This window comes from Mesorhizobium sp. M1396 (genome assembly GCF_040317725.1).
Classification (GTDB): domain Bacteria; phylum Pseudomonadota; class Alphaproteobacteria; order Rhizobiales; family Rhizobiaceae; genus Mesorhizobium.
In genome coordinates this window covers 1-53,608 of the sequence record NZ_JAMYLA010000032.1, presented here as the reverse complement: position 1 = coordinate 53,608, position 53,608 = coordinate 1, and the positions used below count along the sequence as shown (strand labels likewise).

61 protein-coding genes and 1 pseudogene (1 of these 62 cut by a window edge) are annotated in these 53,608 nt (G+C 63.1%); 21 read left to right on the top strand and 41 right to left on the bottom strand.

From position 1 onward, the window contains the following. The 6 genes from NKH02_RS20965 to NKH02_RS20940 all read right to left on the bottom strand — a co-directional run. Positions 1-1,125, bottom strand: partial view of a M24 family metallopeptidase gene (locus tag NKH02_RS20965; protein WP_352863918.1) — the 5' portion only. 27 nt of this gene lie to the left of the window's left edge; the window shows 1,125 of its 1,152 coding nt (coding positions 1-1,125); the start codon lies at positions 1,123-1,125; its stop codon lies beyond the left edge, outside the window. Continuing rightward, a complete protein-coding gene (gene pgeF, locus NKH02_RS20960; protein WP_352881135.1) occupies positions 1,125-1,919 on the bottom strand; it encodes a peptidoglycan editing factor PgeF in 795 nt (264 codons plus the stop codon). Before pgeF ends, NKH02_RS20965 begins: the two co-directional genes overlap by 1 nt. Before the next feature lie 126 nt (positions 1,920-2,045). After that, positions 2,046-3,146, bottom strand: a complete 1,101-nt coding sequence (locus NKH02_RS20955; protein ID WP_352881134.1) for a class I SAM-dependent methyltransferase — start codon at positions 3,144-3,146, stop codon at positions 2,046-2,048. Continuing rightward, positions 3,143-3,997 carry a prolipoprotein diacylglyceryl transferase gene (lgt, locus tag NKH02_RS20950; protein WP_352881132.1) on the bottom strand — a complete coding sequence of 285 codons (855 nt, stop codon included), beginning with the start codon at positions 3,995-3,997 and terminating at the stop codon, positions 3,143-3,145. The genes NKH02_RS20955 and lgt overlap by 4 nt, the downstream gene beginning before the upstream one ends. Positions 3,998-4,058: 61 nt before the next feature. Further along, the gene (locus NKH02_RS20945; protein ID WP_352863910.1) at positions 4,059-4,382 is read right to left on the bottom strand and encodes a type II toxin-antitoxin system RelE/ParE family toxin; all 324 of its coding nucleotides are present in this window, start codon (positions 4,380-4,382) and stop codon (positions 4,059-4,061) included. Next, the gene (locus tag NKH02_RS20940) at positions 4,379-4,639 is read right to left on the bottom strand and encodes a type II toxin-antitoxin system ParD family antitoxin (protein WP_352863974.1); all 261 of its coding nucleotides are present in this window, start codon (positions 4,637-4,639) and stop codon (positions 4,379-4,381) included. The genes NKH02_RS20945 and NKH02_RS20940 overlap by 4 nt, the downstream gene beginning before the upstream one ends. 162 nt (positions 4,640-4,801) lie before the next feature. On the opposite strand from NKH02_RS20940, the gene NKH02_RS20935 reads away from it, so the two are divergent. From NKH02_RS20935 to NKH02_RS20925, 3 genes are all read left to right on the top strand, one after another. Then, complete coding sequence (locus NKH02_RS20935; RefSeq protein ID WP_109659791.1) at positions 4,802-5,104, top strand: accessory factor UbiK family protein; 303 nt, start codon at positions 4,802-4,804, stop codon at positions 5,102-5,104. 344 nt (positions 5,105-5,448) lie between these two features. Beyond that, positions 5,449-5,949, top strand: a complete 501-nt coding sequence (locus NKH02_RS20930) for a type III secretion system chaperone family protein (RefSeq protein ID WP_013893499.1) — start codon at positions 5,449-5,451, stop codon at positions 5,947-5,949. Positions 5,950-5,967: 18 nt separating this feature from the next. Next, positions 5,968-6,327 (top strand): tRNA-binding protein, encoded by a 360-nt coding sequence (locus NKH02_RS20925; protein WP_352863908.1) that lies wholly within the window; start codon positions 5,968-5,970, stop codon positions 6,325-6,327. On the opposite strand, the gene NKH02_RS20920 is transcribed toward NKH02_RS20925, so the two are convergent. From NKH02_RS20920 to NKH02_RS20905, 4 genes are all read right to left on the bottom strand, one after another. Next, positions 6,324-7,346 (bottom strand): glycosyltransferase family 4 protein, encoded by a 1,023-nt coding sequence (locus NKH02_RS20920; RefSeq protein WP_352881130.1) that lies wholly within the window; start codon positions 7,344-7,346, stop codon positions 6,324-6,326. The two genes, NKH02_RS20925 and NKH02_RS20920, sit on opposite strands and share 4 nt — an antisense overlap. Before the next feature lie 207 nt (positions 7,347-7,553). Continuing rightward, positions 7,554-8,969, bottom strand: coding sequence for an ATP-binding protein (locus NKH02_RS20915; RefSeq protein ID WP_352881128.1), 1,416 nt, complete (start codon positions 8,967-8,969; stop codon positions 7,554-7,556). Between the two features lie 49 nt (positions 8,970-9,018). Then, positions 9,019-9,738 carry a response regulator gene (locus NKH02_RS20910; RefSeq protein ID WP_352863903.1) on the bottom strand — a complete coding sequence of 240 codons (720 nt, stop codon included), beginning with the start codon at positions 9,736-9,738 and terminating at the stop codon, positions 9,019-9,021. Further along, positions 9,725-10,258 carry a MarR family winged helix-turn-helix transcriptional regulator gene (locus NKH02_RS20905; protein WP_352881126.1) on the bottom strand — a complete coding sequence of 178 codons (534 nt, stop codon included), beginning with the start codon at positions 10,256-10,258 and terminating at the stop codon, positions 9,725-9,727. Before NKH02_RS20905 ends, NKH02_RS20910 begins: the two co-directional genes overlap by 14 nt. A gap of 245 nt (positions 10,259-10,503) precedes the next feature. Between NKH02_RS20905 and NKH02_RS20900 the strand changes: the two genes are divergently transcribed. The 3 genes from NKH02_RS20900 (at position 10,504) to NKH02_RS20890 (ending at position 12,637) form a co-directional block, all read left to right on the top strand. Beyond that, positions 10,504-11,397, top strand: coding sequence for a branched-chain amino acid aminotransferase (locus NKH02_RS20900; RefSeq protein WP_352863899.1), 894 nt, complete (start codon positions 10,504-10,506; stop codon positions 11,395-11,397). A 145-nt stretch (positions 11,398-11,542) separates the two neighbouring features. Further along, entirely contained in the window at positions 11,543-11,860 is a 318-nt protein-coding gene (locus NKH02_RS20895; RefSeq protein WP_352863897.1) for a hypothetical protein, read from the top strand. A 138-nt stretch (positions 11,861-11,998) separates the two neighbouring features. Further along, entirely contained in the window at positions 11,999-12,637 is a 639-nt protein-coding gene (locus NKH02_RS20890; protein WP_352881124.1) for an MBL fold metallo-hydrolase, read from the top strand. 95 nt (positions 12,638-12,732) lie between these two features. On the opposite strand, the gene NKH02_RS20885 is transcribed toward NKH02_RS20890, so the two are convergent. The 3 genes from NKH02_RS20885 to NKH02_RS20875 all read right to left on the bottom strand — a co-directional run bounded on the left by NKH02_RS20885 (position 12,733) and on the right by NKH02_RS20875 (position 14,083). Continuing rightward, positions 12,733-13,161 (bottom strand): BA14K family protein, encoded by a 429-nt coding sequence (locus NKH02_RS20885; protein ID WP_352863893.1) that lies wholly within the window; start codon positions 13,159-13,161, stop codon positions 12,733-12,735. Positions 13,162-13,342: 181 nt separating this feature from the next. Further along, on the bottom strand, positions 13,343-13,555 hold the full coding sequence (locus tag NKH02_RS20880) for a cold-shock protein (RefSeq protein ID WP_013530020.1): 213 nt from the start codon (positions 13,553-13,555) through the stop codon (positions 13,343-13,345). A gap of 315 nt (positions 13,556-13,870) precedes the next feature. Further along, positions 13,871-14,083 (bottom strand): cold-shock protein, encoded by a 213-nt coding sequence (locus tag NKH02_RS20875; RefSeq protein ID WP_006202520.1) that lies wholly within the window; start codon positions 14,081-14,083, stop codon positions 13,871-13,873. Between the two features lie 501 nt (positions 14,084-14,584). Here NKH02_RS20875 and NKH02_RS20870 point away from each other — a divergent pair. Continuing rightward, positions 14,585-14,989 (top strand): Kazal-type serine protease inhibitor family protein, encoded by a 405-nt coding sequence (locus NKH02_RS20870; protein ID WP_352881122.1) that lies wholly within the window; start codon positions 14,585-14,587, stop codon positions 14,987-14,989. A gap of 144 nt (positions 14,990-15,133) precedes the next feature. Here NKH02_RS20870 and NKH02_RS20865 read toward each other — a convergent pair whose 3' ends face one another. The 5 genes from NKH02_RS20865 to NKH02_RS20845 form a co-directional block, all read right to left on the bottom strand. Further along, positions 15,134-15,358: a hypothetical protein gene (locus tag NKH02_RS20865; protein ID WP_352881120.1), complete on the bottom strand. Its 225-nt coding sequence runs from the start codon at positions 15,356-15,358 to the stop codon at positions 15,134-15,136. Positions 15,359-15,457: 99 nt separating this feature from the next. Then, positions 15,458-15,595, bottom strand: a complete 138-nt coding sequence (locus NKH02_RS20860; RefSeq protein ID WP_352863886.1) for a hypothetical protein — start codon at positions 15,593-15,595, stop codon at positions 15,458-15,460. Positions 15,596-15,639: 44 nt separating this feature from the next. Beyond that, positions 15,640-15,909 (bottom strand): hypothetical protein, encoded by a 270-nt coding sequence (locus NKH02_RS20855; RefSeq protein WP_127265761.1) that lies wholly within the window; start codon positions 15,907-15,909, stop codon positions 15,640-15,642. Then, complete coding sequence (locus NKH02_RS20850; RefSeq protein WP_352863883.1) at positions 15,906-16,175, bottom strand: hypothetical protein; 270 nt, start codon at positions 16,173-16,175, stop codon at positions 15,906-15,908. Before NKH02_RS20850 ends, NKH02_RS20855 begins: the two co-directional genes overlap by 4 nt. 145 nt (positions 16,176-16,320) lie before the next feature. Next, positions 16,321-16,524, bottom strand: coding sequence for a cold-shock protein (locus NKH02_RS20845; RefSeq protein WP_352881118.1), 204 nt, complete (start codon positions 16,522-16,524; stop codon positions 16,321-16,323). Between the two features lie 322 nt (positions 16,525-16,846). Between NKH02_RS20845 and NKH02_RS20840 the strand changes: the two genes are divergently transcribed. Together NKH02_RS20840 and NKH02_RS20835 are read left to right on the top strand one after the other, a co-directional pair. Next, the gene (locus NKH02_RS20840; protein ID WP_352881116.1) at positions 16,847-17,065 is read left to right on the top strand and encodes a hypothetical protein; all 219 of its coding nucleotides are present in this window, start codon (positions 16,847-16,849) and stop codon (positions 17,063-17,065) included. 186 nt (positions 17,066-17,251) lie between these two features. Further along, positions 17,252-18,886 carry a tetratricopeptide repeat-containing sulfotransferase family protein gene (locus tag NKH02_RS20835; protein WP_352881114.1) on the top strand — a complete coding sequence of 545 codons (1,635 nt, stop codon included), beginning with the start codon at positions 17,252-17,254 and terminating at the stop codon, positions 18,884-18,886. Between the two features lie 63 nt (positions 18,887-18,949). Here NKH02_RS20835 and NKH02_RS20830 read toward each other — a convergent pair whose 3' ends face one another. From NKH02_RS20830 to NKH02_RS20785, 10 genes are all read right to left on the bottom strand, one after another. After that, complete coding sequence (locus tag NKH02_RS20830; RefSeq protein WP_352881112.1) at positions 18,950-19,303, bottom strand: DUF1428 domain-containing protein; 354 nt, start codon at positions 19,301-19,303, stop codon at positions 18,950-18,952. Between the two features lie 74 nt (positions 19,304-19,377). Beyond that, positions 19,378-19,806 carry a VOC family protein gene (locus tag NKH02_RS20825; RefSeq protein WP_352863874.1) on the bottom strand — a complete coding sequence of 143 codons (429 nt, stop codon included), beginning with the start codon at positions 19,804-19,806 and terminating at the stop codon, positions 19,378-19,380. Positions 19,807-20,012: 206 nt separating this feature from the next. Continuing rightward, positions 20,013-20,186 (bottom strand): hypothetical protein, encoded by a 174-nt coding sequence (locus tag NKH02_RS20820; protein ID WP_352881110.1) that lies wholly within the window; start codon positions 20,184-20,186, stop codon positions 20,013-20,015. Positions 20,187-20,323: 137 nt separating this feature from the next. Then, entirely contained in the window at positions 20,324-20,632 is a 309-nt protein-coding gene (locus tag NKH02_RS20815; RefSeq protein WP_057143482.1) for a HigA family addiction module antitoxin, read from the bottom strand. 27 nt (positions 20,633-20,659) lie between these two features. Next, positions 20,660-20,935, bottom strand: coding sequence for a type II toxin-antitoxin system RelE/ParE family toxin (locus NKH02_RS20810; protein WP_352881108.1), 276 nt, complete (start codon positions 20,933-20,935; stop codon positions 20,660-20,662). Positions 20,936-21,007: 72 nt separating this feature from the next. After that, complete coding sequence (locus tag NKH02_RS20805) at positions 21,008-22,537, bottom strand: ABC-F family ATP-binding cassette domain-containing protein (protein ID WP_352881106.1); 1,530 nt, start codon at positions 22,535-22,537, stop codon at positions 21,008-21,010. A 305-nt stretch (positions 22,538-22,842) separates the two neighbouring features. Then, the gene (locus tag NKH02_RS20800; protein WP_352881104.1) at positions 22,843-23,748 is read right to left on the bottom strand and encodes a DMT family transporter; all 906 of its coding nucleotides are present in this window, start codon (positions 23,746-23,748) and stop codon (positions 22,843-22,845) included. 115 nt (positions 23,749-23,863) lie between these two features. Further along, on the bottom strand, positions 23,864-27,040 hold the full coding sequence (gene uvrB, locus NKH02_RS20795) for an excinuclease ABC subunit UvrB (protein WP_352881102.1): 3,177 nt from the start codon (positions 27,038-27,040) through the stop codon (positions 23,864-23,866). Positions 27,041-27,169: 129 nt separating this feature from the next. After that, positions 27,170-28,786 (bottom strand): DUF2778 domain-containing protein, encoded by a 1,617-nt coding sequence (locus NKH02_RS20790; RefSeq protein WP_352881100.1) that lies wholly within the window; start codon positions 28,784-28,786, stop codon positions 27,170-27,172. A gap of 437 nt (positions 28,787-29,223) precedes the next feature. Continuing rightward, a complete protein-coding gene (locus NKH02_RS20785; RefSeq protein ID WP_352881099.1) occupies positions 29,224-30,480 on the bottom strand; it encodes a hypothetical protein in 1,257 nt (418 codons plus the stop codon). A gap of 107 nt (positions 30,481-30,587) precedes the next feature. On the opposite strand from NKH02_RS20785, the gene NKH02_RS20780 reads away from it, so the two are divergent. Continuing rightward, positions 30,588-31,646, top strand: coding sequence for a CapA family protein (locus tag NKH02_RS20780; protein WP_352881097.1), 1,059 nt, complete (start codon positions 30,588-30,590; stop codon positions 31,644-31,646). 67 nt (positions 31,647-31,713) lie between these two features. Beyond that, entirely contained in the window at positions 31,714-32,682 is a 969-nt protein-coding gene (locus NKH02_RS20775) for a hypothetical protein (RefSeq protein ID WP_352881095.1), read from the top strand. 6 nt (positions 32,683-32,688) lie between these two features. Here NKH02_RS20775 and NKH02_RS20770 read toward each other — a convergent pair whose 3' ends face one another. After that, positions 32,689-33,183, bottom strand: a complete 495-nt coding sequence (locus tag NKH02_RS20770) for a YegJ family protein (RefSeq protein WP_352881162.1) — start codon at positions 33,181-33,183, stop codon at positions 32,689-32,691. Positions 33,184-33,387: 204 nt separating this feature from the next. Between NKH02_RS20770 and NKH02_RS20765 the strand changes: the two genes are divergently transcribed. Next, entirely contained in the window at positions 33,388-35,010 is a 1,623-nt protein-coding gene (locus tag NKH02_RS20765; RefSeq protein WP_352881093.1) for an FAD-binding oxidoreductase, read from the top strand. A 17-nt stretch (positions 35,011-35,027) separates the two neighbouring features. Continuing rightward, the gene (locus tag NKH02_RS20760) at positions 35,028-35,651 is read left to right on the top strand and encodes a hypothetical protein (RefSeq protein WP_352881092.1); all 624 of its coding nucleotides are present in this window, start codon (positions 35,028-35,030) and stop codon (positions 35,649-35,651) included. 9 nt (positions 35,652-35,660) lie between these two features. Here NKH02_RS20760 and NKH02_RS20755 read toward each other — a convergent pair whose 3' ends face one another. From NKH02_RS20755 to NKH02_RS20745, 3 genes are all read right to left on the bottom strand, one after another. After that, positions 35,661-36,182 carry a hypothetical protein gene (locus NKH02_RS20755; protein ID WP_352881091.1) on the bottom strand — a complete coding sequence of 174 codons (522 nt, stop codon included), beginning with the start codon at positions 36,180-36,182 and terminating at the stop codon, positions 35,661-35,663. 192 nt (positions 36,183-36,374) lie between these two features. Beyond that, positions 36,375-37,505: a hypothetical protein gene (locus NKH02_RS20750; protein ID WP_352881089.1), complete on the bottom strand. Its 1,131-nt coding sequence runs from the start codon at positions 37,503-37,505 to the stop codon at positions 36,375-36,377. 6 nt (positions 37,506-37,511) lie between these two features. Beyond that, positions 37,512-37,946 carry a DUF4383 domain-containing protein gene (locus NKH02_RS20745; RefSeq protein ID WP_352863845.1) on the bottom strand — a complete coding sequence of 145 codons (435 nt, stop codon included), beginning with the start codon at positions 37,944-37,946 and terminating at the stop codon, positions 37,512-37,514. A 711-nt stretch (positions 37,947-38,657) separates the two neighbouring features. Here NKH02_RS20745 and NKH02_RS20740 point away from each other — a divergent pair. After that, positions 38,658-39,596, top strand: coding sequence for a diacylglycerol/lipid kinase family protein (locus NKH02_RS20740; protein ID WP_352881087.1), 939 nt, complete (start codon positions 38,658-38,660; stop codon positions 39,594-39,596). Positions 39,597-39,675: 79 nt separating this feature from the next. Here NKH02_RS20740 and NKH02_RS20735 read toward each other — a convergent pair whose 3' ends face one another. The 3 genes from NKH02_RS20735 to NKH02_RS20725 are packed head-to-tail and all read right to left on the bottom strand — an operon-like array spanning position 39,676 to position 43,414. Continuing rightward, positions 39,676-40,593 carry an NAD(P)-dependent oxidoreductase gene (locus NKH02_RS20735; RefSeq protein ID WP_352881086.1) on the bottom strand — a complete coding sequence of 306 codons (918 nt, stop codon included), beginning with the start codon at positions 40,591-40,593 and terminating at the stop codon, positions 39,676-39,678. Beyond that, positions 40,590-41,801 carry a mandelate racemase/muconate lactonizing enzyme family protein gene (locus NKH02_RS20730; RefSeq protein WP_352881084.1) on the bottom strand — a complete coding sequence of 404 codons (1,212 nt, stop codon included), beginning with the start codon at positions 41,799-41,801 and terminating at the stop codon, positions 40,590-40,592. Before NKH02_RS20730 ends, NKH02_RS20735 begins: the two co-directional genes overlap by 4 nt. Next, a complete protein-coding gene (locus NKH02_RS20725; protein WP_352881082.1) occupies positions 41,798-43,414 on the bottom strand; it encodes a GMC family oxidoreductase in 1,617 nt (538 codons plus the stop codon). The genes NKH02_RS20730 and NKH02_RS20725 overlap by 4 nt, the downstream gene beginning before the upstream one ends. 217 nt (positions 43,415-43,631) lie before the next feature. On the opposite strand from NKH02_RS20725, the gene NKH02_RS20720 reads away from it, so the two are divergent. The 3 genes from NKH02_RS20720 (at position 43,632) to NKH02_RS20710 (ending at position 45,397) form a co-directional block, all read left to right on the top strand. Beyond that, on the top strand, positions 43,632-44,573 hold the full coding sequence (locus NKH02_RS20720; protein WP_352863835.1) for a phosphoribosylaminoimidazolesuccinocarboxamide synthase: 942 nt from the start codon (positions 43,632-43,634) through the stop codon (positions 44,571-44,573). Between the two features lie 96 nt (positions 44,574-44,669). Next, on the top strand, positions 44,670-45,065 hold the full coding sequence (locus NKH02_RS20715) for an acyl-CoA thioesterase (RefSeq protein WP_024504171.1): 396 nt from the start codon (positions 44,670-44,672) through the stop codon (positions 45,063-45,065). Between the two features lie 128 nt (positions 45,066-45,193). Beyond that, positions 45,194-45,397, top strand: a complete 204-nt coding sequence (locus tag NKH02_RS20710; protein WP_352863833.1) for a hypothetical protein — start codon at positions 45,194-45,196, stop codon at positions 45,395-45,397. Positions 45,398-45,546: 149 nt separating this feature from the next. Here NKH02_RS20710 and NKH02_RS20705 read toward each other — a convergent pair whose 3' ends face one another. After that, positions 45,547-45,915 carry a winged helix-turn-helix transcriptional regulator gene (locus tag NKH02_RS20705; RefSeq protein WP_352863831.1) on the bottom strand — a complete coding sequence of 123 codons (369 nt, stop codon included), beginning with the start codon at positions 45,913-45,915 and terminating at the stop codon, positions 45,547-45,549. Between the two features lie 90 nt (positions 45,916-46,005). On the opposite strand from NKH02_RS20705, the gene NKH02_RS20700 reads away from it, so the two are divergent. Then, complete coding sequence (locus tag NKH02_RS20700; protein ID WP_352627661.1) at positions 46,006-46,611, top strand: NADPH-dependent FMN reductase; 606 nt, start codon at positions 46,006-46,008, stop codon at positions 46,609-46,611. Between the two features lie 55 nt (positions 46,612-46,666). On the opposite strand, the gene NKH02_RS20695 is transcribed toward NKH02_RS20700, so the two are convergent. Continuing rightward, positions 46,667-47,068, bottom strand: a complete 402-nt coding sequence (locus NKH02_RS20695; RefSeq protein ID WP_352881081.1) for a winged helix-turn-helix transcriptional regulator — start codon at positions 47,066-47,068, stop codon at positions 46,667-46,669. Positions 47,069-47,165: 97 nt separating this feature from the next. On the opposite strand from NKH02_RS20695, the gene NKH02_RS20690 reads away from it, so the two are divergent. After that, the gene (locus NKH02_RS20690) at positions 47,166-48,146 is read left to right on the top strand and encodes a quinone oxidoreductase family protein (protein WP_352881080.1); all 981 of its coding nucleotides are present in this window, start codon (positions 47,166-47,168) and stop codon (positions 48,144-48,146) included. 162 nt (positions 48,147-48,308) lie between these two features. After that, complete coding sequence (locus NKH02_RS20685; protein ID WP_352881078.1) at positions 48,309-49,235, top strand: DMT family transporter; 927 nt, start codon at positions 48,309-48,311, stop codon at positions 49,233-49,235. A 42-nt stretch (positions 49,236-49,277) separates the two neighbouring features. Here NKH02_RS20685 and NKH02_RS20680 read toward each other — a convergent pair whose 3' ends face one another. Next, positions 49,278-50,795, bottom strand: coding sequence for a winged helix-turn-helix domain-containing tetratricopeptide repeat protein (locus tag NKH02_RS20680; protein ID WP_352881077.1), 1,518 nt, complete (start codon positions 50,793-50,795; stop codon positions 49,278-49,280). Between the two features lie 247 nt (positions 50,796-51,042). On the opposite strand from NKH02_RS20680, the gene NKH02_RS20675 reads away from it, so the two are divergent. Then, positions 51,043-51,297, top strand: a complete 255-nt coding sequence (locus NKH02_RS20675; RefSeq protein WP_352881075.1) for a DUF1127 domain-containing protein — start codon at positions 51,043-51,045, stop codon at positions 51,295-51,297. Between the two features lie 27 nt (positions 51,298-51,324). Here NKH02_RS20675 and NKH02_RS20670 read toward each other — a convergent pair whose 3' ends face one another. The 3 genes and pseudogenes from NKH02_RS20670 to NKH02_RS20660 all read right to left on the bottom strand — a co-directional run. Continuing rightward, on the bottom strand, positions 51,325-52,635 hold the full coding sequence (locus NKH02_RS20670; protein WP_352881073.1) for a hemolysin family protein: 1,311 nt from the start codon (positions 52,633-52,635) through the stop codon (positions 51,325-51,327). A 76-nt stretch (positions 52,636-52,711) separates the two neighbouring features. After that, positions 52,712-53,116, bottom strand: coding sequence for a hypothetical protein (locus tag NKH02_RS20665; RefSeq protein ID WP_352863819.1), 405 nt, complete (start codon positions 53,114-53,116; stop codon positions 52,712-52,714). A gap of 67 nt (positions 53,117-53,183) precedes the next feature. Continuing rightward, a pseudogene (locus NKH02_RS20660) lies at positions 53,184-53,594 on the bottom strand (LssY C-terminal domain-containing protein); the annotation flags it as partial. Positions 53,595-53,608: the final 14 nt, after the last annotated feature.

The following is a 53,608-nucleotide window of genomic DNA, read 5'->3' as shown; positions in this document are numbered from 1 at the left end:
GCGGGACAGCGGCTTGGGCTGGGATTCGGTGGTCAGGTAGGTGCGGCCAAGCGTCATCGCCGTCTCGGTTTCGGAATCCATGATGATCATGTGGGCGAACAGCGTCATGTTCGGCGCGATCGGTTCTGGGTTGCCCTGGTAAAACATCGGCATGTCCATCCAGGACGGCGTGAAACGGGCGCCGACCGAGTAGCCGCAGGCGTTCAGCCGGTGCTTGGTCAGGCCGTGCGCCTCCATGGTGCGGGCGTGGGCATCGAACACGTCGCCGAAGCTGTTGCCCGGCGCCATCGCCTTCTCGACGGCCAGAAGAGCGGCGCGGGCGGCGTCGAACAGCTCCTGATGGCGCTTCGAGACCTTGCCTGTCAGCACCGTGCGCATCATCGGTGCATGGTAGTGGTTGAAGACGCCGGCCCATTCAAGCGTCAGCTGGTCGTTCTTGGTGAGCTTGCGGCGGCCGGCCTTGTAGCGGCACAGCAGCGCGTCGACGCCGGAACCGATGATGAACTCGTTGGCCGGATAATCGCCGCCGCCGGCGAAGACCGCGCCCTGCATGGCGGCCAGGATCAGGGCTTCGTCGCCGCCCTGCTTGATCAGCGGCAAGGCCGCGTCGAGCGCGTCGTCGGAGAGATTGGCGGCTTTCTCGGCCTTGGCGATCTCGGCCGGACTCTTGAACAGGCGCAGTCGGCCGACGATGCCGGATGCATCGGCGATCTGGCCAAAGGTCTGCAATTGCTCATCCAAGCGGCGGCCGTTGAAGGCGGTCAGGCCATGGGTGTCGTATTCGACGCCGATACGGGCGCCGAGCAGGTCGAGCTCGTTGAGCAGGTTGCGCAGGTCGACCGCCGGGTTGGCGCCGTTGCGGTCGGTCCACAGAACGATGTTGTCGATGATCGAGGTCTGGCGCGCCTGGCGCAGATCGGCCGAGCGGGTCAGAAGCACCATCGAACCGTCGGCCTTCACCACCAGGCACTGGAAGAAGCAGAAGCCGAACGTGTCGTAGCCGGTCAGCCAGTACATGCTCTCCTGCGCGAACAGCAGGATGGCGTCGAGCTTCTTCTCGGCCATCTCGATCATCAGCCGGTCGCGCCGCGCGTCGAATTCGGATCGTTCAAAATGCAGCGCCATTATTCCCTCTCCAAAACGATTGCCGAAACCTGCCGGCCGTAATCGGGCTCCTTGCGGTGCGTGGCGCGCCGGTAGGAGTAGAACAGATCTTCCTCGGCATAGGTGCAGCGTCCGAGGCCGTCGGCTGCTACACCGGCCTTGGCCAGACGGTCGACCGTGTAGCGGTTGAGGTCGAACATCGCATGGCCGGCGTTGGCGGAAGGCGCGAAATAGCCGATGTTTTCGGCGTCGGCCTCGACAAAGCGGGCAACGAATTCCGGCCCGACCTCATAGTTATCAGGGCCGATCGAGGGGCCGAGCACGGCGACGATGTTTTCGCGACGGGCGCCGAGGCTTTGCATGGCGAGGATGGTGTTTTCGAGCACGCCTGTGAGGGCGCCTTTCCAGCCGGCGTGTGCGGCGCCGATGATGCGCGCCTGCGGGTCGGCGAACAGGACCGGACCGCAATCGGCGGTCGAGGCGCCGATGGCGATGCCCGGCCGGTCGGTGACGATGGCGTCTGCCTTGGGGCGTTCGCCGGCAAAGGCTTCCCGGGCAATGACGACATCGGGCGAATGGATCTGCCAGGCAGTCAAGAGATGGGTTGCCGGTACACCCATCCAGGCTGCGACGCGGCCGCGGTTCTCGGCCACCAGCGCCTGATCGTCATCCGATCCGGTGCCGATGTTGAGGCCATGATAGATGCCGCTGGAGACACCGCCAATGCGGGTGAAATAGCCGTGGCGGATGCCTTGTGCCTGCGCCTTGTCCAGCAGCGGCGACCGAACGGGATCCGGTTTGGTCTGATTCAGCATGCGGGCGTTGTTGTCCGTGTGGGCGGTTTCGTCAAGAAGAAGGTGCTTCGTCGAGAAGAAGGCGGGGCTGGCGGTCCGACCGCTTTTTTTGCCGGACGGGAGATTGGGAGGGGCGGCGGTGAAAAGTCAATCCGCAGCGAAGGGCGTTGTTGCGGAGAGTGGGGCGGCCACGCCGCGCGGCAGCACCGCAAGCACCTTGAACAGTTCGCCCATGGCGTGCGGGCCGGCGAGGCGCTCGACGGCCTTGGCAATCTTGTCGCGCGCCGCCTGGGAGGCATCGGCGCCGAGCCGGCCGGCGCGCTCGAGAATGCCCATGCCGAGCAGGAAATCGCCCTGCGTCGACAGATGGGCGTCGAGGCCGTGCGCGCGAACGGCTGCGGCAAGAGCGCCGAAATCGACATGGGTGGTGAGGTCGGCCTCGCCGGGATTGGCCAGCACATCTTCGTGATTGTGGCCGCGCAAGGCCTGCAGCGTGTCCCCGACGCCCGGCTGGAGATGGCCATAGTCGAGGAACAGGCCGGCACCGCCATGCTTGGATATGCGCTCGGCAATGGTCGCCATCAGCGCCGTGCGGGCCGGCGCCACTTCGACGATAGCGCCTTGCGGTGCGTCAGCGGCATCGGCGGGCAGCAGGGTCGGATCGACCGAACCGGCACCGGCGAAGAAGCGCAGCTCATTGGTGTCGTCGAGGCCGACCATGCGCTCGCGCCAGCCGGCGCCGGCGCGGACGAACTGGCGGACGGGCACGGCGTCGAACAGTTCGTTGCCGACTATGAACAGCGGCTGTTGCGGCAAGGTCTCGATGGTCTCGTGCCAGCCGATCACGAAGGGTGTGACGCCAAGCGTCTGTTTCTGCACCTCGGCCAGACGCGGGCTGGTCTCGATCATGGCGAAGGCGGCGCCGTTGGCCAGATCAGGATCAAGCCGCGACAGGGTGCGCAGCATGTCCTTCATCAGCGTGCCGCGGCCAGGGCCGATCTCGGCGATGGTGGCCGGCAGCGGCCGGCCGCTCGCCAGCCAAGCCTGATACATCCACACAGCGACCAGTTCGCCGAACATCTGGCTGATCTCCGGCGCGGTTATGAAGTCGCCGGCCGTGCCGAAGGGCTCGCGCGTCGTGTAATAACCGTCCTGCGGGTCGAACAGGCACAGTGCCATGTATTCGTTGATCGGGATCGGCCCCAACGCCTCGATTAGGTCGACGATGCGGGTTTTCAGCCGTGTCATGCCGGCCGCGGCTGCGCCACCGGCTTGGCGGTCAGCATCGCCCAGATGCCGGCCAGCACCATCGGCGTCGACAGGATCATGCCCATGGTCAGCCAGTTGGTGCCGAGGAGATAGCCGAGCTGCTGGTCGGGCTCGCGGAAGAACTCGACGAAGATGCGCGACAGGCCATAGCCGCAGATGAAGGCGCCGCCGACAAAGCGCGGCGTCTTCAGCTTGAGGCGAGAATGGGTGAGGATGCGCAGCACGAGGAACAGCATCACGCCCTCGAGCACTGCCTCGTAGAGCTGGCTCGGGTGGCGGGCAAATGGCCCGCCATTGGGGAATTCGAATGCCCAGGGCACGTCGGTTGGCCGCCCCCACAGCTCGGAGTTGATGAAGTTGGCGATGCGCACCAGGCCAAGGCCGACCGGCACGCCGGCGGCCACGACGTCAAACAGCGACCATGTGCGGATGCCGCGCTTGATCGAAAACAGCGTCATGGCGAGGATGACGCCAAGCAGGCCGCCATGGAACGACATGCCGCCTTGCCAGACCGCGAAGATGTCGAGCGGGTGGGCAATGTAACGCGCCAAATCGTAGAACAGCACATAGCCGGTGCGGCCGCCGAGCACGACGCCGATGGCCGCCCAGACGATGAAATCGTCGAGGTCTTCCGGCTTCATCGGCAGGACGCCGTTCGGCCACAGCTTGGCATTGGCGGCGAGCCGCTTGGCGTACCACCAGGCGAACAGGATGCCGACGATGTAGCCGACGCCGTACCAGTGCACCGCCAGCGGTCCGATCTGGATGAGGATCGGGTTGATGTTGGGGAAGGGTAAGGAGGCCAGCGGCAGCAGGAAATATTCGTTCAACGGGGAACTCTCGATTGCGAACGCGTTTGGGCGCGGACCATGCGGCAGGCTTTTGGCAGGGTCAAGGCAAGGTGGGCGCCGTCAACTGTCGGGGAACAGGATCGGTCCAAGGTCCATCGCGCCGTGCAGGATGTGCAGTATCTCTATGGTTTCTGGGGCCAATGCGATAGAAAATCAGATAGTTGCCATGGACGCGCCGCCGAATGCCTGAGGATCGATGCCGCTCGAAGAGTGGATACCGCTCCGGCATGGGGCGCAGTTCCATGCAATCGCGGCGCAATTCCTGAATGAACGTCACCGCACGAAATGGGTTGTGCAGCGCGATGTAGTCACCAATGGCTGCAAGGTCCGCTTCAGCCCGACGGGTGAAGACCAGCCGCTTCACCTGTTCTTCTCTGCCATCGCCTTGTATTTGGCTTCGAGTCTGTCCAGCACCTCGTCGCCGGGTTTCACCCGGCCGGCGTCGGCATCTGCAATGCCTTCCGCTAGGGCTGCGTCGAGGGTGGCAAGGCGCTTTTCCCGCTCTTCGACGAGGCGGACGCCCTCACGCAGCACTTCGCTCTTCGAATTGTAGCGGCCGGTGCTGACGAGCTGGTTTACGATATCTTCGAGACGGGTGCCCAAGTCGGCGCTAATGGCCATGATGATGTTCCCAAAAAGACACCCCAGATAATAATAGTTATTGATCGAACTTGCCAGTGATTTGAGCAAGGGCAGATCCGACTTGATGCCGCAGCAGGCTTCAACGTTCTTGCATTCCGCGCGCAGCGCCACTACGTCATTTCGAGCAAGCGAGGATTTGCCATGTCGACCGGACCGAACCGCATTCTCGATGAATTCGCCAAGCTGATGACCGACGCCGCCGGGGCCGCGCAGGGCGTGCGTCGTGAGGTCGAGACCGCCTTCAAGGGCCAGGCCGAGCGCATTCTCAACACCATGGACGTGGTGCAGCGCGAAGAGTTCGAAGCCGCGCGCGAGATGGCCGCCAAGGCCAGGGAAGAAAACACCCGTCTTGCCGCCCGCATCGAGGCGCTTGAGGCGAAGCTTGCCGAACTGGCGGGTGACGCCGCACCGGCGGCGGCGGCCAAGCCCCGCGCAAAAAAATAATCGTTAAACTTTTCCACATAGCCCGATCCTGAAAAGCGCTTTGCCGTGAATCGCTTAACGGCATTGCATGAATCTTTGTGACAGCGGCTTTCCACATGCGAATGACGCAGTGCGAAAAATTGGGCTGTTCACGCGAGTCCCGATCAATAGACTGAATTTGTTGCATGATTCGGAGCAGGGTCATGCGGCCGGGCGGTGGGGTCCGGTCTGGAGTCTTTGCGTCGAGAAGAGCTCTTTGCGCGAAGAAAGTCCTGGCCGTCCGAGTTCTAGACAAGATTGTTCGTTGTGTGTGCCCTCCCGCGGAGCGTGTGGCGGCGCTCGTACAGAACGACAGGAAGCATTCCATGGAACTTCTCGAACTCGAATTCTCCCGCGAAATCCATCCGGTGGATGTTATCGAGCAGGTGGCCCACAACAACGACTGGTCCTTTGAGCGGGCCGGCGACGACGAGATTTCGATCTCGGTTGCCGGAAGCTGGACCGACTATCACGTCTCCTTCTCGTGGATGGAGGATTTCGAAGCGCTGCACCTGGCCTGTGCCTTCGACATCAAGGTGCCGGAGACCCGCGCGCTGGAAGTGATGCGGCTGCTGTCGCTCATCAACGAACAGATGCTGTTTGGCCATTTCGACCTCTGGGAGCAGGAGGGCGCGATCATGTTCCGCCAGTCGCTGCTTTTGGCCGGTGGCGTCGAACCGTCGAGCCAGCAGGTCGAAGTGTTGCTGTCGTCAGCGCTGGAAGCCTGCGAATGCTATTTCCAGGCCTTCCAGTTCGTCGTCTGGTCGGGAACCTCGGCCAAGGACGCATTGGCCGGCGTGCTGTTCGAGACCTACGGCAACGCCTGAACCACGGTAAGACGGAAGATGAGTTCGAGCAGCGCGCTTAAGCCCGAGATCAGTTTTGCCGATTTCGATCGTGTCGACATCCGCGCCGGCACGATCGTCGAAGCCGAACCGTTTCCGGAGGCGCGCAAGCCGGCATTCAAGCTGAAGATCGATTTCGGCGCCGACATCGGCATCAAGAAATCGTCGGCGCAGATCACCAAATACTATGCACCGGAGACGCTGATCGGCCGGCAGGTGTTCGCGGTGGTCAATTTCCCGCCGCGCCAGATCGGGCCGTTCATGTCGGAAGTGCTGACGCTCGGCTTTCCCGACGAGGAGGGTGCCGTGGTGCTCGGCGCCATCGAGCGCAAGGTGCCGGACGGCGGCAGGTTATTTTAGGCCGCCAGCTTCCGCGTCGTTCCCAGTGCTTCCTCGACCGTGTCGAGGAACATTTCGGCGCAGGCTTTCCAGCTGTAGCGCATGGCGCGTTCGCGCGCCTGCGTGCGGTCGACGTTGAGCGCGGCGAGCGCTGCCTCGCGCAGGTCGTTGGAGACCGCGCCACCAAAACCGTCGCCGACGATGTCGATCGGCCCGGTCACCGGATAGGCGGCGACCGGCGTGCCGCTGGCCAGCGCCTCGATGATGACGTTGCCGAATGTGTCGGTGCGGCTCGGGAAGACGAAGACGTCGGCCGAGGCATAGATCTCGGCCAGTTCGTCATTAGGGCGGTGGCCCAGGAAATGCGCCTGTGGGTACTTCGCCTTCAACCTGGCAAGCTCGGGGCCTTCGCCGACGACCACCTTGCTGCCGGGCAGGTCGAGGTCGAGGAAGGCGCTCAGATTCTTTTCGATGGCGACGCGGCCGACGCAGAGGAAGACCGGCCCGGGGAAGCCGAGATCCTTCTTCTTGTCCGGCCGGAAATGGTCGGTGTCGACGCCGCGCGTCCAGGGCCGCAGCTTGGTGAAGCCGCGCGCCGAAAGGTCGTCGGCGAGCGACTGGGTGGCGACCAGCGTGCCCTGGCCGGAATTGTGGAAATCGCGCAGCCAGCGATAGGCCCAGCTTTCCGGCACCGGCAGGCGGGCGCTGAGATATTCGGGAAAGCGCGTGTGATAGCTGGTGGTGAACGGCCGGCCGGCATTGCGGCAATAGCGCCGCGCCATGATGCCGAGCGGACCCTCGGTGACGATATGGATATGGTCGGCCTTGCCGGCCTCGATCAGGCGCGCGACATGGCCGGGCGTGGTCAGCGCCAGCCTTATGTCCGGATAGGTCGGCAAGGGCAGTGTGCGAAAGATGTTGGGCGTCAGGAAATCGACCGCGACATCGAAGGATTTCAGCGTTTCGGTGAGCCGCTCCAGCGTGTGGACGACGCCGTTGACCTGCGGGCGCCAGGCGTCGGTGACCATCAATATGCGCATGGCGGCCCTTTGCAGGAAAGGTCGACGGTTGCCTTGAGACGCTGCCGGAACGGCGACCGGCCTGCTGCCCTCGCTTCGCTCCGGCGCACCCGGACGGGCACGGGGTCGAAGTGAGGCGGCAAGGCCGAATCAATTGAGGTCGCGCGCTTCATGCGCGCTCTTGATCATGGTTTCATGACGGGCGGATGAAGCCCGGTCCTCCGCGGATTATGCGGGAACCTTGATCACCGCTCGCAGGCCGCCGAGCGGGCTGTCGTCCAGGGTGATGTCGCCGCCGTGGCTGCGGGCGATGTCGCGGGCAATCGACAGGCCGAGCCCGGTGCCGCTGGCGTCGAGGTTGCGCGCCTCGTCGAGCCGCACGAAAGGCTTGAACACGTCTTCGCGCCTGTCGGCCGGAATGCCTGGGCCGTCATCGTCGATGGTAACCAGCAGCGAGCCGCGGCCATGGGTGGCGTTGACCTCCACCGTCTTGGCATAGCGGAAGGCGTTGCCGATGACGTTGGACATCAGCCGGGCGAAGGCGTTCGGCCGCACATGCACATCGGGGTCGCCGGCAAGCGTCGTCGACAGCTTGCGCTTGCGCAGCCTGGCCTCCTCGCCCAGCTTCTCGAAATAAGCTTCGAGATCGAACCGTCCGGCGTCTTCCGAAGCCTCGCCACGGGCAAAGGCGAGATAGCCTTCGAGCATCGACTGCATGTCGTCGATGTCCTGGTCGAGTGCCGCCTTGGTCTCGGCCTTGCCGCCGGCCAGCGCCAACTGCAGCTTGAAGCGGGTGAGGATGGTACGCAGATCATGACTGACACCGGTCAGCATGGCGGTGCGTTGCTCGATCTGGCGTTCGATGCGCTCGCGCATCTGCATGAAGGCAAAGCCGGCGCGACGAACCTCCTCGGCGCCACGCGGCCGGAAATCGCGCGGCATCGGCCGGCCCTTGCCGAAGCTTTCGGCGGCTTCGGCAAGCGTCAGGATCGGCCGGATCTGGTTGCGCAGGAAGGGGATGGCGATCATCAAGAGCACCAGCGAGGTGCCGACCATCCAGATCAGGAAGATGTGGGTATTCGAGGCATAGGCCTGGCTGCGGCGCACGAAGACGCGCAGCACCTTGTCCTCGAGCTGGACGCGTACCTCGATGATATTGGAATTGCCGACCGTGTCGATCCAGAACGGCCGGTTGATCTGGCGGGTGATTTCGGATGAGAGAACGTCATCGAGGATCGAAAAGAACGGCTTGGGTCCTGGCGGCGGCAAGGGATCGGGCGGCAGCAGGTCGACTTTCAACTGCATGCGGTCCTGGGCGATGCGGATGATGCTGGTGTAGTCGGCGTCGTGCGGGTAGGTCTCGATCAGGTCGACGATGGCGGCGATGTCGCGCACGGTGGCTTGCGACAGGCGCTGCGTCACGGTTGCCCAATGGCGCTCCATGAAGACGAAGGCGACGACCGATTGCAGCAGGATCATCGGCGCGATGACGATGATCAGCGAGCGGGCATAGAGCCGCTTGGGCATATAGAGCGAGACGAGGCGCCAGAAGCGGTTCCAGGCGCGTGGCACCGCCTTCAGCGGCCGCGTGGCGCGTGCGCTCAAGCCGCCATTGCCCGGCTGTTCCAGTTCCGTGGTTGCCATTCGCTCTTTTCGCTTGCCCGCGGCCGTTCAGCCGGCCGCAGGCGGCATTCTATTCCACGCTGAGCCGATACCCAATACCGCGCACGGTCTGCAGCCAGACCGGATTGGACGGATCGCGCTCGATCTTGCGGCGCAGCCGGTTGATCTGGACGTCGATGGTGCGCTCGCCGACTTCCGAATCGTCGCCGACAAGCTCGTGGCGAGGTATCGTCTCACCTGCCCGCGCGGCGAAGATCGCCAGGATCTCCTGCTCGCGGTCGGTCAGCTTCAACGCCTCGCCGCCACGCTTCAATTCGCGCCTGGCGATCTGGAAGGTGTAGGGGCCGAAAACCAACTGCTCGACCTTCGGCGTGGTCGCCGGGCCGCCGCGGCGCAGGATGTTGTTGATGCGCAGGATCAGCTCGCGCGGATCGAAAGGTTTCGGCAGATAGTCGTCGGCGCCGGCCTCCAGCCCGCTGATGCGGCTGTCGGTCTCCGACAGCGCCGTCAGCATCAGGATCGGCACGTTCTTTTCGGCGCGCAGCGACTTGGTCAGGTCGACGCCTGTCTCGCCGGGCATCATGACGTCGAGCACCAGAAGGTCGAAGTCGAGGCCGGCAAGTTTGCGCCTGGCTTCGTCGGCATTGCCGGCGACGGTGACGCGAAAGCCGTTTTCGGTCAGATACTGCTTGAGAAGATTGCGGATGCGGGTGTCGTCGTCGACCACAAGCAGATGCGGTGCATCGTCGTCCGGTGCGGCCGCGTGATCTACCCGTTCAGTGCTCTCCATGGTTTTTCCCTGACATTTTTGCGGACCCCAGGTCGATCTGCGCTCTCAGTTCCGGATCGACCATCGCTTCGAGGAACCGTTCCACCAAGGTCCGTTCGGTTATTCCGGAATCTTCCAATGCAGCATGGATGCGGCGCGACTGTGGCCGCGCCAGCGCCAGCGCCAGCGCACGGCCCTTGGCCGTCGGATAAAGCTCCCGCTGGCGGCGGTCGCGTGGACCTTGCAACTGCACGACATGATCGGTGTCGATCAACTGCTTGAGCACGCGGGCCAGGCTCTGCTTGGTGATCTTCAGCACGTCGAGCAGTTCGGCGACCGTCAGGCCCGGCCTGCGGTTGACGAAGTGCAGCACCCGGTGATGGGCACGGCCGAAACCGTAATCGGCCAGGATCTGATCCGGGTCGGAGGTGAAGTCACGATAGGCGAAGAAGAGCAATTCGATGATGGCGAAGTCGATGCCGTCCTCGTCTGACATCGCGGTCCTGATCGGTTTCCCGGCTGCGTGGCTACGATCCGTCATCATTTCTCCGTGGGAAAGAGAGATTATGTCAGTACTATTGACGTAATTTCCCTGCAATGGTAATTTTTGACAAGCTTTTGGGCGCATTGCGAACGAAAAGGCAAGGCAAGCCGGTTTTTCCGGAACTTCCTTAGTTTGCCAGAGCGCAATTATCCGCCTACGCTCCTGAAAAAGCCGCCTTCGATAGGCGACAAGAACACACAACGACAAAACACTATGCGGGCTGCCGCCCGCGGGAGGTTACCATGGCATCCGTTCCCTTCGATCAACTGGAAGGCTTCATCTGGATGAACGGCGAATTCGTCCAATGGGGTGACGCCAAGATCCATGTGCTGACCCATGGTCTGCATTACGCCAGCGCCGTCTTCGAGGGCGAGCGCGCCTATGGCGGCGAGATATTCAAGCTCAACGAACACACCGAGCGCCTGCATGACTCAGCGCGCCTGCTCGGCTTCAAGATTCCCTATTCGGTGGCCGAGCTCAACGACGCCTCCACCACGCTTCTGAAGAAGCAGGGTTTCCAGGACGCCTATGTCCGGCCGATCGCCTGGCGCGGCAGCGAACAGATGGGCGTTTCGGCACAGAACAACCGCATCAACTGCGCCATCGCCATCTGGCAGTGGCCGAGCTATTTCGATCCGGCGCAGAAGCTGAAAGGCATCCGTCTCGACGTGGCGGAATGGCGGCGGCCCGACCCGCGCACCGCCCCGTCCAAATCGAAGGCCGCCGGCCTCTACATGATCTGCACCATGTCCAAGCACGCCGCCGAGGCCAAGGGCTATGCCGACGCCATGATGCTCGACTGGCGCGGCCAGGTCGCGGAAGCGACCGGCGCCAACATCTTCTTCGTCAAGGACGGCAAGATCCACACGCCCATGCCAGACTGCTTCCTCGACGGCATCACCCGCCGCACGGTCATTGGGTTGGCCAAGGATCGCGGTCTGGAGGTGATCGAACGTGCAATCCTGCCGGAAGAGCTGGAAGGCTTCCAGCAGTGCTTCCTGACCGGCACCGCAGCGGAAGTAACGCCGGTGTCGGAGATCGGACCTTACCGATTCGAGGTCGGTGAAATCGCCAAGAACCTTATGGATGACTATTCTGCCGCCGTTCAACCCAAGCACGCGATCGCCGCGGAATAACGATAGTCACAGCTTTTTTAGCAAGCAGGGGCGGTTTTAGCGCCGCCCCTTCTATTTAAGCATTCTTGCATTTGACTTTCGTCCAATTCGGCGTCTCATGATGCTGTCGGCCCGGGAGGCTGGCAGTTATGGAGGGACTAATCATATGGACATGAACACGCTTCTTCCGATCATCGTACAGGTGATTACAGGTATCATCGGTGGTCAGGCGGTCGGTGCGGCGCTCAAGACGGCGGCGATGGGTCAGCTTCCCAAAATCCTGGGCGGAGCCATTGGCGGCGTCGGCGGCGCGGCGATCCTCGGCAGCCTGCTTGGTGGCGGCGCGGTTGATCCGGCGGCTGCGGCAGCGGCAACGAGCGGTCTCGGCAGCGCGCTGAACCTGCAGAATATCATCGGCGGCGCCGGCGGCGGCGCGATCCTGACCGGCATTCTCGGCGCCGTCATGGGCGCGATGAAGAAGTAAGCAGGGGCCATTCGGTCTTCAAATGGGCGGCTTCGGCCGCCCATTTCCGTTTTGGGGCTACTGACTGTTCGCCCTTCGGGGGGTGGACGCCCTTTACCAGCGTCTCTAAATCACGGCTGGCATAGCGAAAGGACGATTATGGGTCAGCTCAATGCCGGCATCGTGCCGGTCACACCGTTCCAGCAGAATTGCACCATCCTGTTCGACATGGATGACAAGCACGGTGTGGTCATCGATCCGGGCGGTGACATCGACAAGGTGCTGGCGGCGCTGAAGGACAATTCGATATCAGCCGATGCGATCTGGATAACGCATGGCCATATCGACCATGCCGGCGGCGCCATGGAGCTAAAGGAAGCGCTCGGCGTCGAGATCATCGGCCCGCATGAGGCCGATAAGTCGTTGCTCGACAATCTGGAAAACCAAGGCATGCGCTACGGCATTGCCGGTGCGCGCAATTGCGTGCCCGACCGGTTCCTGACCGAAGGCGAGACCGTCTCGTTCGGCTCGCATGTGTTCGAGGTGTTGCACTGCCCCGGCCATGCGCCCGGCCATGTCGTCTACTACAACCGCGCGGCCAAGTTCGCCCATGTCGGCGATGTGCTGTTTCGCGGCTCGGTCGGCCGCACCGACCTGCCGGGCGGCGACCATGCGGCGCTGATCGCCTCGATCAAGAACAGGCTCCTGCCGCTCGGCGACGACATCGGCTTCATCTGCGGCCACGGTCCCGGTGGACGTTTTGGCGAGGAGCGGCGGACCAATCCTTTCCTCGTTTAGGGCCGCCGATATCACCGGTCCCAAATCCTGCGATGCTCCAAACAAAAAAGCGCTGGCCTTGCGGTCAGCGCTTTTTGTTTTGGGGCAGGGAAGCCTCAGTTGGCGGTGCAGAAATGCTGTTCGCCGTCATTGCCGGTGAACGTGCCGGTACGGGAATTGAAGGTGCGGTAGCGGTCCGAGCAGTATTCGTACCAGTCACGCGTCCACGGCTCGGCATAACGATCGGCGTAGACAACCCTCGGCTCCGCATAGTAGCGGCGGACCGGGGCCGGGCGCACCACTACGTCACGATCGTAGTAACCGTCATCGTAGTAGCGGTCAGCGTAGGGCGGGGGCCGGTCATTGGCCAACGCGCCACCGATCAGTGCGCCGGCCGCGAGGCCGAGGACGCCGGCGGCGATCGCATCGCCATTGCCGTGATGGCCGTGACGGCGCCAGTCACGCGCATCGGCTGCGGGCAAGGTCGCGAGCGTGGTGGCGGCCACGGCAGCGGCCAGGACGGCGGTTTTGAAAATTCGGTTCATCTTGGTCTCCTTCGTGCCGGCCCGTGCAGTTTCGGGGGATGCGGTCCGGCTTTACCAAAGACTAATATGCGACCGTGGCTGAACGGGGGCTGAACGGATTTTGACGTGTTTGTTCAAAAAAGACGTCAAAAATCACACGCTCTCAAGGGGCGAAACTGCCCGCCCACAGCCTGAAGCCGGCTCAGCCGACCGACAGGTTGACGGCCTTCGGTCCCTTGCCACGCTTGTCCGGCTCGGTGTCGAATGACACTTTCTGCCCATCCTCGAGACCGGGAAGACCGGACGCCTGCACGGCTGAAATATGGACGAAAACATCCTTCGCGCCATCATCGGGCGTGATGAAGCCGAAGCCCTTGGCATGGTTGAAGAATTTGACGGTGCCGGTCTGCGGCATGGGAAGCTCCTTTGTCCCATAAACTCCAGTCTCGGGCCGGCAAATGCCCGAGAGGAAATTTGTCCTTTATTTTAGCGTCATCGGCAAGAGAAAGTTTTACGGGCAGTCAAAGGGCGTCGCGGCGATCTTCGGGTCCTTGTTTTCATGCCTGTCGTTCCCCCAAACAGGCCACTTTTGGGCGACATGCATTGGTCCGCGTCTTCGGCACGAAAAAGGCACGACGAAGATCGCCGCGCCTTTCAAAATTCAGATCCCTCTCCAAGCCAGGTTCAGGCGTTGGAGCCTCCGTCGCGCGTCAGAGGACGTCCCGATAGCTCAGGCCGCGCGGAGATTGACAGCCTTGGGGCCTTTGCCCATGCGGTCCGGCTCGACGTCGAAGGTGACCTTCTGGCCATCGACGAGCGTGCGCAGGCCCGAAGCCTCGATGGCGGAAATATGGACGAACACATCCTTGGCGCCGCCATCGGGCGTGATGAAACCGAAGCCTTTGGTCGCGTTGAAGAATTTAACGGTGCCGGTCTGGGCCATTGGGGAAACTCCTTCACCCGTTCAGTCTTTGGTGGTTCTGCCCGCCGCCTGGCGCAAAGGGCAGTTCCTGGTGGTTGCTTCGGCAGTCATGCATTGGCGCATGGTCAAAACCCCCGCCGAAAACGGGGCCGTCAGAGATTCACAGTATCGGGGAAAGGTCGTCCAAAACGTTCCGCTCTCCGGGTCGCAAATGCCCGAACACGGAATTTATCGCACGGAAACGTGATGGTTGCAAGATAGCGCCGCGGGCCGCCGCATTGGCGCATCCCGACGCATGGATCGACTGACCTGAGCATCGATCGGCTCGGCATAGGCTTGCTTGCCGGCCGGGTCATCGGCCAGAGCCGGGCCACGAATGGGCCAGATGTCGAGATGGCCGAGGAGGCTGATGCCGACCACGGCCGAGGCACCGTTTCCGGCTGAAAGGGCTGCAAACGGGGGTTGCAATTGGCAAGGGATTGGCGAGGATCGGCAACCGGGACGCGATCGTGGGAGATCATCATGAAATTTCTGGCGGCAATCTTTTCGCGGCAGGGTTTTGTCATCCTGTTGCTGTCGGCAATTCTTGCCGCCTGCGCCGTCGTCGTCGATGAAGGACCGGGGCCGCGTCCGCGTCCGCCACGGCCAGAACCGCAATATTGCAGCAAGCAGTACGAGCCGGTCTGTGCCCGGCGCGGCGGTGACCGCCAGACCTTCGCCAATGCCTGCCTTGCCGACCGGGCCGGCTATCGCATCGTGCGCGATGGTCCGTGCCGCGACGGCGGTGGCGGTGGCGAAGAGCAGACGTTCTGCACCCGTGAATACGCTCCCGTGTGCGCTCGTCGGAACGGCGAGATGCGGACCTTCCCCAACGCTTGCGAGGCCCGCGCCGCCGACTATCGCATCGTTGACGACGGGCCGTGCTGAGGGGCAGGGCGTATCTTGCCTTTACACCTTTTTGTGGGAGAAAGTGGCCGAGCAAGCTCGGTGCCGCCCGCCATTCACCGATTGGGCGAGTCGGGAGTCTCGCCGGCCCTTCGGGCCCCCGCAAGGGAGAACCGAGGCGTTCGGTCATATTTCCGTCGGATAGGCTCCGTCAGCCGGGCCGGCATAAAGCTCGCTGCCATTGTCGTCGCAAATACGCAGGCGATCGGGGATTTGCGGCATGGCCAGCGTGTGGAACAGCGCGGTGGCACCCTGCAGCGCGGCGCGCAGGTTCGGCGCTTCCAGCGACACCTTGTCGAGCGTGGCTTCGTCGGCGTCGCGCGACCGATAGAACTCGATGAAGAAGTTCAAGCAAGCCTCCGTGGCAGAGCGTTGCGCGGGCCTGTTATGTCAGTCCGTCGCCTCACATAGGGCGACGGAGAGGGCGCACGAGGCGCCCTGGATGTCAGCTCAGCCCTTCGGCTTTGGCTTCAGGCTGCTCTCGGCCTGCTTGACCGACGAGCCGAATGGGGAGGCGGGCTTGGCCACGACCTTGTCCTTCTTCGGCTTGCGCACTTCGCGGTTGCTTCGCTGTTGACCCTTGGACATGGTGTGCTCCTGCTGCGTGTTGGCTTGGCTTTGCGGTGGGGATCTCAGACGGTGACAACCGGGCTGTCGGCAACAACCGGATCGGCCGGTTCGAGATTGTCTTCGGTGGTGACCCGCTCATGGGTCTCCTGCTCACTGCGGATGCGGTATTGCGGCGAGCCGTCCTTGACCGGCAGCCGGCTCTTGATCTGGAACAGTTCGGCGGTCTTCTGGACCAGGCCGGTGCGGCTCTTCATCCGCACGGTCTGACCAATCGCAAACTGGTGCGCGGGCGTGTCGGTGCGCGGGCGCGCATTCTGCTGGAAACGGATCATGCTGCATTCTCCCTGTCGCGCTTCAGCGCTGTTTCGAGTTCGAGGTAATCGATGGCGACAAGCTGGCTGGTGGGCGGGTTTTTCACTGCCCTTGCCGGCAGATGGATGAAAGTGGCGATACGGCGCCAGGCAAGCCGTGACATGCCCTCGATCAGCTCTTCGTCGTGATCGATGTCGTAATCGCCGGCCGGCAGCTGCCCTTCCAGTCCGCCGAGCACGAAAGGTGCCGCGAAATGCGCGATGGAGTGTGTGGTGCGGTCCGGCATTGTCTTAACCTATGCAAAGCAGCGATGCTGAAGCAAAAAAAGCGGGGACGAGCCCCGCTTTCCTATTTCCGGCAGTCGCTGGAAATAAGCCGCTTTCGAGAGCTGCCAGTACATCCGTGGTCAGCGTTCATCGAATTCGGCCGGATCAGATCAATTGCAAAGCGGCCGACTCGCGGCCCTTGGTGTCACGCTCCAACTCGAACCGCAGCTTCTGGCCTTCGGCGAGGCCGGGAAAGCCGGCGCGCTCCAGCGCGCTCACATGGACGAAAACGTCCTTGCCGCCATCGGTCGGCTGAATGAAGCCAAAGCCCTTCTGGCCATTGTAGAACTTCACGGTTCCGGTGTTCATGTGGGTCTTTCGAAAAAATGAGACATGGCCGCGGAGCGAATAGGCGCGCCCGGTATCGATGATTGGAATGAGATTGGCGGGTCGAGAACCTCTGACGCCGCGAGATGCCAATTCTGGCCCAAAGCGATCCTGTCTATATAGGCTAATGGGGCTGATTGTTCAAGAAGATTCCTGAAAACCTCGGACGGCGACAAAAAAATAGATCGCTGTAATTATTTGAAAAATTCTGATATGGATCGGCGACTTTCAAAAAAATGCTTAAATTTACGCTGGGCCGATTGTCCCAGAACTTGCATTTTATTTATTCACGGAAGGAAAAACTATGGTTTCTGTCAGAACCCCGAGAGGCACGATCGTAGCGACGATCATCAAGCAAACCGTCATACACGCCGGTGCCGCTGGCCCGACCGGCAAGCCGATGATCGTCAAGTCGGCGCGGCTGACCATCAGAAGCGATGAGGCGGCAAGGCGAACGATCGCCGATACCGATGGCACCGTGAGGCGGGCCAGACAGGTCGCCGAGACCAACCGCCTGATCTGACCTTCGCCGTTGATGGCAAGGGCGAGATACCAAGCGAAGCCTTGAACCCGCCGCGCCGATGGCCTAGACCGCCACAGGCGGACAAAACACGGCAGGTTTCCCATCAACAGAGATCAGAGACGAGCGGCGGGCGCGGGAGCCAGATCTGGCGCTGGGGGTCAGCCACCGCTGGGGCTCGACCAGCGTGTGCAGCAGGCGCTGCAGCTGCATCAGGCCGGACGCCGGCAAGAGGCCGAGGCGGTCTACCGGCAGGTGCTGGCGCAAAAGGCCAATCACGCCGCCGCGGCGCATTTCCTGGGGCTGCTGCTGCACCAGACCGGGCGCGGCGCCGAAGGGCTGGACCTGATCGAACAGTCGGTGCGCCTGCAGAGCGGCAATCCGGATTTTCAAAACAATCTCGGTACGGTGCTGCGCGACCTCGGCCAGGTCGCTGCCGCCGTCGACTGCTTCCGCAAGGCGGTGACGCTGCGGCCCGATCAGTTGGCGGCGCGCGACAATCTCGGTTCGTCGCTGAAGCAGCTCGGCCAGTTCGAGGGTGCCGAGGAGATCTATCGCGGCACGGTCGGGCGCAATCCCTTCCATGTCCGCGCCCGCATCGGTCTTGCCGAAACGCTGCAGGAAGCGGGACGCCTGGACGAGGCGCTTGCCGTCTTCCGCGAAGCGCTGGCGATCCGGCCTAAGGATGCCGACCTGCTGCATGGGCTCGGCGTCGGGCTGATGGAAAAGGGCAAGCTCGATGAAGCAGCCGACCTGTTCCGGCAGGCGCTGGCGGTCGATCCCGGCATGGCGAGAGCCTGGCTGATGCTGACGCAGGTCAAGCGCCAGAAGGAGCGCGACAGCGAACTCGCCAGCATGGAGGCTCAGCATGCCAAGACGCCGCAGGACAGCCTGGCGCGCATGCAGTTGTCCTTCGGTCTCGGCAAGGCCAATGACGATCTGAAGGATTATGGCCGGGCCTTCGACTATTTCGCCGAAGGCAATGCGATCCGCCGCAAGGGGATCGACTACGATGCGGCCAAGACGCGGGCCGAGTTCGAGGCGATGAAGGCAACCTTCGACGCCGGCTTCTTCGAGAAACACAAGCCCAGCTCAATCAGCGACGACACGCCGATCTTCGTCGTCGGCATGCCGCGCTCGGGCACGACGCTGGTCGAGCAGATCATCGCCAGCCATCCCCAGGTCTACGGCGCCGGCGAGCTCAGCATCCTGAAGACGGCGGTCGGTAAGCAGTTTCCCCTGACCATGAAGGGCGGCTTTCCCGCAGGGATCGCCGATATGCCCGACAAGGCTTTCGCCGAGGCCGGCGAGGCCTATCTCGACATGCTGCACGCCCGCTATCCCGGCTTCAAGCGTGTCACCGACAAGATGCCTGGCAACTTCCTGCTGATCGGCTTCCTGCATCTGATGCTGCCGAAGGCCAAGATCGTCCATTGCGCGCGCGATGCGGCCGCCACCTGCCTGTCGATCTACAAGGTGCATTTCCGTGGCGATAGCCATCGCTATGGCTACGATCTCGGCGAACTCGCCGATTTCCACAATCTCTACACCGACATCATGGCGCATTGGCACACCGTGCTGCCCGGCGTCGTGCATGATGTACGCTACGAGGATTTCGTCGCCGACCAGGAAGGCCAGACGCGGGCGCTGATCGCTCATCTCGGCCTGCCTTGGGACGATGCGGCGCTGTCCTTCCACGAGACCGACCGGCCGGTGCGCACCGCATCCGCCGCGCAGGTGCGCCAGCCGATGTATCAGGGCTCGGTCGATCTGTGGAAGCGCTATGGCGACCGGCTGAAGCCGCTGCTAGACAAGCTGGATTAGCGGCCTGGTTACAGTTTAGCCGAAGTCCCCAAGCTTCGTCATCCACGGGCGGAGCAGGCGCGCCTACAGCTCCATGAAGGGCTGGAAGCCACCGACGATCATGCGCTTCATATCGAACGGCATCGGCCCCCAATCGGGTGTCAAGCGCGGGTCTGCCATCACCTTGGCCATGACGGCATCGCGGCTCTCCCGCGATTCATAGACGGCCCAGGAGAAGACGACGATCTCGTCGTCCTTGGCCTGCACGGCGCGCGGGAACGAAGTGACCTCGCCATAGGGCACGTCGTCGCCGATACATTCGACATAGGCGAGCGCGCCATGTTCCATCCATATAGGGCCCGCGAGGTTGGCCAGCCTCTTGTAGTCCTCGAGATTTGCCTTGGGCACGGCAAGCACGAAGCCATCGACATAGGACATTTTGGGTCTCCTCCTGGAAGTTCACAGGGCCTCACCGACGCCTGCCGGTGAGGGGCTTCGCCATTGGCGGCGGATCAGGCTTTCTTCACCGGCGCGTTCATTGCCCACTCGACGCCGAACGGGTCGCGCATATTGCCCCACTGGTCACCCCAGAACATAACTTGGAGCGGCACGGCGACTTCGCAGCCGGCATCGACGGCGCGCTTCCACCAGGCGTCTATGTCGTCGCTGCCGAGGTGAAGCTGCATGGTGTAGCCTTGCGGCTTGACGGCGGGCATCCCGTTTTCGGGATAGAAATCGGAGAGCATCAGCGTCGAGCCGTTGATGTGAAGGTGAATGTGCATGGTGCGGCCTTTTTCGTCCGCCGGATAGGCAAAGACCTGCTCCGCGCCGAAGGCCTTCTTGTAGAATTCGGCGGCCTTGAAGGCGCCATCCAGTTGCAGATAAGGGGTCAATCCGCCGAGCACCTTGGCCGCGGGCTGAACGGGGGTCTGATCAGTCATGTCTTGCTCCTCTTCGCGTTTGGCCTTGCGAGACATAGGACGGATGAGGTGGCGGCGATCCTACATGGCCTCGAATTTTTTTCGGACAAACCGGGCAACCGGCGGGCTTGAGCGAGAAGCGTGAAACGAACTTGCGTCGGCGCCCCCCAATCGGGCGATACGCATGACTGACCAGCGGCATAGTTGCCGGCCCCCGGCTGCATGGGTCAGGGTGCTCTGCGAATCCGGGGGCCGTTCCGCGCATCGGTCACGATTTCCGGCCAACCGATGTCCTTGCGCAACTCGATCGGCAGTGAAAGGAGCGCGCGCTCGCTGCGATAGCGGGCGCGGGCTTCCATGTAACGGGTGGTGATGCGGCCTATGGATGACAGGGTGAACATGATGCTTTGTCCTCGGTTGAAGCCGGCATCATTGTGTCGGCATTCCAAGGACGCGGTGCGTGGCGATCATCCGACAGACGGTCGAAAATTTTTGCTGGCAGCGTTTGATATCTTATTCAGGCGCTGCCGAGCGGCGCCTACGCAACCTTGAGCGTCGGGATAGCTGAAACATCGACTTCACGCTCTGCATGCCAGGCATCGAAAGCCGCCTGCATTCGAAGCCAGATCGCGGCGCCGTCGCCGAACAGCTTCCCAAGGCGAGCGGCCACTGCCGGCGAAACCGGCTTCTTTTCGCGGATGATGTCATAGAGTTGCTGCCGGGAGATCCCGAGCAGATTTGCAATTTCCACCTTGGTCTTTCCAGTTGCCGGGATAATGTCCTCAAGCAGCGCTCCCGGGTGGGAGGGACAACGCTCAATAGGACGCGTCGGCTCGTGCACGGTCATAAGTCTAACGTCTCCAATCTGGCCGCCTCAGTGGTATTGCTCGAAATCGACGCGGGCGGCGTCCTTGCCGTCGAATTCGAATGTGATGCACCACGGGCCGTTGATGTGGACCGTGTAACGGATGGGATCGAAGCCTTTCAGCGGGTGGAAATCGAAGCCGGGGAGGTTCATCTCTTCCGGCTTCTCTGACGCTTCCAGGCGGTCAAGCCGGACAAGAATGCGCTTGTGCATCTTGGCGTCGATCTTGCCGGTTTTTCCGGTTTGAAAGAGGTCCAGCAGCTTGTTCTTGAAGGACTTGATCATGGATCACATGTAAACAGATTGCTTACAAAAAACAAGAGTCTGTAAGCAAATAATATACATGCCAGTCGACCTTCATGATCCGTTGACTTCCGCTACCGAACGGAAGAAATCCTCCGGGGCCTCGACTTCGGTCAGTTTCCGCTTGTCGATCAGCCAGAAGCGGTTGCCGATGGCGCGGATGAAGGAGCGGTCGTGCGAGGCGAGCACGCAGCTCGCCTGATGCGCCAACAGCTCGGCTTCCAGCGCTTCCTGGCCGTCGATGTCGAGATGGTTGGTCGGCTCGTCAAGCAGATAGAAGTTGGGATTGGCTAGCCTGAGCGCCAGCATCATCAGCCGCGCCTTCTGGCCACCGGACAACACGCCGATCTTTTTCTCCTGCATCTCGATGACCACGCCGGCGCCGGCCAGCAGCGACCGTGCACGCTGCTCGCCGACATCATAGCGGCGCGAGACCAGCGCCAGCGGTGTGTCGTCGCCGCTGATCCCGGACAGCGCCTGGTCGCTGTAGCCGAGCACCGTGGACGGCGTCACCTTCACATTCTGTACCGTGTCCGGTTCGACGATGGCGTTGCGGATCAGGGTGACGAAGCGCGACTTGCCGACGCCGTTGCGGCCGAGCAGGACGATACGATCGCCCTGGCAGATGTGGCGCTTGCCGGTCCTGAACAGCAGCGTGCCGTCGGGTGTTTCGACGGCCGCGTCGTCGAGCGTGACCAGCACCTTGGCGTGGGTGCCGCGATTGGCCAGCCTGATTGCACCGGCCGATTTCTCGCGATGCGCCGGAGCCGCCGCCTCTTCCAGTCTTTCCGCGCGCTGGTTGAGCTGCTTGGTCTTCACCGTCAGCAGATCGCTGCCCGAATTGATGCCGATGTTGTTGAGCTTGGCCGCCTGCCGGCGCAATTGCTGCGCGACCTTCACGTCGCGCTGGAACTTGCGCTCCGCCGAGGCGTCGACATCATCGAGCGCCTGCCTGGCGCGGGAATAGGGCAGGCCAAACACCGGCGACTGCTCCGGGCGCAGGAACAGCGTCCGGTTGGTGGTGGCGTCCAGAAAGGCACGGTCGTGGCTGGCGATCACCACCGGCACCTCGCGCGGCAGCGTGTTCAGCCAGGTCTCGAGTTGGCTGATGCGGGCAAGGTCGAGATGGTTGGTCGGCTCGTCGAGCAGCAGCACGTCCGGATCGGTTACCCAGACGCGGGCGATCAGCGCCAGCCGCTGCCAGCCGCCGCTCAGCGCCTGCATCTGCCGTTCGCGCATCGGCTCAGGTACATCGAGCGAGTCGAGAACCACGTCGACGCGCCACAGCTCGCTGTCGGCCTGCTCGGCCGGCAAGGCATCGGCCACGACCTGATGAAAAGTGTGGCTCAGAAGGGCAGGGGCAACGGACTGTTCAACATGGCCGACGCGCAGGCCGCGCGTGCGGGTGATGTCGCCGGAGGTCGGCTCCATCTCGCCGGTCAGGCATTTCAGCAAGGTCGACTTGCCGCGGCCGTTGGCGGCGACGATGCCGAGCCGGTCGCCGCTGCCGATGGTGAGGTCGAGGTTGGTAAACAGCGGCGCACTCATGGTGACGCCGAGGGATTTGAGGCTGATCAGGGCCATTTTGATTTCTCTGGTCTTGGCCGCCTCTTTGTCGGAGCATGATCTTTTCCGAAAACCGGTTCCCACTTTTCGGGATCATGCTCTAGCGGCTCAATGCACTTTGACGGTGCGCGTGCCGGCCATCAGGCTCGGCGTTGCTGCACCACGAAGGGCAGACCAAAAAATCGAAGCGGGAAACCCCGGACCGTCCCTGGTCAGCCCTGCAAGCAAGCTCGCAGGGCAGAAATCGGGCCACGCTGACGATGGTGACGAGAAAAATCGAACACGTGAGCCCTCCTTTCAAGACGTTCGAGTGTGCGGACTGACTACACCAAGGGCGTGGCGGAAGGCAAGGCTACCGCTTTCACCCGGCGCGGGAACGGATCGAGCACCAGTATGCAGCCACCGATGATCGCGACGGCGCCAAAGCCCTGGATTACGGTCAGCGACTCCCCAAGCATGCTGGTGCCGACCAGCACCGCGATCACCGTAACGGCGAATTCGACGCTGATCGTCCTGGTCGCGCCTATACTGGCAACCAGCCGAAAATAGACGATGTAGGTCGACGCGCTCATCACGCAGGCGAGGACGGCGAGATAGAGGAAGTCGATGGCCCGAGGCATCGCCGGCACCGGTACGGCGAGAAGCAATGGCAGCGTCATCAGGCCGCCTAATAGGAACGCGGCACTGGTGAGTTCCCACGAGCCGGCCAAGCCCAGATGTCGGTTTGCGTAATTGCTGCCGAAGGCGGCCGAGAAGGAACTGAACAGCGAGGCGGCGCAGCCGAAAGCGAAGGATGCCGTGATCGGCACTGCGGGAAAACCGACCAGGACGATGATGCCCAAGGCGCCGAGCAATAGTCCGGCCAGCCCGCGAACGGTGATGCGCTCAAGCCCCCATAGCTGGCCGAGGATCATCGAGAACAGTGGGATCGCGGCAACAAGGATGGCCGCCACCGCCGTGCCGATGCGCGGGGTGGCATAGGATAGGCCGACAAGCTGCGCGGCAACCGTCGTCGCGCCGACAACGGCGAAGCGCCGCCAGCCGGCGCTGAAATCGAGCCGGCGTCGGGTCGCGGCGGCAAGCAGCAGGAGCGTGATGCCGGCGATCAGCGAGCGCAAGGTGACCGCGCCGACCCAGCCGAAGGCGTGCACCACCTTGAGCAGCACAAGGAACGACAAGCCCCAGGTAACGGCCAAGAAGATATAGGCGACGATGTCTTTGGGTTTCATTGTGCGGGCGGCCGTTTCTTGCAGTTGGAAGCGGAGAAGCTGCCGTGGCCCGTATCGTTTCGACTGGCAACTGACAAGGGTGGGGCGTGGTCCAGCCAGTCGACAGTGTGAAGCTCTACCGTCCCGGTCTGCCTGTCTTCCCCGGCCGGCGCTTTTCCCGGCGGACATCGCCTGGATCCTCGTACGAGCCGATGCCGGCGCGCTGACGAATAACTGGTTTGGCGGAATCGTCGCGATCCTTCGCGCCCCCCTCTGTCCTGCCGGACATCTCCCCCACAGGGGGGGAGATCGGCTGGGGCTTTGTTGGCACCTTTCCCTCGACCGGCTTTTCCGTGCGCCTCACGGTCATTTCATCCAGCGAGTTCTTCTTGAACAGCGGCTTGGTGGCGTCGCCGGGAATGCCGAAGTCGGAACCGTGCGCCTCTTCGGCCGACTGTTTCTTGAACAGCGAGCGCGATACCGCACCGGCTGGGGTCGGCATGTCGGTGCCCGGACCCATGGCGTCGAGCGAAGGTTTGGCGAACAGCGGCCTCTTCGCTGGCACGGCGCCATCGGCGCCCATCTCGTCAAGCGCCGGCTTGCGGAAGAGGTTGGGCCGGGCAGCCTTGGCCGCTTCTTCGGCGGCACGTGCTTCGTCGAGCTTGCGGAAACGGTCCTGTTCCTCTGATGTACGATGTTTGGCCACGCCCTTGTTGTGCTTGCCCTTTTCACGGCCCGAGACCGGGCTTTCCATGTCGGCGTATTTGGCCAGCGGGTCTTCGGAAATCGACAGTTCCATCTCGCGCAGCCGCTTGATCTCGTCGCGGATGCGGGCCGCCTTCTCGAAGTCGAGATTGGCGGCGGCGTCGCGCATCTGCTTCTCCATGGCATCGAGATGGGCTTTCAGGTTGTTGCCCATCATGGCGCCGGCGCCGTCGGTGAACTGCGAGATGTCGGCGCGGACGTGGTCCTTCTCGTAAACCGAATCCAGAATGTCGGAGATGCGCGACTTGACCGATTCCGGCGTGATGCCGTTGGCCTCGTTCCACTCCATCTGCTTCTCGCGGCGGCGGTTGGTCTCGGCCATCGCCCGTTCCATCGAGCCGGTGACCTGGTCGGCATAGAGGATGACCTTGCCGTCGACGTTGCGGGCGGCGCGGCCGATGGTCTGAATGAGCGAGGTCTCAGAACGCAGGAAACCTTCCTTGTCGGCATCGAGAATGGCGACGAAGCCGCATTCGGGAATGTCGAGGCCTTCGCGCAAAAGGTTGATGCCGACCAGCACGTCGAAGGCGCCAAGGCGCAAATCGCGCAGGATCTCGATGCGTTCCAGCGTGTCGATGTCGGAGTGCATGTAGCGGACGCGGATGCCTTGTTCGTGCAGATACTCGGTCAGGTCCTCGGCCATGCGTTTGGTCAGCACCGTCACCAGCGTGCGATAGCCGGCCTTGGTGGTGTCACGGATTTCGCCGACGACATCGTCGACCTGGCTCTTGGCCGGGCGCACCTCGACCGGCGGGTCGATCAGCCCGGTCGGGCGGATGACCTGTTCGGCGAAGACGCCGCCGGCTTGTTCCATCTCCCAAGCGCCCGGGGTCGCCGAGACGGCGACGGAGAGCGGGCGCATGGCATCCCATTCCTCGAAGCGCAGCGGCCGGTTGTCCATGCAGGACGGCAGGCGGAAACCGTATTCGGCCAGCGTCGCCTTACGGCGAAAGTCGCCGCGATACATGCCGCCGATCTGCGGCACGGTAACGTGGCTTTCGTCGATGAAGACCAGCGCATTGTCGGGAATGTACTCGAACAGTGTCGGCGGCGGATCGCCCGGCTGGCGGCCCGTCAGATAGCGCGAATAATTCTCGATGCCGGCGCAGGAGCCGGTGGCCTCCAGCATCTCCAGGTCGAAGCGGCAGCGCTGTTCCAGCCGCTGCGCCTCCAGCAGCCGACCAGCCCGTTCAAGTTCCACCAGCCGGTGCTTGAGCTCTTCCTTGATCGACTTGATCGCCTGGTTCAGCGTCGGGCGCGGCGTCACATAGTGCGAATTGGCGTAGATCTTGACGCTTTTCAGCTCGCCGGTCTTCTGGCCGGTCAGCGGATCGAATTCGGTGATCTGCTCGATCTCGTCGCCGAACATCGAAATGCGCCAGGCGCGATCTTCCAAGTGGGCCGGGAAGATCTCGATCGTGTCGCCGCGCACGCGGAACGAACCGCGGACAAAGTTGATGTCCTGCCGCTTGTACTGCTGGGCAACGAGATCGGCGAGCAGAGCGCGCTGGTCGAGCCGGTCGCCGATCTGCATTTGGAAGGTCATCGCCGTGTAGGTTTCGACCGAGCCGATACCGTAGATGCAGGACACCGAGGCGACGATGATGACGTCGTCGCGCTCAAGCAGAGAACGCGTCGCAGAGTGACGCATGCGGTCGATCTGCTCGTTGATCGAGGATTCCTTCTCGATGAAGGTGTCGGTGCGCGGGACGTAGGCTTCCGGCTGGTAATAGTCGTAATAGGAGACGAAATACTCGACGGCGTTTTCGGGGAAGAATTTCTTGAACTCGGAATAAAGCTGGGCCGCCAGCGTCTTGTTCGGCGCCAGGATCAGCGCGGGGCGCTGCGTCTCCTCGATCACCTTGGCCATCGTGAAGGTTTTTCCGGAGCCGGTGACGCCGAGCAGCACCTGGGTGCGGTCGTTGTTGGCGACGCCTTCGACCAGATCCTTGATCGCTGTCGGCTGGTCGCCAGCCGGCTCGAAGTCCGACACCATCTTGATGGCGATGCCGCCTTCGGATTTCTCCGGACGGGCAGGGCGGTGCGGTGTCCACAGCACGCCGTCCTTGTGCAGCGGATTGCCGGATTCAATCAGTGCCGACAAGGCAGCCACCGTCGCGGTGACGCTGCCCGAGGCCATCGTCTCGGCGTCTTCCAATGAAATGTCGAGACCGGCGACCGGATTGAGGCCGGCTGCCGTGCGCTCCCTGGCTGATGCCGCGCCACCCATCGAGGTGCCGCGCGCGCTGCGCCCCGGCGAGCTTGAGCGCTCGGGTATCTTCTTCGATGGCTTCGGTGGTTTGCCACCATCGCCCTTGCCGACGAGACGTCCTTGCTTTTCGGCTTCCTGCTCGATCTGTTCGGCCCAATCCGCGATCGAACCGGTCAGCGGCGTGCCCGACAGCTCCGGCTGGGGCATCTCCGCGAAGCCGCCTCCTTGCAGCGGCTCGGAGGCGTCGAGGAAATCGGTCAGCGGACTGCGCCGCTTCGGCGCGGCGCGGTCGTCATTCGCCGTCGGAGGCGTTTTTTGATCGGGAGATTTGGCCATATTCCGAATATGGGATTTCCTGGCCAAAATGGAAAGAGCGCGGTGGGACGAGGCGTACCGGACAACATGGCTCCTGACAGTAGGCTGTCAGGAGAAGGCGCGAAAGGTGCGGCCGAATGCCTGTAGGTACTACGCGCCCCTGGCGGCGGATGCGACTTGCGTCGGCGAAGACGACAGGCGCGGCACCACAACGAGGCGTTTGATTTTGCCCTTCTTGAAGGCGGCGAGGAAGCGCGCATAGTCCTTGAAGGCGACGCAACCGCTCGACTGGGCGTAGCGGCCCCGAAGCAGATAGGTATGGGCCAGGAAGCCGTCGCGATTGTATTTGTTGCGGCCATCGACCGGTGTCAGGCGCAAGGCCTCCACACCATGAAAGCGCGACTCGCGCAGCGACAGATTGTAGGTGTTGGGCGGTGTCGGTCCGCGGTTCTTCTGGTTGGCGTAGCGCGGCTGGTCCACCATGGCGCCGACGCCCGAATGCGCCTCGAGCCTCGAGCCGTCAGGCATGTAAACGGTCCCGGCGCTGATGTCGTAGACGGCGACGCCATTGCTGGCTCCGCTCCTGGGGTTCGGCGAATTGAACAGGTTCTTGAATGCCTTGCCGAGGCCACCCGAAGGCGTGTCCGGTTTGGCATAGGCCAGCACGTTGCCGCCATCGGCCGGCCGTCCTTGCCGAGCCGGTTTGGCCGGTTGGTCCGTCTGGGCCTGCTGGACGGTCCCGCGAGCCGGATTCGGTTGCTGAACAGGCTTCGGCTGCTGAACAGGTTTGGACTGTTGTGCAACCTCGGGTTGCGGCGCTTCGAACCGAGGGCGACGGGTCGGCAATGGCACATCGTCGGTGAGCGCGTCCGGCAGCGAGGCGGCGTCGCCGGGCTGTCCCTGCTGAGTTTCGACAGGCGAAACCGCGACGTCGGCCGACGAATCCTCGATCGGCAGCGGTGAGGCAAACGCTTCGTCGTCGACCGGCAGCGACTGCACGAGGGCCAGCGCCAACTGCGAATTATCCGGCGTCTTCGCGTCCGACTGTGCAAAGCCCATCGGCTGCGGCGCGGTCTGAACGACGACCGAGCCGGTATCCAGCCGGGCGAAGCGTTCCGCCGCCGGAACCGGCATGTCGTCCGACAGACTGGCCATCACCGTGACGGATGGCACCAGCGACGCCTCGGCAATTCGCGGCGCGACGGTGGAAATCACGGGACGGGCCCCTGCGGCGACGACGGGCTTTCCGGCACCGGCAAAGGCAGCGGCGAGCTTCATCGGCGAAAGCGACGCTTCCATGCGCTCGAAACGCTCCTGCGACTTCGACTTTGCACCAGTGGGAACGGGCTTTGCCTGCGCCACGAGGCGCGCGGATTTCTCCGCCCGCGGGCTCAACCGGGCAAGCTTGAAGCAACTGGCGCCGCACTGCACGGCATGGTCGTGAAGGGCCTGCGTGCCACCATGGGCATTGGCAAGGGCGAAGGGTGCTCTCAGAAAATGCTGCTTGAGCGGATCGGCAAGGGCGAACGAACCCGGCATCGACAGGCTCCGCGGCAGGCTACCTGATGTCGCCGACAGCGAGGCGCCGACGGAGCTGAGGCCGACCATGGTGCCGATCAGCCACAGGCCAACGGCAGCGCTGATGCCGGGCACGGCGACCCAGCGGACGATCCGTTCAGGAGTGAAGGATGAGGAACATGGCGCGTCGCGGGCGGTCACGCCGTCCCAACGCTCGTCCCCGGAATTTTTTTTACGCAACAACGCCATGCAACCAATCTTGCTCCAACCGGTTTCCCCCGTACGTGGCCTTGAGAGCCGCGACGACCATTCTGTGAGTGATCCCAGGTGGTCCCCGACGCGTTTGCCGCGTCTGTCGTTGGTTGCCGATTGCTTCAAAATATGGACAAAGTTGGTTAATTAATCCCTCTCAAAACCAACGACGAGATGTGGATTTAGGTCAAATCAGGCCTCGTCCACGGCCAGCAAAGTGATGTTGTTGCCTCTCCGACGTCGTTTTGCTGCCTGCTTTTGATCGCCGAGTCAAGCAAAACAGCCGTTTCTAAATTTTTTTCGCGGCGCCTTCAGCGACAAATGCAACGAAGCGACCGCCAGTGAAAATTGGCCAAATAGGCGCCTGTCTCAGGTAAAACCGTCGCCTGCCTGTCACAATTTCTTCGCCTGGACGGCCGCCTTGAGTGGCGCCCTCAATTGAACCAGAGCGCAAACATCAGAAACCCGCCGCCGCCGAACTGGCGCTGGATCTGGTCGAAATCGTCGCTGGTCAGGATCCTGCCGCTTTCGAGATAGGGCGCGATGGCCGGGCCTGTAATCGACAACACCAGGTCAAAGTTTTTTGGCTCGTCGAAGAAGCGCTTCATGTTGATGCCCTTATCGGTGATGCGGAAATGCGGCAGCAGTACGCGGCCTTCGAGGAGATCCTCGGCCATGGTCAAGGCGGCGAGCCAGGCCTGCACCTGCTCCTCGCCGACTTCGAGGCCGGTGAGCGGGTTCTCGCCCTTCTGCCGCGGTCCCGGCAGCCATTCGCGGTCATTGTCGGTCTCGGCGCGGATCGCCTTCCAATCCTCGCGCGACAGCCGGATCATTTCCAGCAGATGACGGCGTGCCGCTTGCCGGCGCTCGGGTTCGACCACCGGCCAGTTGACGAGATGCACCAGCGAAATGAAATCGGCGATGCGCCACTCCGACGAGAATATGCTGCTGCCCATGTCGCCGGCCGGCGGCACCAGGATATCCTGCAACGGCAGCTTGGCGCGCGGGAACAGCATGTGGAAGGACCCGTCGAAGGTGCTCCTGAAATCATGCGCCAGCCAGAAATCGGCCTGCGCCATGAGGAAATCGGCATAGCCCTGCAGCCAGTAGCCATCGGCGCGATCGAAGCGGAAGGTCAAAGAGGGGGCTGCATCGTCTGGCGCGCTGCCGCCGCGCGACAGCGAGGCCATGATGGCGGCCATGCTTTCATCAGGCGCGATGGTGCCGTCCTCGTTGAGATCGATGCCGGTATGGGTGAGATCGATTGCCATGCCGATATCGGCGTCCGCCGGCACCGACGCAAACGTGGCGGCGGATTTTTCGAGCTGGTCGCGGAAGGCGACCAGAATGGCGCGGAACTGCTCGTAGGTCAGCGGTTCGGGGTTCGGATTGTCGGGCACCGGCAGCCGCATTAGCGGCAGCATGAAGGATTGCGGGCTTTCGAAGCCATGACGATGCAGGCCGCTGGCCAGGATTTCCAGCGCGGTGAAGAACTCGCCGGCGCCGGCGGCGTAAGCTGATGCCGGGTCTTTTGGCGCGGCGGCCTCCAGCGTCGACAGGGCGCCGTCGCGCGCGGCCACGGTCTTCGCCTCGAACAGAGCGGATGCCGCTTCGGGCATAGCCGCCGTCGCGGAAGACAGCGGCACAATCAGCATGAAAGCGGATGTCAGCAGGCTTGCCGGTCGTGTCATCTTTCCCCCCAAATATTTGTCGCGCGGAACAAACATACACTATTTGCAGCGTCGCGCTTCAACCCGTCCCGAGGACAGTCTACACAAGGCAAACAATTGGGCGCCGCGTGTCGAATTATCCGTTTTCCTACAAGCTGTCCTGGCTACCGCGTTTTCTGAAGCCGTCGCTTGCCGGCGGCGCGCAAGACTTTGCACCGATGGCGGGAACGCTGATGGATCCGCCGCCAAAGCAGGCGGTGCGGCTGGCCTTCGTCGGCGACATCTCGGCCGTGGCCAACCGCGGCGCGCCGGACTGCGATCCCGCGATCAAGGCGCTGCTCGGAGCAGCCGATGTGGTGATCGGCAATTGCGAAAGCCCTGTCGTGGACAGACCAAGCGCGGCGCTGGGCACGAGGCTCGGCACGCATCATGCGATGAGCGAGCGGTTCCTGGCCGAGGCGTTGGCGGCGGCTGGTATTGCGCGTGAAAGGCTCGTGCTGTCACTGGCCAACAATCATGTGCTCGACCAGGGCGTCGCCGGCTTCGACGAGACGGTCGCGGCGCTGCAGCGGCTCGGCATCCGCACGGTCGGCCAGGCCGCCAATGGTCCGGTGGTGCCTGTCCAGGCCGGGCCGCTGGATATCGGCTTCGCCGCCTTCACGCTTTGGCGCAACGCCGATGAAAACCTGTTCGCCGGGCGCGTATCGATGGACAGCGATCCGGCCGGCTGGCCGCGCTATGGTGTCGATCTTCTTTGTGCCGTGCCGCATTGGGACTGGGAGTTCCGGCATTTTCCGCGCGCCGAGACGCGGGCGCTGGCCAGGCGGCTGGCCGGGCAAGGCGTCGGGCTGATCGCCGGCCATCACGCCCATGTCGTGCAGCCGGTGGAAAAGATCGACGGGACGATCGTCGCTTACGGGCTCGGCGATTTCCTTGGCACCGCCTTTGCGCGCCAGACATGGCCGGGCCGCATCGGAGGAATCTTCGTCGTCGATGTCAGCGCCGATGCCGGCACACGCGGCGCCATCGCGTCTTACCGGCTGCATCCCTTCATGCGCGTGCGCGCCGGCGACCATGAGCGGCTAGTGCCAGTGGAGGCACTGGTTGAGCAGATGCGCGGCAGGGTCGAAGCTCGATTGGGCGCAATCTTCCCTTCCTCTTCAAGCGAAGAGGGTGTCATCGCCTAACCGTCTGGCGGCCCTTGCAAAACCGACTATCATGCGACGGCAGAGGCAGGCTTGCGGAGGGGTGGCGATGGAAACGGCGGATTTCATGCCGGGCGACGCGGTGATTGCCGGTATCCGGAAAGACATCGAGACCTATGAGACGGCGAGGGCCTCCGCGGCCAGCCAAGTGCGCTGGCGGGTGCCGGTGTTCGTTGGCCTTGTGCTGGTGTTCGTGGCGCTGGTCGCCTGGCTGTTCAACAAGGTCGCCGACCCCAACGAGCAATGGTTCTCGACGCCACATGTGTTTCTCTATGGCATCGGCTTGGTGGCTTCGAGCGTGCTCTACTTCCAGGCCATGCAACCGGCGACGCGGCTGCAGCAATCGTTCCGCGAGACGCTGCTGCCAATCATCTTCGGCTTCATCGCGGATATGCGTTACCAGCATGGAGGGAGGCCGAACTCTTTCGACCGGCTGCCGCGCGAGGCGGTCGGCGCCTTCAACAAGCAGTCGTTCGACGATGTCGTTTCGGGCCGTTACGAAGAGTTTCCGTTCGAGCTTTACGAAGCAGAACTGCGAGTAGGGTCGAGCAAGGATTCATCGAGAGTCTTCAAGGGTGTCATTGTCGCTTTCGAAGCGATCGAGCCGTTCCCGGGGGTATTGGTGGCGACGCGCCGGACCAATGCGGTCGTCGGCTTCTTCCGCAGCATATTCGCCAGCAAGATGCAGGACTTGTCGTCCGGCGTGCCTGAACTCGACGCCGCCTATGAATTCCGCACCGACAATGCCGAGGCGGCGCGGCCGCTGGTGACAGGCCGCCTGGCGCAGGCACTGAAATGGCTGGGCGAAACCTGGCCGGACGACCCGGCCCGCGTCGCGCTCAACGGCAGCGACGGTTTCCTGCTGTTGCCGCAGACAAAGAACTTCTTCGAACTGCCGGATATTTCGGTGCCGCTCGACTACACCACGCATGTCGCGCCGATGATATCAGACATGGGCGCGATGCTGGCGACGGCGGCGCTGGTGCGCAAGGTCGGCGCGAAGGACGAGATCGGTTAATCGCTGTCAGCAGTCGAAGCCGTATTCGTCGCGCATGAAGTCTGCCTCTTCTTTCGACATTTTCTTGAACATCACACAGACGGTGAAGCTGCCGACCTGATGGCCGCCGCGTGTGTATCCCCAGTCGGAAATATCGCTCCTGGTGAATTCTATGTTCTGCCCCAGGACGACGTTGTGCACTCCCTCCGGCTGGTTTGCCAATATGCCGACAAAGCCGGTTTCGGTGCGCCGGAACGGGATGACCCAGAAGTGTTCGCTGACATTCCCGTCCCGCACCTTGACCTTCAGTTTGAATCTGTCCGTGCCGGAGGGAGGAGCCTTGGACAGTGCCAGGAAGTCGTCCAGGCTGGCGAGTGCCTGCGCGGTCGCCGCCGCCATCTCTGGATCGTCGGGAGTAAAGATAACCGTCTTGTCGTCGCCTGGATCCGCGCCTTGTGCACCGGCCGATCCCGGAGCAAGCGCCAGCATCAGGGACATCATGGTCCGGACTGCGAGTTTCATGGAAGGCCCCCTCACCGTGGTCGCAGCCATCATGGTGCATCCATTCCGGGTTTGCAACCGGAGCGCGAGTTTCATCCGCTTCAAGCGATGGTCGAGCCGACAATGGTTCATATCGATATCGATTTTCTGACGGAACGTTCTTCCGCGCGACCACTATGGTTTTTGCCAGCAGGCCGCGCTATCCCTTGGCCACGGGGGATACTCATGGCTGACGAACAAAAGGGATTTCGGCCGTCGCGGCGGCTGTTGTTGGGTGCGGCTGTCGTCGGCGGCGCGGTGCTGTGGGGCGGCAACACGGTGGCGCGGCTGGCGCGCGGGCCTTTGGGACCGAAGAACGCGGGCCGCATCGCCGATATCGACGGCATCGCGCTGCCGCTGAAGCCGCTGGAGAGTGCGCCGGCGTTTGACGCGTCGCTGCCCTGGTCGGCAAAAGGCGGCGACATCAACGATGCCAGCGGTCTCTCGAAGACGCCGGTCTATGGCGTGGTCGAAGTCAGCAAGGAGGAGCACATCGCCAAGGCGCTGGCCTTCGCGCGCGCCAATGGCTTGAAAGTGTCGCTGGCGGCCATCCGTCATTCGATGGGCGGGCACGCCTTCGACGACAATGCGCTGGTACTCGACCTCAGAAAATTCAACAAGGTGACGGTCGACGCCGCGGCGAAGACCATCACGCTGCAGCCGGGCGCGCGCTGGCACGATATCCAGAACCTCTTGCATCCGCGCTTCGCGGTGAAGGCAATGCAGTCCACCGACATCTTCTCGGTCGGCGGCTCGCTGTCGGTCAATGCGCACGGCATGGATCATCAGGCGGGTTCGGTGGCGAGCTCGATCCGCTCGATGCGGGTGATGCTTGCCGACGGGTCGGTGACGACCTGTTCGCCTGCCGAGAACACCGATCTGTTCCGCCACGTCGTCGGCGGCTACGGCCTGTTCGGCGTGGTGCTCGAAGCCACGCTCGATATCGTCGACAACGCCGTCTACCGGACCTCTCGCGAAATCATCAAATCCGACGATTTCCCGAAATTCTTCGCCGAGGTGCTGGAGCCGAACAGGGCGATCGGCCTGTTTTACGGCCATCTGTCGACGGCGCCGGGCAATTTCCTCGAGGACATGATCGTCTACCGTTATGACAAGGTGGCCGAGCAGCCGCCGGCGGATCAGCCCGCGATCGGCGAGCCGGGTTCGGTCGGGCTGAAGCGCGTGATCATCAACATGGCGAAATGGGGCAGCCTGTTCCAGGAGCTGAAGTGGTTCACCGAAAAGACGCTGGAGCCGAAATTCGAGAGCTGCACGGTGGCTCGCAGCTCGGCCATGGCCGAAGGCGAGGCCTGCCTCGTCACCCGCAATAACCCGATGCACGATTCAGTGCCGTATCTGTTCAACGACCTTTTGGATGAGACAGACATCCTGCACGAATATTTTATTCCACGCGCCGCCTATAATCCATTCATCGCGGAAGCCCGCGATATTCTGCGCAACCAGACGCTGCCGGTGCTCAATGCTTCGGTGCGCATCGTCCACAATGAGGATGTCGCACTGACCTACGCGCCGGAGCCGGCCTATTCGCTGGTGCTCTACATCAACCAGCCGACCGATGCCGACGGCAACGCCAGGATGCGGGCGCTGACCCGAGCGCTGATCGATGTGACCATCAAGCATGGCGGCCGTTTCTTCTTGCCCTACCAACTGCATTATACGGCCAAGGAGTTGCTGGCCTCCTATCCCGAGTTGCCGGCCTTCCTGGCGGCGAAGCGGCAATATGACCCGACGGAACTGTTTTCCTCGACCTTCTACCGTGCCATCAAGGCGCTGAGCGGGGTGGCGTAAAAAGCAGGAGAACAGCCATGCGCATGGTATCGGCGGCGGCACTCACCCTCATTGCGCTGTGCGCTGGACCGGTCCAGGCCGAGGATCTCAAGGCTTTCAAGCTGACGATCGACGGGGTGACCGTCGATATCGATCCCGGCGAGAGCACAAGCATGACGCTGCCTGGCGGCAGAAAGAGCAAGGTGACGCTCGAGCGCAACGACTTCGCCACCTTTTCCGGCGGCGATTTCTCCTTCGTCCATCCGAGCGATATTTCGGTGACCAAGACCGACCTTGGCGAGAACATCACGCAGTATCTGATGGCGTCGGCGCTGGGCACGATCGTTGTCGTGCAGGAATACGGCAAGATGAATCCGGTGTCGCTGAACCAGCTGATGCTGCAGGAGATGACCAAGGAATCGGTGCAGGCCGGTGCCACGCTGACGCAGGAGCCGACGACGCGCAAGCTCGCCGACGGCAAGGAATTGACCGGCATAAAGGCTGTTGTGAAGACACGCACCGACACGGCTGATTTCGAGATCGTCGGCTTCGGCGTTGCCGATCGGGGGCTGCTGTTCATCACCCGCATTGCCGGCGAGGACGTGGCTACCGAAAAGCCGCTGATCGACAAATTCTGGCAGAGCCTGAAGGTGAAGTTGTAGCTGTAGGGACTACAGCCCCTTCGGCACCAGTCCGGCCAGCCAGCTTACGGAGCGTTTCGCTGCGTCGGCGGTCGCGGAAGCGGCGCGGCCAAGGTCGGTCTTGACCACGGCATAGCCGTTTTTCGTGCGATAGAGCACGCCGGTTCCGCCGTCGACCACCTGTTCATAGGCGACGGGCCGGGCGGCGTCGGCTTCCATGGCCGTCGTCGGCGAACCGACCGGGACGCTCGGCCGGTGGCTCAATTCAGGCGGCAATGGACTTTCGGTTCTGACAATCCGGCTGGCTGGCTTCAATTCCGGGCGCGACGCGGTCGCGGCCAGCTGCGAGGAGGACGACGAGCCCTTCGTGCGGCAGATGCCGGAGACGAGCGGATAGTTGAAATTCCGCTCGTGCAGCATCTGGCTTTTCATCGCGGCCTCGCACTCGGCGACGGTCGACCACTTGGCCGGCGTCTCGCCGATATATTCGCAAAGCTTGGTGTCGCAGTCGCAGCCGACGATGGTCATGGCGACAAGGGCGGTCTTGATCACGGTCTTGTCCCTTCGAGATGCCTCCCGGCTACCCATTCAGGTTGATGTCGTGATCCCAAAACCGGATTCCACTTTTGGGCGACATGCAACACTCCTTCGCGCGCGAACAAGGCGGGATTTGGCCGCGATTGTGGAATGGACGTGGCGGAGCGCTCGAAACGCATAATCCTGGCCGGGCGTGGCCGAAAGGCCTCAGTAGTCATAGACATGTTCAAGCCGGGCGCCCGACTTGATCAGCGCCGGCAGCACGAGATGCAGCTTGCGCACGGCGACGACCATGCCGGTGCGGCGCGTTGCCGGATCGGCCGGCAGAGGATAGCTGAACAGGATGCGCATACCTTCGGGGATGGCGATCGAGTCGGTGGAGAGCATGGTGACCATGATCTCGTCGTTGCCGCCGATCTCGACGAACGACACGCCCTTGTCGATCAGGCGGGGAATCATCTCGGTGAACACCTGATAGCGCTTGGTGACGAAAATGGTGCCATCGGTGCCCATGTCGCGTTCGAGCAAGGTGTCTGGCTCGTCGCGCGTGACTTCACCGACCGGCCCCTTGGCCCAGACATGGATGTCGAGGAAGGCCGGGTTGGTTGTGGCGGCGAGGGCCTTTTTGATCAGGTCGGCGTAGCCTTGCTTGATGGTGTCGGCGAGGCCGAATGCCAGCTTGCGTTCGCTGGTGCGAATGGAACTGTCGCTCGGCGCCGGCTGCACCGCAAACAGGCCGGCGCGCTTGTCGGCATAGGGGAACTCGTACCACGGCACCTGGTCGAGGAAGGCGGCATAGTCGGCCGCCACCTTGGCCTGATAGATGTCGACGGCGGTTCGCTTGCCGGCTGTCGCCTCGGTGATACGGCCGACAGTGTTCTCGTAGGCCCACTGCAGCATATGCTCGATCGAGTGGCTGGTGCCGATGATGACCAGCATCTGATGGTTGGCGTAGTTGAACTTGTAGGGAGAGCTGGCGCGGATCACCATGGCGTAATCCTGCCAGAAGCGTCCGACATAGGACCAGTAGGGGAAGCCGCTCGGCTGGTCCTTGTCGACGAAGCCGGCATATTCGCGCGCGGCGTAGACGATCGCCCATTCCGGATAGGTGAGGAAGGTCGATTCCTCCGGCCGCTGGTAGCCGGGGATCTCGGTGCGAACCTTGTCGGCCAGCGCCTTGGGCGGAGCGCCGTCGGCAATGCCGGGCAGCGGCGTCTTGTCGAGCGACGACGTCGTCAGGAAGCCGTAGCTCAGCCCGACGATCGGGACGAGGATGACGATGACGATCAGCCAGAGGATCGTCTTGACGATGCGCTTCAGCCAGCGGAGCACGAACATGGCCGATCAGGCCGTGGCGAAGTGGTCGTGCACGCGCTTCGCCAGCCAGAAGCCGACATAGACGGCGAAGCCGCCAATGACGATGTGGGGCAGGTTGGCGAAGAAGCGGGCCGGGAATTCGATATCGTTGAGGGAGCGAAAGCCGTTGATGAAGATGCCGGCATCGAGGCAGCCGGAACCGGTGATCAGCCCGAGCACGCCGTCGAACAGGTAGACCGAGCCGAACAGCTTGAAATAGAACACCGCCTGGCGGTGCGAGATGAAGGCCGCGGCCAGCGCCCAGACGCCGGAGAAGGCATGCAGCAGGTCATCATACCATTGCAGGGAGAACAGGCCGAACAGATTGCCTTCGGCATCGTTGAACGGCGGTATGTAGCCGATAGCGACGACGCCGAAGAACAGGAAGGCATAGGCAACGGCAAGCTTCTGGATCAGCGTCATGAAGTATCCCCCTTCTACGAGCCCGTTTCGCAAACAGACTCTGACGACGCGCCGATACTAACCGATTTTAACGCGCGGTGAAGCGGCGCTCGCAAGATCGCCGGCAAAAGGGAGAAAAGACAGTCGGCGCCGGGATTTCTCCCAGCGCCTCCCTGTCAGATCAGGACACGGTCGCGGCAGCAACTTCCGTAAAGTCGTCGCGCCTTGCCGGCCTTGATTTTGACGGTCCTGCCAGTCCGCCACCCGAAAGCAGCGTCCGTTCGGGACCACGCCGGTCTCCACCCTTGCGGGCTTTGCCCTGCGCGCCATCGAAGGTTTTTGCCGTCCTTCATGGCAGCATCGGTCCGCCGTCGGCGTTGGCACGCTTTCCGCGGCCCCGTAGGTCTCGGCTCCGTCCCTCGAAACAGGCAAGCCTGCTCTCGCTTCGGTCCGTACGGGCCTCAGGAAATCCGCCTTTCACTTCGCCTTTCGGCTGGGTGATCGGTAGCCGCCTGAGATGGGTTTAACTTACGCTGGGTAAGGGCTTTGCGAAATGGCCGAGGGCCTGTGGATAGCGGGATTATCGGGGACCAACTAACGAGAATGCGATTTTCCGATCCGTCGTATGGTGGGCGGCATCGGTAGACATTCGGCCTTGCCCTGCCGACCGGTGCGGGCTTCAATGCCGGCAAAGGATTCGAGGCGCTTCGATGTCCTTGCGGGAGGGTGCGCTTGAAAGTCGGGGTGATTCTCAATCCGATTGCCGGCGGCGGCCGGCTGAAACGGCATTGGCCTGATGTCGCCGCATCGCTGAAAAAGCATTTCGGCGAATTCGAACTGCGCGAAACGCAGGCCGAAGGTGATGCAGAAAGGCTGGCGCTCGATCTTGCGGCTGAAGGCTTCAATCTGGTGATCGCGGCGGGCGGTGACGGCACCGCCAGCGAAGTGGCCGACGGGCTGCTGCAGGCGATCCAGGAGGGCGGCAGGACGACCGAACTCGGTGTGTTGCCGTGCGGCGCCGGCATCGATTTCGCGCGCGGCCTCGGCCTGCCGAAGGAGGTGGACGCGGCGCTGAGGCGAATCGCCGAGGCCAAGGCTCGCAAGGTCGATGCCGGGCGCATCTGCTACATCGACGACCATGGCGCGCTGGCCAGTCGCCACTTCATCAACATCGCCAGCCTGGGCCTGTCCGGCGCCACCGACCGTGCCGTCAATGCCGACAAGCGCAAGGGCAGGATGCCGGCCAAGGCGCTGTTCCTGTGGCGCACCGTTGTCGAGTTCATCCGCTACCGCTTCCAGGATGTCAGGATCACCGTCGATGACGGCGCCCCGGTCGAGGCGCGCATGGCGCTGGTGGCGGTGGCCAATGGAAAATTCTTCGGCGGCGGCATGATGATCGCGCCGGATGCCGAACTGACCGACGGGCAGTTCGACATCGTCATCCTGCGCGCCGCCGGCAAGCTGAAGCTGATCTGGGACATCCGCCTGCTCTATGGCGGCCGGCACCGCAATCATCCAGCAATCACCATCCTGCGCGGCAGGAAAGTGGTGGTCGAACCGCTCGGCGATGTGGAGAAGAACGGCGCGCTGGTCGACATAGACGGCGAGTCGCCCGGACGCATACCCGCAACCTTCGAGATCCTTCCCGGCGCGCTGACGCTCAGATACTGAATCAAGCCGTTAACAGATTGATTCAGACGGGTCCGCCGATGGATACAACCATCTGATATTGCTTGATATCTAGCCGACGTCAGACTTCGAGCTTGGCCGGAAAGCCGGGCGCGCGCAGGTCGGTGCCGACGGCATCTTCGAGCAATTTGACGATCTGGGTCGACCAGGCGCCGCCGCCATAAGCAGCCTTGCCTTGCTCGAAAATCGCGTTGACGCGGGATGCCAGGTCGAGCGGCACGCCTGATTGTTCGCCCATGGCGAGAGCGAAGCCGAGGTCCTTCAGCGCCAGGTCCATGGTGAAGCCGATGTCGTAGGAGCCGTTGAGAATGAGCTGGCTTTCGGTCTCATGGACGAAGCTGTTGCCGGAGGAGGCCACGATGGCGTGGTAGGATTGGGCGAGGTCGAGACCGCCCCGTTTGGCCAGCATCAGCGCTTCGCCGGCGGCGACAAGGTGGATGAAGGCGAGCATGTTGGTGATGACCTTGATCACCGCCGCCGAACCGATTGATCCCATCAGGAAGGACTTCTCGCACATCGCTTCGATCGCCGGGCGATGACGCTCGTAGAGCGCCGCATCGCCGCCGACCAGCGCGGTGATCTTTCCGGCCGCCGCCAGATGCACGCCGCCAGTGACCGGGCATTCCAATGTCTCGACGCCCTTGGCCGAGGCGAGGGCGGCGAGGCGAAGAATCTCGTCGCGGCCATTGGTCGACATCTCGATCCAAGTGCCGCCCCGGGGCAACCCTTCGAGCAAGCCGCCGGAGCCAGCTAGCACCGCTTCGCTGACCTTGGGCGACGGCAGGCAAGAGATGGCGTTGCCGGCCATCGCTGCGGCCTCGGCGGGACTGTTCGCAGCGGAGGCGCCGAGCGCAACGAGGCGCTCGACAGCGGCGGGATCACGGTCGAAGACAGTGACGGCAAAGCCGTTGCGGATCAGGCTGGCGGCAAGGTTGCCGCCGAGATGGCCAAGGCCGATGAAGGCGTAGCTTTCGCTCACGGCATCAACGGCGTCTGCATCATCTGCAGATGCAGCTCCTTGCCGGTGTAGGGATGAGCGTCGCAGACGGCTTCGTTGAGCTCGACGCCGAGGCCCGGGTCCTTCGAGGGGATGACGTTGCCGTCCTGCCACTCGATCTTCTTCTTCAGCAGCGTGGCGTGAAAACCGTCCCACTGTTTCAGGGATTCCAGGATGAGGAAGTTTGGCAGCGTCACCGCCAGCTGGATGTTGGCGGCGCCGACGATCGGCCCGCAATAGCAATGCGGCGCGATCTGGATGTGGTAGGCCTCCGCCATGGCGGCGATCTTCTTGGTTTCGAGAATACCGCCGGAGCGGCCGAGGTCCGGCTGCAGGATGGTCGCGGCGCGGTTCTCGATGACGCGGGCGAATTCGAACTTGGTCGTCAGCCGCTCGCCGGTGGCAATCGGGATCGAGGTCGCGCGGGCCACTTGCGCCATCACTTCGGGCATATCAGGCGGCACCGGCTCTTCGAACCACAGCGGATCGTAGCGCTCGATGGCGCGCGCCATGCGCAGCGCGCCGGACGCGGTGAACTGGCCGTGCGTGCCGAACAGGATGTCGGCACGGGTGCCGACAGCCTCGCGGATCGCCCTGACCATGCGGGTGGACAGGTCGATGTCGACCAGGCGCGGCTGGTGGCCGTCGAAGGCGGTGTAAGGGCCGGCTGGATCGAGCTTGACCGCGTTGAAACCCTGCTCGACATATTCGAGCGCGCAAGCGGCGGCGAGATCGGGATCGTTGTAGACGTTCCTGCCGTGTGTGTCCTCGGAATGGACGCTGCCGCTGTGCGGGTAGAGATAGGTGTAGGAGCGCAGCGTTTCGTGCACCTGGCCGCCGAGCAATTTGTAGACCGGCTTGTTGGCCTCCTTGCCGATAATGTCCCAGCAAGCCATTTCCAGCGCCGAGAAGCAGCCCATGCCGGAAACATCGGGGCGCTGGGTGAAGCCGGAGGAATAGGCGCGGCGGAAGAAGTTCTCGATGTCGTGCGGATCGCGGCCGACGAGATAGCGCTCGGCCATGTCCTCGACCATTTTCGCCGTGACATGGGCGGAAAAGGTGGCGTTGTAGGCTTCGCCATAACCGACGACGCCGCCGTCCGTCGTGAGCTTGACGAAGATGAAATACTTGCCGCCGATGCCGGGCGGCGGATTGCCGACAACCCAGGTCTTGACGTCGGTGATCTTCATCTTTGGTCCTCCAGAACCAGCTCGGCGCCCTTCCAACCGGTCATGATCGAGGCGGCGTTGGTGTTGCCGGTGATGTTGTCGGGAAAGATCGAGGCATCGATGACGCGCAAGCCTTCGATGCCGTGCACCTTGAGGCGCGGATCGACGACGGCGCGCGAGGGATCCGGTCCCATGCGGCAAGTCGACACCGGGTGATAGACAGTCCCCGAGCGCTTCCTGAAATCCTGGATCAGATCGGCGTCGGAGGTGATCGACGGGCCGGGCAGGACCTCTTCCTCGATGATCTCGGCCATCGCGGGCATCGAGGCGATCTTGCGCACGAACTTCACCGCGTCGAGCATCTCGGCGACGTCGGCCTCGGTCGAATAGGCATTGGCGACGATTTTGGGGTAGTCGCGCGGGTTGGCCGAGCGGATCATGATCTCGCCACGGCTCGACGGACGGCAGTTGGACAGGCCGATGGAAAAGCCCGGCCATGGATCCGGCGTCAGGATCGGGCGCTCGCCGCTTTTGGGAATGACGGTCGAGAAGGCCTGGAAATAGAGCTGCATGTTGGGCCGGCTCGCCGCCGGGTCGGTGCGGAAGAAGCCGCCGGCATTGTTCATCGACAGCGACAGCGGGCCCGAACGTGTCAGGATGTATTGCATTCCGACCAGCAGCTTGCCCCACCACGGACGCAGGATCTGGTTGAGCGTCGGCAGCCGGCCCTTGAAGGTGTAGTTGATGCCGACATGGTCCTGCAGATGCGCGCCGACATTTTCGTTGGCGTGAACGATGGGAATGCCCAGCCCCCCAAGAAGACCGGACGGACCGACGCCGGACAGCTGCAGCAATTGCGGCGAGTTGACCGAACCGCCCGACAATATGACCTCGCGGCCGGCACGCGCCATCTTCGTCTCGCCGTTCTGCAGATATTCGACGCCAACGGCGCGCTTGCCCTCGAACAGGACTTTTGTCGCCAGCGCATTCATCTCGACGCGGACGTTCTTGCGCTTCATCGCCGGGCGCAGGAAAGCGCGCGCCGCCGACATGCGGCGGCCATTGCGGGTCGAGATCTGGTAGACGCCGACGCCTTCCTGGACGGCACCGTTGAAATCCGGGTTGAGCGGCAGGCCAGCCTGCTGGCCGGCAGCGAGATAGCGCTTGGTCAGCGGGTGGACGGCATCGGCACAGTCGGTGATGTGCAGCGGGCCGCCGACACCGCGCCATGCGTCGGCGCCGGCCTGGTTGTCCTCGAGCGCCTTGAAGGCGGGCAACAGGTCGTCATAGCCCCAGCCGGGATTGCCGGCGGCGCGCCAGGCGTCGAAATCCTCGCGCGCGCCCCTGATCCAGACCATGGCGTTGATCGAACTCGAGCCGCCGAGCAGTTTGCCGCGCGGCCAGTGGTCGGCATTGCCGGCAAGGCCCGGGTCCGGCTCGGCCTTGTAGTTCCAGTTGACATCAGGATCGAAGAAGGTCTTGCCGTAGCCGAGCGGCATCTGCACGTAGAAGCGGCGATCGGTGCCGCCGGCCTCCAGCACCAGCACCGAAAAGCGCCCCGAGGCCGAGAGCTTGTCGGCCAGGACCGAGCCGGCCGAGCCGGAGCCGACGATGATGAAATCATAGGTCTGCATGATGGGTCTGCATGATTGGTTCGGGCGGCGCCGGAAATCTGGCGCAGCCTAGACGCCATGGCGTTCCCAAGTCGCTGTGCCTTCCGGCATCAGTTGTGAAAAAAGCGACCGTCGAACTGGCCGGGTTTGCAGGGATTCCCGACAATCGCGCTTGATATGCACCGGCTCGACGGCCTATGCGATGGCATCGACCAATTTGCGGAAGGCAGGAAATCACATGCGGACCCTTCCTGACGCGTTCATTCCCGAACTGCCGGGCCATTATAGCGGCAAGGTCCGCGAAAACTACGATCTGGCGGATGGCAGGCGCATCATCATCGCAACCGATCGCCTCAGCGCCTTCGACACCATCCTGACTTCGATCCCTTTCAAGGGAGAGATCCTCACCCAGACGGCACGGTACTGGTTCGAGGAAACCGCCGATATCTGCCCAAACCATGTTCTCGAATACCCCGACCCGAACGTCGTCGTCGGCACAAGGCTCGATATCCTGCCGGTCGAGATCGTCGTGCGCGGCTATCTGGCGGGAACCACCAGCACTTCGATCCTGACCCGTTACAAGCGTGGCGACCGGGAGATGTATGGGATGCGCCTGCCGGACGGCCTGCGCGACAATGAAAAACTGGCGGAGCCGATAATCACGCCGACCAGCAAGGCTTCCCACGGTGGTCATGACGAGCCTCTGTCCAAAGCCGAGATCCTTGAACAGGGCCTGCTCACGCAGGCGCAGTGGGATACCGTATCGGGCTATGCCTTGCGGCTGTTCGCCCGCGGCCAGCAGCGCGCCGCCGAACGCGGCCTCATCCTTGCCGATACGAAATACGAGTTCGGCACCGACAAGAACGGCACCATCATTCTCGCCGACGAAATCCACACGCCGGACAGCAGCCGGTACTGGATCGCGGCGAGTTACGAACAGGCGCTCGCCAGCGGCAGCCGGCCGGAGAGCTTCGACAAGGATTTCATCCGCTCGTGGGTCTCGGCGCGGTGCGATCCCTACAGCGATCCGATCCCAAAAATACCCGACGAGATCGTCGAACAGGCCTCGCGGGTCTATGCGCAGGCCTATGAGGCGATCACGGGCAAGGAATTTTCTCCCGACCTTTCCGGGGATACCGTGCTCGATCGCATTCGCTCGAACCTCGAGCGCTACTTTTAGCGGCCAAGTGAGCCTTCGCCGGGGGCAGTCTGCGTTGACCTGTCGGCGCCATGACGTTACGGGATCGAGGGCAACCGCTCTCGAAGGATTTCCCCCATGGTGCACTACGCTGAAGGACGGCCGCTCGGCGATCTGACGCTTCGCACGCTGGCCATGCCTTCGGATGCCAATGCCGCCGGCGACATTTTTGGCGGCTGGGTGATGGCGCAGATGGATCTGGCCTGCGGCATCCGCGCCGCTGAACGCGCCAAGGGCCGCGTGGTGACGGCTGCGGTGAAAGAGATGTCGTTCGCCAAGGCAATGAAGATCGGCGACACGCTCTGCATCTACACCCATGTCGAACGCGTCGGCCGCACCTCGATGACGCTCAAGGTCGAAGCCTGGGCGCAGCGCTACCTCTCGGACCTGATGGAAAAGGTCACCCACGCCGATTTCGTCATGGTGGCGCTGGACGGCGAGGGCAAGCCGAAGGCGGTTCCGGCCGAAGGCTGACGGGCGCCGTTCTCCCATGCATGGCCCCACGCTCGGCCGTTTGTAACAGCGCCCGTGCGGGAGGCGCGTTTCGCGACTTCCAATGGTTGCCTCCATGCCCGATTGTGCCGGCGTTGGAGGGGGAGACAATGCGTCAACATATGCTGAACGGCTGGCTTCTGGCAGCGCTGGTCGTGACGACCTGCCTGCTCGGCGTGACCGCCTATGCGGAGGTGAAGGAAGACATCTCGCGCATCTCCTGCACGCATGATCACCAGGCCCTCGGCGAGCGGACCGCGCGGTGTGATATCTGTGCCGCGGTTCGATGCGATAACGGCACATCGGGAGCCTGAGCGGCAGCCGTCAGCGGACGGATCACGAAGGCATTCCGGCAGCCAACACAGCACGCGCAATCGGGCAACGATCCGCGCGGCCGAGCTAGAATCTCAGATCAGATCAAGCCAAGTCACGTGCGGGCGGCACCCCTTGCCCTGCAACGGTTTCAGGCATGCATACTATCGAATTTTTCGCGTGCCGCTCTGACGCGCGTGGTGTTCTTGCGCGCCCATTCGCCAAGCGCGCTGACCGGGATCAGCAGCTCGTGACCAAGCTCGGTCAGCTCATAATCGACACGCGGCGGAATGGTCGGAAACACGGTGCGGGTGACGAAGCCGTCGCGCTCCAGCCCGCGCAAGGTGGTGGTCAGCATCTTCTGTGAAATGCCGCCGACGGCTGCGCGCAATTCGTTGAAGCGCAGCGGTCCGTCGCCCAGCTTGCCGACGACCAGAACGGTCCATTTGTCGCCGACGCGCTGCAGGATTTCCGAGATGGCGCGACAATCCTCGGTGCGGTGCGGGTGCCTCAGTAACAAAAAGGTGCCTCCTTGCGTCTCGAGTTGACAGTATCTCATATAGCGCCGGTATCCAAACGATACCAGTACTTCCTGCAAGGAGAGCCCTTCATGTCCAAACCCAAGATCGCCATTGTCATCGGTTCGACACGCGCCGCGCGTTTCGCCGATGTGCCGACCGAATGGATCGCCAAGATCGCCAAGTCACATGCCGACATCAACGTCGAAGTCGTCGACCTGCGCGACTTCCCGCTGCCTTTCTTCGACGAGGTCGCATCCTCCGCCTGGGTGCCGTCGACGAATGAAGTGGCACAACGCTGGCAGAAGAAGGTCGCCGAATTCGATGGCTTCATCTTCACCGCCGCCGAATACAATCATGGTCCGACGGCCGTGCTGAAGAACGCCATCGATTACGCCGCCAATGAGTGGAACAAGAAGCCGGCCGGCTTCGTCGGCTATGGCAGCGTCGGCGGCTCCCGCGCCGTCGAACAGCTCCGCCTTCATGCGGTCGAACTGCAGATGGCGCCGGTCAAATCGGCCGTCCATATCGCCTGGGGCGATTTCCTCGCCGTTCGCCAGGGCGAGAAGAAGCTGGAAGACCTCGAGCATCTGAACCAGGCCGCGACCGCGCTGGTCAACGACGTTGCGTGGTGGGCCAAGGTGCTCAAGGCAGCGCGTCAGGCCGACGCCGTCGCCGAGGAAGTCAAGGCGGCCTGATCGCCGGTTCGAATTATCCTCCCAAGGATCCGGGGCGGCGCTTGCGCCGCCCTTTTCAATTGGGGGAAGCCGTGGCGTCGTGTTGCGCCTGCCTTGGTCGGATGATGCAGTCGGCGAGGCGATCCATCTCGTTGAGCTCGTCGGCATGATGCTGGCCCCATTGGCAGAGTGCCAGCAGGATCGGCTCGAGGCTGAGGCCAAGGCGCGTTGCCGAATATTCGACGCGCGATGGCACTTCGGCAAAGATCTCGCGGGCGACGAGGCCGTGCTCTTCCATTTCACGCAGCTGCTGGATCAGCACCTTCTGGGTGATGCCGGGCATTATCACCTTCAGCGCGGACAGCCGCCGGGGGCCGTCGAACAGATGGTAGAGGATAACCGCCTTCCAGCGCCCCGCGATCACTTTCAGCGCCCGCTCCGCCGGCAGCATCGGCAGTCTCTTGGTTATTCCGGGCATGGTCACCTCCTGGTCAGCAGGGGACAAATGAGTGTGTAGTCGAAGCGCCGCAGATAGTGGCAAACCACGGCCGATGCCAGTGCGATCGGAGTTTGCCATGAGAGCCATTCAACTGAACCGCTTCGGCGGTCCCGAGGTGCTGGAGGTGATCGATCTACCGACGCCGGTACCGCAGGCCGGCGAGGTACTGGTCCGCGTCCACGCCGCCGGGATCAATTTTTTCGAAGTGCTGATGCGGGCGGACCGCTACGCGGTGACGCCGCAACTTCCCATGATCCTCGGTGTCGAGGCGGCGGGCGTCGTGGAGGCCGTCGGACAAGGGGTGGATGCACAGCTGCTGGGGAGCCGCATGGCCGCGCCGCTGTTCATGTCGCAACGCCCTTACGGCGGCTATGCGGAGCAGGTGACGATCGATGCCGACCTTGTCGTCCAATTGCCGGATAGTCTTTCGTTCGAGGATGCGACGGCGTTGATGGTGCAGGGGCTGACGGCCTTTCATCTGCTTCGGCAAAGCCCGCCGGACGGCAAGGCGGTGCTGGTGCCGGCCGCGTCGGGTGGTGTGGGATCGTTGCTGATCCAGCTTGCGAAGTGGAAAGGCGCACGTCGGGTGATCGCGACCGCCGGCGGCAGGGCCAAGCTCGATCTTTCCCTTTCCCGGGGAGCCGATGCCGCGGTCGATTACAACAATCTGGATTGGCCCGCCCGCGTCCGCGACGTCACGGACGGCAAGGGTGCCGACATCATCTACGACACCGTCGGCGGCGCGCTGACGGCTGCGTCACTGCAGGCTCTGGCGCCTGGCGGCGAACTGGTGTTCGCGGCACTCGGCCGCTATGGCCTCGCGGCTTCCGATCTGGAGGCGATGATCGGCCGCAACCAGTCGCTGAGAGGTTTCGCGCTGCTGCCGCTGCTGTCTCCCGACGTGCTGAAAGCCAGCCTTTCCGAGCTGTTCCAACTGGCTGCAAGCGGCCGGCTTCAGGTTGTGATCGGCGGCCGCTTCCCGCTCGACCGGGCCGGTGAAGCGCACCGGCTGCTGGACGAGCGCCGCTCGACAGGCAAGGTCGTGCTGGTGCCTTAGTGTCGTGGTGTCTCCGCCTTGCACCAGAAGAGCCTTTCGGCCTTGCTGGTTGCTTGCGCCGCCGCGGCGAACATGACGCCAATCGGGATTGGACCTCCATATGCGCGGTCCTGCCATCTGGTCCCGCCCCTTGCTCTGCGATATCCGGCTGCAATCCGTCACATGAGTGTAGCCGTGAAGACATCCAGCCTGACCGGCGCCGTTTCCCCGATGATCCCGGTGCTCGCATGCGCGTTCGGGATCTTCCTGCTGTCCGGAATGGATGCGGCGATGAAGACCCTGGTTATTGCGGTCGGCGTCTACAACACGGTGCTGTGGCGCAGCATGGTCGCGACCGTGGTCGCGGGTGCTGCCTGGTCGGCAGGGCCGCGCTCGAAGCCAACCCTTCCGGTGCTAAGGCTGCATGCGCTGCGTGCGGCAATTGTCGGCATCGTTTTGATATCCTTCTTTTGGGGGCTTGCCAGGCTGCCGCTGGCGGAAGCGATCGGGCTCAGCTTCGTCGCGCCTCTATTCGCGCTCTTCCTCGCCGCGCTGTTGCTGGGCGAGCGAATCCGGCGGCAGGCTGTCTGGGCATCGCTGGCCGGCATCGCCGGCGTCGCGATCATCATGGCCGGCCAGTTCGGGCAGGCAAGCTATTCGCAGGATGCCATGCTTGGCACGGCGGCGGTGCTCGTATCGACGGTGTTCTACGGCTACAATCTGATCCTCACCCGACAACAGGCGCAGTTGGCCAAGCCCGTCGAGATCATGTTGTTCCAGAACCTTTGCGTTGCAATCATCCTTGGCCTCGCGGCACCGTGGCTCGCCGTCGCCCTGCCGACCAACCTTTGGCTGCCGCTGGCCGGGGTGACTGTGCTGTCGCTCGCCGGCCAATTCCTGATGAGCTGGGCCTACGCCCGCGCCGAAGCGCAATATCTGATCCCTGTCGAATACTCGGCCTTCATCTGGGCGGTCGCACTGGGCTGGTTTTTCTTCGGCGAGGAGGCAACCTGGACCACGCTGACCGGAGCATGCCTGATCGTCGCCGGCTGCCTGATCGCCGCGCGGGCAAATCCCAGGCTTGCCGAACCAATCGAAGCGGCGGTTTAAGGACGCAAGTCGCCAGGGACCCTATTGGGTCACGCCTGCGCGTCACTCCGGAAGACCGGCCTTGCGGAAGCCGTCGACGAAATGTTCCTGCATGGCGGCGTCGCGAAACGGCTCCGTCATGACCCAGTGGCGGGTTGTGAAATGCGGGTTGCTGATGAGGAACATTTCGACCTCCGCGCGCGCCTCCTCGATCCGGCCCAGTTGCGCAAGACTTGCCGCCAGGAAACGGCGTGAGCTTGTGCGATAGGTCTCGTCCCTGCGCAGTGTCTCGACAGCGGCTTCGTATTCACGCGCCGCGTATTGGGCCGCGCCGAGCGTCAGATAGTACCAGCTTGCGGGAAACGGGTTCAGCCGGAACGCCTTGCGAATGTGCTCCAGGCCCTCTTCGACCCGCCCGGCCAGGACCGCGATGTCGGACAATGTCGCCCAGGCGTCTGCCTCGTTCGGGTCGAGCTCGAACGCCTTGGCGAATTCCGTATCCGCCTCGGCGAAGCGGCGTTCATAGGCGAGCAGGTTGGCAAGGACCCAGTGGCAGCCGGCATCGTTGGGATCGATCGCCACGGCCTTACGCGCCAGCTCCAAGGCAACGCTACGGTTTGGCTCGATGGGTTCGCCCCAATGCACCCATCCCATCCAGTGGTTCATGGCAAGCCAGCGATAGGCCTCGGCATATTCCGGATCGAGCGATACCGCGCGCGTGAGCATGAGGTGCGCTTCCCGCGCCGTCTGTGGCGAATCATCGATCAGCTTGCGCGCTCGCACGCAGAGGTCGTAGGCCTCCAGATTTCGGGGCCGGTTGCGCGGCAGCGGTGCGCGCAGCCGGCCAAGCAACGCCTCGACGATCTTGGCCGTGACCTCGTCCTGAACGGCGAAGATATCCTCCAGGCCGCGATCGAAGCGTTCCGCCCATAGATGTTCACCGCTCACCGCGTCGACCAGCTGGGCGTTGATGCGCACGCGATCCGCGGCGCGTCTTGCACTGCCCTCCAGCAGGTAGCGCACGCCAAGATCCCCGGCGATCTCGCGCACGTCCATCGCCTTTCCTTTGTAGGCAAAGGTCGAGTTGCGAGCGATGACGAACAGGCCGGAGATCCTGGACAGGTCGGTGATCAGGTCCTCGGTCAACCCATCGGCGAAGGAGTTCTGTTCGGGATCGTTGCTGAAATTGACGAAGGGCAGCACGGCTATCGACGGTTTGTCGGGCAGCGGCAAGGGTTTTTGCTTCGCGCTGCCGATCTGTTCGACGGCTCCCGTGAAGCGGTAGCCGACGCGCGGAACGGTGGATATCCATTCGCCGCCGTCGGCAGCCGGACCAAGCAGCTTGCGCAGCTGCGCGATCTGGACGGTGAGGTTGCCTTCCTCGACGGCCGTGCCCGGCCATGCGGCGTCCATCAACTCAGTCTTCCCCAGGATTTCGCCGGGCCGTCCGACGAGCGCCGCAAGCAGGTTGAGCCCGCGATAGCCAACGGCAACGGGGACATCGTTCCGAAGCAGCGTTCCCGCACCCGGATCAAGCACGAACGGACCAAAGGCAAAACGCGATCCCTGCATAGGGCGCATCTATAGAGCAATTCCAGGAAAAGCGTGAAACGGTTTTCCCGGGAAAAGCGCATAGCGCCTTCCCTTGGGAATTGCGTCAAAACAAAGAGTTAGAGCAGTTTGCCGGTTCCGTGAACCGGTGAACTGTTCTGGCCGGTTTGGAAGTTTTGAGAACTATTTGGGCGGGCTTAATTACGACGCGGTTCGTATCGCGCAGAATTCAACCTCTTTCGAGAGCCCTCCGGCCCTCAAACCATAGGAGGTTGCCATGACCAATACCCTTGCATCGGCCCCGAATTGTGCAGCGCGGCCGGGAACGCCCGTGGGGCCGGCGTCGCGTCGGCTCCTGACGACCCTGCGAAGCATTGTCGCGGCCTTGCGCGAGCGGACCTGGCGCGAGCGGATGCGCTTTCGCTGGCAACTCAGGCAAATGTCGAAGGACAACCCTTATCTGATCGACGATATCGGTCTGACGAGATGTGAGGTCGAAGCTGAGATCGCCAAGCCCTTCTGGCAACGATAGAGCGAATGCTGCACGTCGCGTCGACAGTCAGCGCACCGCCTGGCGGTGAGCACCGGGCAGGCGGGTGGCGATCAGCTTGTCGATGCGGCGGCCGTCGAGATCGACCACCTCGAAGCGCCAGCCCTGCGCGTCGACGCATTCGCCGGTCGCCGGCAGATGGTGCATATGCGACAGCACATAGCCGGCGACAGTCTCGTAGTCGCGGTTTTCCGGCAGGTCGATGCCGAGAATGTCGGCCATCTCGTCGGCCTGCATGTAGCCGGCGAGCAGCCATGAGCCGTCCTCGCGCTTGACGGCGTTTTCCTCGTCGCCGGCGTCGGTATCCGCCCGGAACACGCCGGTGATGGCTTCGAGGATGTCGGCCGGGGTGACGATGCCTTCGAAATGGCCATATTCGTCATGCACCAGTGCCATCGGCACGTCGGATTCCTTGAGCTTCTGCAGCACATCCAGCGCGTCGGCCTGGTCGTAGACTATGGGTGCGGCTTGCACATGCCTGCGCGGGTCGAGCACGAGGCCGGCAAGCAATGCCGCCAGCACGTCGCGCGTCTGGACGACGCCGACCATGACATCGACGCCGCCGTCGCCGGCCGGCAGTCGCGAATGCTGGGTTTCCATCAAAAGCTTGCGGATGGCCGCCTCGTCGGATTGCAGATTGATCCAGTCGACTTCGGTGCGCGGCGTCATCACCGCGCGCACGGCGCGGTCGCCAAGCCGCATGACGCCGGCGATCATGCGCCGCTCGTCGGATTCGATGGTGCCGTGATGCTCGGCCTCGGCGACCAGCATCTTGATCTCCTCGTCGGTGACCTTCTCCTCGCTTTCGCCGCGCTGGCCGAGCAGCCACAGGATGACGCGGCCGGAAAAGTCGAGCAGAAAGACCAGCGGCGCCGAGACGGTTGCAAGGATGGTCATCGCCGGAGCGGCCTTGGCGGCGACCCGTTCAGGGTCACGCAACGCGATCTGCTTGGGCACCAGTTCGCCGACGATCAGCGAGAAATAGGTGATGACGGCAACGACGATGCCGACGCCGAGCGGATCGGCAACGGTCTCACGGATGCCGGCGGAGGCCAGGAACCGCGCCAGCCGTTCGCCGAGCGTGGCGCCGGAGAAGGCGCCCGACAACACGCCGACCAGGGTGATGCCGATCTGCACCGAGGACAGGAACTTGCCCGGATTCGAACCAAGCTCAAGGGCGCGGCCGGCGCCATTGATGCCGCGGTCGATCATCGCTTTCAGCCGGGCCGGGCGCGATGAGACGATGGCAAGTTCGGACATCGACAAAAGGCCGTTCACGCAGATGAGGACGACCACGATAGCGATTTCGACGTATAGCATCAGCGGTCAATAGCATTGCCGCGCGGTCTTCGAAAATAGTCCGGCGTGTTTTTTGACAAATGTCCGGTATTTAGGGTCAGACGGCATCCGCGGCGGTGAGGGAACCGTCAGGGATTTGGCATTGGTCTGAAGGGCCCAAAAGAGCCACGACCAGCGACAGCTTTCCCTGCTTGGAAACGCGGCACATGTCCATGCTGTCGGCGCCTCGAAATCCGTTTTCGCCTCTCCGCACCCAGCCAAAACGCAGGAAGTCATGATGGACATCGACCAAGGTCGTCCGTTCGAGCCAGAAGCCCGGGCGGGCTTTCACGACCTGATCGATGTGATGGAGCAGCGCCTCGGCTCCGGAGATATGTACCGTCGGATCGATGTATGTGCCTTCCGGTTCGAATGAGGCGAACAACAGCCGGCGACGCTCTTCAGGCTCCGGGTCGAACCAGGCCTTGCAGTAGCTATTCACCACACTTTCCGCGTCGAACATCGGAATCTTCCTTTGAAACCGCCCTTTTTGAACCGCTTGGCTGTCTCAGCTTGCAGGGCCGTGCGATCTACTGTTTGAGTATGCCGACGATCGCCTCGCCATCCGTGAAATAGGGATCGCCGCCGCCATTGCGCCCGGTGCTGGTGGCGCCGACGCCCGATATGTCGCCGGTCGAGATCAACACACCGGCGGTGGCTAGGTCGCGCATGAGGAAATCGCGCTCGGCGTCGATGTCGGGGCCGATATGGTGGGTGACGGCGCCGGTGTCGTGGCTCAGTCCCACGCCGCGATCGAAGCTGGCCGAACCCAGCCACAGCGGCCTGCCGTCATCGCCGGCAGCATTGGTCTGCGAGAAGCGGACATGATGACGCCGGGAGGCGCTGGGGCCGCCCCGCGTTTAGGAGGCGGGATAATGGGCGCGGGCCTCGAACAACCGCCCGGTGACCGGCGGATAGGGGGTGGGGGGGGGGGACAACACCCGTTAGCCGATCT

Excerpts from the sequence above, each read along its gene's own strand:
- NKH02_RS20860 (WP_352863886.1), bottom strand. The coding sequence starts at position 15,595 with ATGTCCAAGGGTCAACAGCGAAGCAACCGCGAAGTGCGCAAGCCGAAG.
- NKH02_RS20925 (WP_352863908.1), top strand. The coding sequence starts at position 5,968 with ATGAGTTCGAGCAGCGCGCTTAAGCCCGAGATCAGTTTTGCCGATTTC.
- NKH02_RS20745 (WP_352863845.1), bottom strand. The coding sequence starts at position 37,946 with ATGACGCTGATCCAGAAGCTTGCCGTTGCCTATGCCTTCCTGTTCTTC.
- NKH02_RS20855 (WP_127265761.1), bottom strand. The coding sequence starts at position 15,909 with ATGATCCGTTTCCAGCAGAATGCGCGCCCGCGCACCGACACGCCCGCG.
- NKH02_RS20870 (WP_352881122.1), top strand. The coding sequence starts at position 14,585 with ATGAAATTTCTGGCGGCAATCTTTTCGCGGCAGGGTTTTGTCATCCTG.
- NKH02_RS20830 (WP_352881112.1), bottom strand. The coding sequence starts at position 19,303 with ATGTCCTATGTCGATGGCTTCGTGCTTGCCGTGCCCAAGGCAAATCTC.
- NKH02_RS20875 (WP_006202520.1), bottom strand. The coding sequence starts at position 14,083 with ATGGCCCAGACCGGCACCGTTAAATTCTTCAACGCGACCAAAGGCTTC.
- NKH02_RS20770 (WP_352881162.1), bottom strand. The coding sequence starts at position 33,183 with ATGAAACTCGCAGTCCGGACCATGATGTCCCTGATGCTGGCGCTTGCT.
- NKH02_RS20915 (WP_352881128.1), bottom strand. The coding sequence starts at position 8,969 with ATGGCAACCACGGAACTGGAACAGCCGGGCAATGGCGGCTTGAGCGCA.
- NKH02_RS20820 (WP_352881110.1), bottom strand. The coding sequence starts at position 20,186 with ATGTTCACCCTGTCATCCATAGGCCGCATCACCACCCGTTACATGGAA.
- NKH02_RS20850 (WP_352863883.1), bottom strand. The coding sequence starts at position 16,175 with ATGCCGGACCGCACCACACACTCCATCGCGCATTTCGCGGCACCTTTC.
- uvrB (WP_352881102.1), bottom strand. The coding sequence starts at position 27,040 with ATGGCCAAATCTCCCGATCAAAAAACGCCTCCGACGGCGAATGACGAC.
- NKH02_RS20665 (WP_352863819.1), bottom strand. The coding sequence starts at position 53,116 with ATGTTCGACGCGGAAAGTGTGGTGAATAGCTACTGCAAGGCCTGGTTC.
- NKH02_RS20720 (WP_352863835.1), top strand. The coding sequence starts at position 43,632 with ATGCGGACCCTTCCTGACGCGTTCATTCCCGAACTGCCGGGCCATTAT.
- NKH02_RS20940 (WP_352863974.1), bottom strand. The coding sequence starts at position 4,639 with ATGGCCATTAGCGCCGACTTGGGCACCCGTCTCGAAGATATCGTAAAC.
- NKH02_RS20825 (WP_352863874.1), bottom strand. The coding sequence starts at position 19,806 with ATGACTGATCAGACCCCCGTTCAGCCCGCGGCCAAGGTGCTCGGCGGA.
- NKH02_RS20885 (WP_352863893.1), bottom strand. The coding sequence starts at position 13,161 with ATGAACCGAATTTTCAAAACCGCCGTCCTGGCCGCTGCCGTGGCCGCC.
- NKH02_RS20750 (WP_352881089.1), bottom strand. The coding sequence starts at position 37,505 with ATGTTCGTGCTCCGCTGGCTGAAGCGCATCGTCAAGACGATCCTCTGG.
- NKH02_RS20905 (WP_352881126.1), bottom strand. The coding sequence starts at position 10,258 with ATGACGGATCGTAGCCACGCAGCCGGGAAACCGATCAGGACCGCGATG.
- NKH02_RS20910 (WP_352863903.1), bottom strand. The coding sequence starts at position 9,738 with ATGGAGAGCACTGAACGGGTAGATCACGCGGCCGCACCGGACGACGAT.
- NKH02_RS20675 (WP_352881075.1), top strand. The coding sequence starts at position 51,043 with ATGACCAATACCCTTGCATCGGCCCCGAATTGTGCAGCGCGGCCGGGA.
- NKH02_RS20815 (WP_057143482.1), bottom strand. The coding sequence starts at position 20,632 with ATGACCGTGCACGAGCCGACGCGTCCTATTGAGCGTTGTCCCTCCCAC.
- NKH02_RS20800 (WP_352881104.1), bottom strand. The coding sequence starts at position 23,748 with ATGAAACCCAAAGACATCGTCGCCTATATCTTCTTGGCCGTTACCTGG.
- NKH02_RS20845 (WP_352881118.1), bottom strand. The coding sequence starts at position 16,524 with ATGAACACCGGAACCGTGAAGTTCTACAATGGCCAGAAGGGCTTTGGC.
- NKH02_RS20930 (WP_013893499.1), top strand. The coding sequence starts at position 5,449 with ATGGAACTTCTCGAACTCGAATTCTCCCGCGAAATCCATCCGGTGGAT.
- NKH02_RS20890 (WP_352881124.1), top strand. The coding sequence starts at position 11,999 with ATGGGTCAGCTCAATGCCGGCATCGTGCCGGTCACACCGTTCCAGCAG.
- NKH02_RS20710 (WP_352863833.1), top strand. The coding sequence starts at position 45,194 with ATGCGTCAACATATGCTGAACGGCTGGCTTCTGGCAGCGCTGGTCGTG.
- NKH02_RS20790 (WP_352881100.1), bottom strand. The coding sequence starts at position 28,786 with ATGGCGTTGTTGCGTAAAAAAAATTCCGGGGACGAGCGTTGGGACGGC.
- NKH02_RS20695 (WP_352881081.1), bottom strand. The coding sequence starts at position 47,068 with ATGCCCGGAATAACCAAGAGACTGCCGATGCTGCCGGCGGAGCGGGCG.
- NKH02_RS20840 (WP_352881116.1), top strand. The coding sequence starts at position 16,847 with ATGGTTTCTGTCAGAACCCCGAGAGGCACGATCGTAGCGACGATCATC.
- NKH02_RS20805 (WP_352881106.1), bottom strand. The coding sequence starts at position 22,537 with ATGGCCCTGATCAGCCTCAAATCCCTCGGCGTCACCATGAGTGCGCCG.
- NKH02_RS20680 (WP_352881077.1), bottom strand. The coding sequence starts at position 50,795 with ATGCGCCCTATGCAGGGATCGCGTTTTGCCTTTGGTCCGTTCGTGCTT.
- NKH02_RS20690 (WP_352881080.1), top strand. The coding sequence starts at position 47,166 with ATGAGAGCCATTCAACTGAACCGCTTCGGCGGTCCCGAGGTGCTGGAG.
- NKH02_RS20810 (WP_352881108.1), bottom strand. The coding sequence starts at position 20,935 with ATGATCAAGTCCTTCAAGAACAAGCTGCTGGACCTCTTTCAAACCGGA.
- NKH02_RS20920 (WP_352881130.1), bottom strand. The coding sequence starts at position 7,346 with ATGCGCATATTGATGGTCACCGACGCCTGGCGCCCGCAGGTCAACGGC.
- pgeF (WP_352881135.1), bottom strand. The coding sequence starts at position 1,919 with ATGCTGAATCAGACCAAACCGGATCCCGTTCGGTCGCCGCTGCTGGAC.
- NKH02_RS20715 (WP_024504171.1), top strand. The coding sequence starts at position 44,670 with ATGGTGCACTACGCTGAAGGACGGCCGCTCGGCGATCTGACGCTTCGC.
- NKH02_RS20725 (WP_352881082.1), bottom strand. The coding sequence starts at position 43,414 with ATGCAGACCTATGATTTCATCATCGTCGGCTCCGGCTCGGCCGGCTCG.
- NKH02_RS20775 (WP_352881095.1), top strand. The coding sequence starts at position 31,714 with ATGGAAACGGCGGATTTCATGCCGGGCGACGCGGTGATTGCCGGTATC.
- NKH02_RS20785 (WP_352881099.1), bottom strand. The coding sequence starts at position 30,480 with ATGACACGACCGGCAAGCCTGCTGACATCCGCTTTCATGCTGATTGTG.
- NKH02_RS20955 (WP_352881134.1), bottom strand. The coding sequence starts at position 3,146 with ATGACACGGCTGAAAACCCGCATCGTCGACCTAATCGAGGCGTTGGGG.
- NKH02_RS20760 (WP_352881092.1), top strand. The coding sequence starts at position 35,028 with ATGCGCATGGTATCGGCGGCGGCACTCACCCTCATTGCGCTGTGCGCT.
- NKH02_RS20670 (WP_352881073.1), bottom strand. The coding sequence starts at position 52,635 with ATGCTATACGTCGAAATCGCTATCGTGGTCGTCCTCATCTGCGTGAAC.
- NKH02_RS20895 (WP_352863897.1), top strand. The coding sequence starts at position 11,543 with ATGGACATGAACACGCTTCTTCCGATCATCGTACAGGTGATTACAGGT.
- NKH02_RS20900 (WP_352863899.1), top strand. The coding sequence starts at position 10,504 with ATGGCATCCGTTCCCTTCGATCAACTGGAAGGCTTCATCTGGATGAAC.
- NKH02_RS20730 (WP_352881084.1), bottom strand. The coding sequence starts at position 41,801 with ATGAAGATCACCGACGTCAAGACCTGGGTTGTCGGCAATCCGCCGCCC.
- NKH02_RS20935 (WP_109659791.1), top strand. The coding sequence starts at position 4,802 with ATGTCGACCGGACCGAACCGCATTCTCGATGAATTCGCCAAGCTGATG.
- NKH02_RS20765 (WP_352881093.1), top strand. The coding sequence starts at position 33,388 with ATGGCTGACGAACAAAAGGGATTTCGGCCGTCGCGGCGGCTGTTGTTG.
- NKH02_RS20685 (WP_352881078.1), top strand. The coding sequence starts at position 48,309 with ATGAGTGTAGCCGTGAAGACATCCAGCCTGACCGGCGCCGTTTCCCCG.
- NKH02_RS20700 (WP_352627661.1), top strand. The coding sequence starts at position 46,006 with ATGTCCAAACCCAAGATCGCCATTGTCATCGGTTCGACACGCGCCGCG.
- NKH02_RS20880 (WP_013530020.1), bottom strand. The coding sequence starts at position 13,555 with ATGCCGCAGACCGGCACCGTCAAATTCTTCAACCATGCCAAGGGCTTC.